Source organism: Nonomuraea sp. NPDC003727, assembly GCF_053586935.1.
In genome coordinates this window covers 1-55,017 of record NZ_JBSFNE010000025.1, presented here as the reverse complement: position 1 = coordinate 55,017, position 55,017 = coordinate 1, and the positions used below count along the sequence as shown (strand labels likewise).

60 protein-coding genes and 2 pseudogenes (1 of these 62 only partly in view) are annotated in these 55,017 nt (G+C 70.0%); 32 read left to right on the top strand and 30 right to left on the bottom strand.

Annotated features, from left to right (window positions below; all coding sequences use genetic code 11):
• A protein-coding gene (locus tag ACWDLG_RS39445; protein WP_449929873.1) for a sensor histidine kinase crosses the window boundary here: on the bottom strand, positions 1-359 show its 5' portion. Its footprint begins 874 nt before the window's first position; only the first 359 of its 1,233 coding nucleotides appear in the window; the start codon lies at positions 357-359; its stop codon lies off the left edge, out of view.
• Positions 360-467: 108 nt separating this feature from the next.
• Here ACWDLG_RS39445 and ACWDLG_RS39440 point away from each other — a divergent pair, with 108 nt between their 5' ends.
• On the top strand, positions 468-740 hold the full coding sequence (locus ACWDLG_RS39440; protein WP_449929871.1) for a hypothetical protein: 273 nt from the start codon (positions 468-470) through the stop codon (positions 738-740).
• A 199-nt stretch (positions 741-939) separates the two neighbouring features.
• Here the strand turns inward: ACWDLG_RS39440 and ACWDLG_RS39435 are convergent, their stop codons facing one another.
• Positions 940-1,110: a hypothetical protein gene (locus tag ACWDLG_RS39435; RefSeq protein ID WP_449929869.1), complete on the bottom strand. Its 171-nt coding sequence runs from the start codon at positions 1,108-1,110 to the stop codon at positions 940-942.
• Complete coding sequence (locus ACWDLG_RS39430) at positions 1,107-1,475, bottom strand: TniB family NTP-binding protein (RefSeq protein WP_449929962.1); 369 nt, start codon at positions 1,473-1,475, stop codon at positions 1,107-1,109. The genes ACWDLG_RS39435 and ACWDLG_RS39430 overlap by 4 nt, the downstream gene beginning before the upstream one ends.
• A gap of 246 nt (positions 1,476-1,721) precedes the next feature.
• Here ACWDLG_RS39430 and ACWDLG_RS39425 point away from each other — a divergent pair, with 246 nt between their 5' ends.
• The 3 genes from ACWDLG_RS39425 (at position 1,722) to ACWDLG_RS39415 (ending at position 3,139) form a co-directional block, all read left to right on the top strand.
• The gene (locus tag ACWDLG_RS39425) at positions 1,722-2,237 is read left to right on the top strand and encodes a DUF3237 domain-containing protein (RefSeq protein WP_449929960.1); all 516 of its coding nucleotides are present in this window, start codon (positions 1,722-1,724) and stop codon (positions 2,235-2,237) included.
• Between the two features lie 99 nt (positions 2,238-2,336).
• A complete protein-coding gene (locus tag ACWDLG_RS39420) occupies positions 2,337-2,963 on the top strand; it encodes an SRPBCC domain-containing protein (protein WP_449929867.1) in 627 nt (208 codons plus the stop codon).
• Positions 2,861-3,139, top strand: coding sequence for a hemopexin repeat-containing protein (locus ACWDLG_RS39415; protein ID WP_449929958.1), 279 nt, complete (start codon positions 2,861-2,863; stop codon positions 3,137-3,139). Before ACWDLG_RS39420 ends, ACWDLG_RS39415 begins: the two co-directional genes overlap by 103 nt.
• A gap of 59 nt (positions 3,140-3,198) precedes the next feature.
• Here ACWDLG_RS39415 and ACWDLG_RS39410 read toward each other — a convergent pair whose 3' ends face one another.
• The 5 genes from ACWDLG_RS39410 to ACWDLG_RS39390 form a co-directional block, all read right to left on the bottom strand.
• On the bottom strand, positions 3,199-3,783 hold the full coding sequence (locus ACWDLG_RS39410; protein WP_449929865.1) for a hypothetical protein: 585 nt from the start codon (positions 3,781-3,783) through the stop codon (positions 3,199-3,201).
• Between the two features lie 17 nt (positions 3,784-3,800).
• Positions 3,801-4,457: a C39 family peptidase gene (locus tag ACWDLG_RS39405; RefSeq protein WP_449929863.1), complete on the bottom strand. Its 657-nt coding sequence runs from the start codon at positions 4,455-4,457 to the stop codon at positions 3,801-3,803.
• Between the two features lie 739 nt (positions 4,458-5,196).
• Positions 5,197-5,415 (bottom strand): hypothetical protein, encoded by a 219-nt coding sequence (locus ACWDLG_RS39400; protein WP_449929861.1) that lies wholly within the window; start codon positions 5,413-5,415, stop codon positions 5,197-5,199.
• Between the two features lie 203 nt (positions 5,416-5,618).
• Positions 5,619-5,999, bottom strand: a complete 381-nt coding sequence (locus tag ACWDLG_RS39395; RefSeq protein ID WP_449929859.1) for a DUF6283 family protein — start codon at positions 5,997-5,999, stop codon at positions 5,619-5,621.
• Positions 6,000-6,130: 131 nt separating this feature from the next.
• Positions 6,131-6,643 (bottom strand): winged helix-turn-helix transcriptional regulator, encoded by a 513-nt coding sequence (locus ACWDLG_RS39390; protein ID WP_449929857.1) that lies wholly within the window; start codon positions 6,641-6,643, stop codon positions 6,131-6,133.
• Positions 6,644-6,747: 104 nt separating this feature from the next.
• Here ACWDLG_RS39390 and ACWDLG_RS39385 point away from each other — a divergent pair, with 104 nt between their 5' ends.
• Positions 6,748-7,533 carry an SDR family oxidoreductase gene (locus ACWDLG_RS39385; RefSeq protein ID WP_379575548.1) on the top strand — a complete coding sequence of 262 codons (786 nt, stop codon included), beginning with the start codon at positions 6,748-6,750 and terminating at the stop codon, positions 7,531-7,533.
• A 21-nt stretch (positions 7,534-7,554) separates the two neighbouring features.
• Entirely contained in the window at positions 7,555-7,914 is a 360-nt protein-coding gene (locus ACWDLG_RS39380; protein ID WP_449929854.1) for a hypothetical protein, read from the top strand.
• Positions 7,915-8,069: 155 nt separating this feature from the next.
• Here the strand turns inward: ACWDLG_RS39380 and ACWDLG_RS39375 are convergent.
• The 3 genes from ACWDLG_RS39375 to ACWDLG_RS39365 all read right to left on the bottom strand — a co-directional run bounded on the left by ACWDLG_RS39375 (position 8,070) and on the right by ACWDLG_RS39365 (position 10,141).
• A protein-coding gene (locus tag ACWDLG_RS39375) for an IS630 family transposase (RefSeq protein WP_449929852.1) occupies positions 8,070-9,136 on the bottom strand; the annotation gives its coding sequence in 2 pieces (ribosomal slippage) (positions 8,070-8,767 and positions 8,767-9,136; 1,068 coding nt in all).
• A 208-nt stretch (positions 9,137-9,344) separates the two neighbouring features.
• Positions 9,345-9,734 (bottom strand): YybH family protein, encoded by a 390-nt coding sequence (locus ACWDLG_RS39370; protein WP_449929850.1) that lies wholly within the window; start codon positions 9,732-9,734, stop codon positions 9,345-9,347.
• A complete protein-coding gene (locus ACWDLG_RS39365; protein WP_449929956.1) occupies positions 9,731-10,141 on the bottom strand; it encodes a putative quinol monooxygenase in 411 nt (136 codons plus the stop codon). The genes ACWDLG_RS39370 and ACWDLG_RS39365 overlap by 4 nt, the downstream gene beginning before the upstream one ends.
• Before the next feature lie 131 nt (positions 10,142-10,272).
• Between ACWDLG_RS39365 and ACWDLG_RS39360 the strand changes: the two genes are divergently transcribed.
• Positions 10,273-10,752 (top strand): MarR family winged helix-turn-helix transcriptional regulator, encoded by a 480-nt coding sequence (locus ACWDLG_RS39360; RefSeq protein ID WP_449929848.1) that lies wholly within the window; start codon positions 10,273-10,275, stop codon positions 10,750-10,752.
• A gap of 220 nt (positions 10,753-10,972) precedes the next feature.
• On the opposite strand, the gene ACWDLG_RS39355 is transcribed toward ACWDLG_RS39360, so the two are convergent.
• The gene (locus tag ACWDLG_RS39355; protein ID WP_449929846.1) at positions 10,973-11,146 is read right to left on the bottom strand and encodes a hypothetical protein; all 174 of its coding nucleotides are present in this window, start codon (positions 11,144-11,146) and stop codon (positions 10,973-10,975) included.
• 845 nt (positions 11,147-11,991) lie between these two features.
• Here ACWDLG_RS39355 and ACWDLG_RS39350 point away from each other — a divergent pair.
• Positions 11,992-12,432, top strand: coding sequence for a hypothetical protein (locus ACWDLG_RS39350; protein WP_449929844.1), 441 nt, complete (start codon positions 11,992-11,994; stop codon positions 12,430-12,432).
• An 82-nt stretch (positions 12,433-12,514) separates the two neighbouring features.
• Here ACWDLG_RS39350 and ACWDLG_RS39345 read toward each other — a convergent pair whose 3' ends face one another.
• Positions 12,515-12,685 (bottom strand): hypothetical protein, encoded by a 171-nt coding sequence (locus ACWDLG_RS39345; protein WP_449929842.1) that lies wholly within the window; start codon positions 12,683-12,685, stop codon positions 12,515-12,517.
• A gap of 302 nt (positions 12,686-12,987) precedes the next feature.
• A complete protein-coding gene (locus tag ACWDLG_RS39340; protein WP_449929840.1) occupies positions 12,988-13,920 on the bottom strand; it encodes an AraC family transcriptional regulator in 933 nt (310 codons plus the stop codon).
• A gap of 90 nt (positions 13,921-14,010) precedes the next feature.
• Here ACWDLG_RS39340 and ACWDLG_RS39335 point away from each other — a divergent pair, with 90 nt between their 5' ends.
• The 3 genes from ACWDLG_RS39335 (at position 14,011) to ACWDLG_RS39325 (ending at position 16,688) form a co-directional block, all read left to right on the top strand.
• Positions 14,011-15,630: an alcohol dehydrogenase catalytic domain-containing protein gene (locus ACWDLG_RS39335; protein ID WP_449929838.1), complete on the top strand. Its 1,620-nt coding sequence runs from the start codon at positions 14,011-14,013 to the stop codon at positions 15,628-15,630.
• Positions 15,627-16,184 (top strand): NADPH-dependent FMN reductase, encoded by a 558-nt coding sequence (locus ACWDLG_RS39330; RefSeq protein WP_449929836.1) that lies wholly within the window; start codon positions 15,627-15,629, stop codon positions 16,182-16,184. The genes ACWDLG_RS39335 and ACWDLG_RS39330 overlap by 4 nt, the downstream gene beginning before the upstream one ends.
• Positions 16,185-16,511: 327 nt before the next feature.
• Positions 16,512-16,688, top strand: a complete 177-nt coding sequence (locus ACWDLG_RS39325; RefSeq protein WP_449929834.1) for a hypothetical protein — start codon at positions 16,512-16,514, stop codon at positions 16,686-16,688.
• Positions 16,689-16,939: 251 nt separating this feature from the next.
• Here the strand turns inward: ACWDLG_RS39325 and ACWDLG_RS39320 are convergent, their stop codons facing one another.
• Both ACWDLG_RS39320 and ACWDLG_RS39315 read right to left on the bottom strand, forming a co-directional pair.
• Positions 16,940-17,560 carry a transposase gene (locus ACWDLG_RS39320; protein ID WP_449929832.1) on the bottom strand — a complete coding sequence of 207 codons (621 nt, stop codon included), beginning with the start codon at positions 17,558-17,560 and terminating at the stop codon, positions 16,940-16,942.
• A gap of 146 nt (positions 17,561-17,706) precedes the next feature.
• A complete protein-coding gene (locus tag ACWDLG_RS39315; RefSeq protein ID WP_449929830.1) occupies positions 17,707-18,336 on the bottom strand; it encodes a TetR/AcrR family transcriptional regulator in 630 nt (209 codons plus the stop codon).
• A gap of 330 nt (positions 18,337-18,666) precedes the next feature.
• Between ACWDLG_RS39315 and ACWDLG_RS39310 the strand changes: the two genes are divergently transcribed.
• From ACWDLG_RS39310 to ACWDLG_RS39300, 3 genes are all read left to right on the top strand, one after another.
• Positions 18,667-19,200 (top strand): alcohol dehydrogenase catalytic domain-containing protein, encoded by a 534-nt coding sequence (locus ACWDLG_RS39310; protein ID WP_449929828.1) that lies wholly within the window; start codon positions 18,667-18,669, stop codon positions 19,198-19,200.
• Positions 19,201-19,296: 96 nt separating this feature from the next.
• Complete coding sequence (locus ACWDLG_RS39305; RefSeq protein ID WP_449929826.1) at positions 19,297-19,785, top strand: DUF6326 family protein; 489 nt, start codon at positions 19,297-19,299, stop codon at positions 19,783-19,785.
• Positions 19,786-20,231: 446 nt separating this feature from the next.
• Positions 20,232-20,435, top strand: a complete 204-nt coding sequence (locus ACWDLG_RS39300) for a hypothetical protein (RefSeq protein ID WP_449929824.1) — start codon at positions 20,232-20,234, stop codon at positions 20,433-20,435.
• A gap of 30 nt (positions 20,436-20,465) precedes the next feature.
• Here ACWDLG_RS39300 and ACWDLG_RS39295 read toward each other — a convergent pair whose 3' ends face one another.
• Positions 20,466-23,816, bottom strand: a complete 3,351-nt coding sequence (locus ACWDLG_RS39295) for a S8 family serine peptidase (protein WP_449929822.1) — start codon at positions 23,814-23,816, stop codon at positions 20,466-20,468.
• A 475-nt stretch (positions 23,817-24,291) separates the two neighbouring features.
• Between ACWDLG_RS39295 and ACWDLG_RS39290 the strand changes: the two genes are divergently transcribed.
• Together ACWDLG_RS39290 and ACWDLG_RS39285 are read left to right on the top strand one after the other, a co-directional pair.
• Positions 24,292-25,263: an Acg family FMN-binding oxidoreductase gene (locus tag ACWDLG_RS39290; RefSeq protein ID WP_449929820.1), complete on the top strand. Its 972-nt coding sequence runs from the start codon at positions 24,292-24,294 to the stop codon at positions 25,261-25,263.
• Positions 25,264-25,494: 231 nt separating this feature from the next.
• Positions 25,495-25,905, top strand: a complete 411-nt coding sequence (locus tag ACWDLG_RS39285) for a hemerythrin domain-containing protein (protein WP_449929818.1) — start codon at positions 25,495-25,497, stop codon at positions 25,903-25,905.
• Between the two features lie 43 nt (positions 25,906-25,948).
• On the opposite strand, the gene ACWDLG_RS39280 is transcribed toward ACWDLG_RS39285, so the two are convergent.
• Positions 25,949-27,145: an MFS transporter gene (locus tag ACWDLG_RS39280; RefSeq protein ID WP_449929816.1), complete on the bottom strand. Its 1,197-nt coding sequence runs from the start codon at positions 27,143-27,145 to the stop codon at positions 25,949-25,951.
• Complete coding sequence (locus ACWDLG_RS39275; RefSeq protein WP_449929814.1) at positions 27,142-27,648, bottom strand: hemerythrin domain-containing protein; 507 nt, start codon at positions 27,646-27,648, stop codon at positions 27,142-27,144. Before ACWDLG_RS39275 ends, ACWDLG_RS39280 begins: the two co-directional genes overlap by 4 nt.
• A 388-nt stretch (positions 27,649-28,036) precedes the next feature.
• Between ACWDLG_RS39275 and ACWDLG_RS39270 the strand changes: the two genes are divergently transcribed.
• The 5 genes from ACWDLG_RS39270 to narI all read left to right on the top strand — a co-directional run bounded on the left by ACWDLG_RS39270 (position 28,037) and on the right by narI (position 37,425).
• Positions 28,037-30,667: a multicopper oxidase domain-containing protein gene (locus ACWDLG_RS39270; protein ID WP_449929812.1), complete on the top strand. Its 2,631-nt coding sequence runs from the start codon at positions 28,037-28,039 to the stop codon at positions 30,665-30,667.
• 188 nt (positions 30,668-30,855) lie between these two features.
• On the top strand, positions 30,856-34,533 hold the full coding sequence (locus ACWDLG_RS39265) for a nitrate reductase subunit alpha (protein ID WP_449929810.1): 3,678 nt from the start codon (positions 30,856-30,858) through the stop codon (positions 34,531-34,533).
• Positions 34,533-36,080 carry a nitrate reductase subunit beta gene (gene narH, locus ACWDLG_RS39260; RefSeq protein WP_449929808.1) on the top strand — a complete coding sequence of 516 codons (1,548 nt, stop codon included), beginning with the start codon at positions 34,533-34,535 and terminating at the stop codon, positions 36,078-36,080. Before ACWDLG_RS39265 ends, narH begins: the two co-directional genes overlap by 1 nt.
• Positions 36,077-36,739 carry a nitrate reductase molybdenum cofactor assembly chaperone gene (gene narJ / locus ACWDLG_RS39255; RefSeq protein WP_449929806.1) on the top strand — a complete coding sequence of 221 codons (663 nt, stop codon included), beginning with the start codon at positions 36,077-36,079 and terminating at the stop codon, positions 36,737-36,739. The genes narH and narJ overlap by 4 nt, the downstream gene beginning before the upstream one ends.
• Positions 36,736-37,425 carry a respiratory nitrate reductase subunit gamma gene (gene narI, locus ACWDLG_RS39250; RefSeq protein WP_449929804.1) on the top strand — a complete coding sequence of 230 codons (690 nt, stop codon included), beginning with the start codon at positions 36,736-36,738 and terminating at the stop codon, positions 37,423-37,425. The genes narJ and narI overlap by 4 nt, the downstream gene beginning before the upstream one ends.
• A gap of 339 nt (positions 37,426-37,764) precedes the next feature.
• On the opposite strand, the gene ACWDLG_RS39245 is transcribed toward narI, so the two are convergent.
• From ACWDLG_RS39245 to ACWDLG_RS39235, 3 genes are all read right to left on the bottom strand, one after another.
• Positions 37,765-38,034: a hypothetical protein gene (locus ACWDLG_RS39245; protein WP_449929802.1), complete on the bottom strand. Its 270-nt coding sequence runs from the start codon at positions 38,032-38,034 to the stop codon at positions 37,765-37,767.
• A 280-nt stretch (positions 38,035-38,314) separates the two neighbouring features.
• Positions 38,315-39,733: a nitronate monooxygenase gene (locus ACWDLG_RS39240; RefSeq protein ID WP_449929800.1), complete on the bottom strand. Its 1,419-nt coding sequence runs from the start codon at positions 39,731-39,733 to the stop codon at positions 38,315-38,317.
• The gene (locus ACWDLG_RS39235) at positions 39,726-40,211 is read right to left on the bottom strand and encodes a hemerythrin domain-containing protein (RefSeq protein WP_354911511.1); all 486 of its coding nucleotides are present in this window, start codon (positions 40,209-40,211) and stop codon (positions 39,726-39,728) included. The genes ACWDLG_RS39240 and ACWDLG_RS39235 overlap by 8 nt, the downstream gene beginning before the upstream one ends.
• 229 nt (positions 40,212-40,440) lie before the next feature.
• Here ACWDLG_RS39235 and ACWDLG_RS39230 point away from each other — a divergent pair, with 229 nt between their 5' ends.
• The 4 genes from ACWDLG_RS39230 (at position 40,441) to ACWDLG_RS39215 (ending at position 42,429) form a co-directional block, all read left to right on the top strand.
• Positions 40,441-40,764 (top strand): helix-turn-helix transcriptional regulator, encoded by a 324-nt coding sequence (locus ACWDLG_RS39230; RefSeq protein WP_449929798.1) that lies wholly within the window; start codon positions 40,441-40,443, stop codon positions 40,762-40,764.
• A gap of 1 nt (position 40,765) precedes the next feature.
• Positions 40,766-41,275, top strand: a complete 510-nt coding sequence (locus ACWDLG_RS39225; protein WP_449929797.1) for a hypothetical protein — start codon at positions 40,766-40,768, stop codon at positions 41,273-41,275.
• Between the two features lie 116 nt (positions 41,276-41,391).
• Positions 41,392-41,808 carry a TetR family transcriptional regulator C-terminal domain-containing protein gene (locus ACWDLG_RS39220; RefSeq protein ID WP_449929796.1) on the top strand — a complete coding sequence of 139 codons (417 nt, stop codon included), beginning with the start codon at positions 41,392-41,394 and terminating at the stop codon, positions 41,806-41,808.
• Positions 41,809-41,952: 144 nt separating this feature from the next.
• Positions 41,953-42,429, top strand: coding sequence for a COG4315 family predicted lipoprotein (locus ACWDLG_RS39215; protein WP_449929795.1), 477 nt, complete (start codon positions 41,953-41,955; stop codon positions 42,427-42,429).
• A 527-nt stretch (positions 42,430-42,956) separates the two neighbouring features.
• Here the strand turns inward: ACWDLG_RS39215 and ACWDLG_RS39210 are convergent.
• On the bottom strand, positions 42,957-43,580 hold the full coding sequence (locus tag ACWDLG_RS39210) for a hypothetical protein (RefSeq protein WP_449929794.1): 624 nt from the start codon (positions 43,578-43,580) through the stop codon (positions 42,957-42,959).
• A gap of 176 nt (positions 43,581-43,756) precedes the next feature.
• On the opposite strand from ACWDLG_RS39210, the gene ACWDLG_RS39205 reads away from it, so the two are divergent.
• From ACWDLG_RS39205 to ACWDLG_RS39175, 7 genes are all read left to right on the top strand, one after another.
• Positions 43,757-44,140 (top strand): hypothetical protein, encoded by a 384-nt coding sequence (locus ACWDLG_RS39205; protein WP_449929793.1) that lies wholly within the window; start codon positions 43,757-43,759, stop codon positions 44,138-44,140.
• On the top strand, positions 44,137-45,066 hold the full coding sequence (locus ACWDLG_RS39200) for an NAD-dependent epimerase/dehydratase family protein (protein WP_449929791.1): 930 nt from the start codon (positions 44,137-44,139) through the stop codon (positions 45,064-45,066). Before ACWDLG_RS39205 ends, ACWDLG_RS39200 begins: the two co-directional genes overlap by 4 nt.
• Before the next feature lie 112 nt (positions 45,067-45,178).
• A complete protein-coding gene (locus tag ACWDLG_RS39195; RefSeq protein WP_449929789.1) occupies positions 45,179-45,769 on the top strand; it encodes a hypothetical protein in 591 nt (196 codons plus the stop codon).
• A 42-nt stretch (positions 45,770-45,811) separates the two neighbouring features.
• Entirely contained in the window at positions 45,812-46,801 is a 990-nt protein-coding gene (locus tag ACWDLG_RS39190; protein WP_449929787.1) for a GlxA family transcriptional regulator, read from the top strand.
• A gap of 291 nt (positions 46,802-47,092) precedes the next feature.
• Complete coding sequence (locus ACWDLG_RS39185) at positions 47,093-47,308, top strand: hypothetical protein (protein WP_449929785.1); 216 nt, start codon at positions 47,093-47,095, stop codon at positions 47,306-47,308.
• Positions 47,309-47,343: 35 nt separating this feature from the next.
• Complete coding sequence (locus ACWDLG_RS39180; protein ID WP_449929783.1) at positions 47,344-48,096, top strand: hypothetical protein; 753 nt, start codon at positions 47,344-47,346, stop codon at positions 48,094-48,096.
• Positions 48,097-48,445: 349 nt separating this feature from the next.
• Positions 48,446-48,916 carry a hypothetical protein gene (locus ACWDLG_RS39175; RefSeq protein ID WP_449929781.1) on the top strand — a complete coding sequence of 157 codons (471 nt, stop codon included), beginning with the start codon at positions 48,446-48,448 and terminating at the stop codon, positions 48,914-48,916.
• A gap of 315 nt (positions 48,917-49,231) precedes the next feature.
• Here ACWDLG_RS39175 and ACWDLG_RS39170 read toward each other — a convergent pair whose 3' ends face one another.
• The 7 genes and pseudogenes from ACWDLG_RS39170 to ACWDLG_RS39140 form a co-directional block, all read right to left on the bottom strand.
• Entirely contained in the window at positions 49,232-49,840 is a 609-nt protein-coding gene (locus ACWDLG_RS39170) for a hypothetical protein (RefSeq protein ID WP_449929779.1), read from the bottom strand.
• 114 nt (positions 49,841-49,954) lie between these two features.
• The gene (locus tag ACWDLG_RS39165; protein WP_449929777.1) at positions 49,955-51,127 is read right to left on the bottom strand and encodes a hypothetical protein; all 1,173 of its coding nucleotides are present in this window, start codon (positions 51,125-51,127) and stop codon (positions 49,955-49,957) included.
• Positions 51,128-51,181: 54 nt separating this feature from the next.
• A pseudogene (locus ACWDLG_RS39160) lies at positions 51,182-52,140 on the bottom strand (Tn3 family transposase).
• Positions 52,121-52,252 (bottom strand): hypothetical protein, encoded by a 132-nt coding sequence (locus tag ACWDLG_RS39155; RefSeq protein ID WP_449929775.1) that lies wholly within the window; start codon positions 52,250-52,252, stop codon positions 52,121-52,123. Before ACWDLG_RS39155 ends, ACWDLG_RS39160 begins: the two are co-directional and overlap by 20 nt.
• A 372-nt stretch (positions 52,253-52,624) precedes the next feature.
• On the bottom strand, positions 52,625-52,777 hold the full coding sequence (locus ACWDLG_RS39150) for a hypothetical protein (RefSeq protein WP_449929773.1): 153 nt from the start codon (positions 52,775-52,777) through the stop codon (positions 52,625-52,627).
• A 187-nt stretch (positions 52,778-52,964) separates the two neighbouring features.
• The gene (locus ACWDLG_RS39145) at positions 52,965-54,098 is read right to left on the bottom strand and encodes a sensor histidine kinase (RefSeq protein ID WP_449929771.1); all 1,134 of its coding nucleotides are present in this window, start codon (positions 54,096-54,098) and stop codon (positions 52,965-52,967) included.
• Positions 54,099-54,109: 11 nt separating this feature from the next.
• Positions 54,110-54,784: pseudogene (locus ACWDLG_RS39140) on the bottom strand (response regulator transcription factor).
• Positions 54,785-55,017 lie beyond the last annotated feature (233 nt).

Below are 55,017 nucleotides of genomic sequence, written 5' to 3'. Positions count from 1 at the left end.
AGCCCGATCAGGCCGCAGGCCGGGCCCACCACGGCGTAGAGGACCAGCCAGCCCAGATCGCGCCAGGTCGCCGGGTCGGCACGGGCCGCCCGCATCCTGGCAGCCCAGCCTCGGGGCAACTGCTCGGCAGACATCTGGTACGGGCTGACGATCTCGACACCCGCGCCGGCCAGGCGCCTGCGTTCCCACTCGGCCGCGCCCCTGGTCATCGCGATCATCGCCGGCACCAGCGCCAGCCCGACCCCGACCAGGCTCAACGCGGCCACCACCAGCCAGCACAGCGCGACGACGACGGCCATGAACGCGGTGCCCAGCCCTCCGGCCAGCCGTTCCAGACTTTCAAGGATTCCCCGCAACACGGGCGCCATGGTAGGTGAAAGGGGACACATCTTGCTCCAGCCCGCTGTACCACGGCTCGGCAGCGTGCGGGATTTCCGCAGATCGGGCCCGTTTCTAGGGTTCTGGCCATGACCGACCCCTATCGCATCTCCAGCCCTGACTCCGACCGCGCCACGCCGCGGCCCACCACCTCCCGGCACGCAGCGCGCAAGCACGCGCTGAGCAAAGGCGCTCTCGCGCTGCGCGCCCTGCTCTGGCTCGTCCTGATGGCCAGCGCGGTCGTCAACCTGATCGCCAACAGCATCGGCCGCGCCTGGCCGCTCGGCCTGGCCTCGGGCGGCGTCGCCGTCGCGTGCATCGCCGCCCTCATCGTGCACCACGTGAGCAGGCGCAAGGCATGAACCACGTCGTCACCCTCACCGGCGTCACCAAGAAGTAGGCCCACTGCTCGGATAGCTATCACCGAAGGAAGGGCAGGGGCGTTCCCGCAGGTCGCAGTGTGTAGCCGATCCTCACTGGGGGCCGGGTTTCGGTCCAGGTGTTCGGGGATGAGTCCGGCCCAGGGCTGCGCGATAACGCGATGAGCGACGTCTCCCCAGCTCACAACGCCGAGTCCTGGAGCACCCGCGGGCCCACGCCGAGACCGTGCCGGAGCAGACAGGAGACCTGTATCTCGTAGCACCCCGCCAGGCGCTCCAGCCAGGAGGTCAGTGCCTCTCCCGGGGCGGGTGCCGGATGCATCGGCCACCGCCGCAGCGTCAGGTCGATCACGCCAGCTCGCGCTCGAACAGCCTCCGCCGCTCGCTCGGTCCGCTGGAGCCGACCAGCAGCAGGGTCCGGTCGTTGACGGCTTCCTCGCCGCAGGTGATCGCCGCGGCGGCCGCGCTGGTCAGCAGCGCGGTCAGCTCACCGATCGTGCCTTCACTGCGGGTGATGAGGTGTTCGGCCATCTCCGGTGTGGCGATCGGCGACGGCGAGCGCAGCGGGAACGCCGCGGCGAAGCTGGCCAGCAGTGACCGTGCCTCCTCATCGGTCTGCCATCGCGGCAGGACGAACGGCTCAAGCCGGTTCTCCAGCTGATCGTCCGATCGGATCGCCAGGTAGGCGTCCCGGGCGCCGACTCCCACCAGCGGGATCTTCAGCTGATGTCAGTGCCCCGCGGAGTGGATGCCAGTACGGCTCACACACGTTCGCTGGCCGGACCGCACCGCGTATCACCCCTGGTGTGTCGGCCAGCTGTCACGAGGTCGGCAAGATGCGCAGCACCTCGTCGATCTCGCGCGGAGGATCGGCCTGCCTGCGAGGTTCCAGCTGGCCAGTGACCGCGGGGCGCACCGCACATCGCCCCGGGGGTGCGGCGAGGGGGCGTCCGGCGGCTGTGAATACCCTGGGGTGCTCATTCGCACGTCCAACACGCCGGGGAGTCTCCACCGTGTCTCGCGCCGTCGCTTGCCTTCGCCTTCGAGATTCGGGCCCAGATCGCGCCGACGCTGCACATTGGCCACGGCGACGGGGAACGCACCGAGTTCACCCCGATCGTCGGCGGAACCGTCACCGGCCCGCGGCTGCGCGGCACGGTGCTCCCCGGAGGCGGTGACTGGCACAGCACCCGCGGCGAGGTGTGCGAGCTGGACGCGCGCTACCTGATCCAGGCCGACGACGGCGCGGTCATCGACATCGTCAACCGCGGCTACTACCGGCCTGGTCCGGAAAGCCCGGACCAGCACGACGAGGGCCTCCAGGTGACGCACGCCGGCCTCTACTACCGGACCTCGCCCGTCTTCCGTACCGACGCCGCCGCCCACCGATGGCTCGCCGAGACCGTGTTCGTCGGACTCGCCCGCCCCGAAGGCGAGAGCGAGGACGTCGTCGCGATCCGCATGTACGAGGTGCTCTAGCCCGCCCTGCGGCAGCGGAACGGCCGCCCTGTCGGTGTCCGTCCGTGACCGCCGGCTCGCTCCGGAGCTCAGGGGGCAGAAGCTGCGGCGACGCTCGGAATGCATGCGCCTGGACGGCCGGATCCGGCTCATACTGCCCGTGTCGCCGCCAGGAAGGGGCATGTCCGGAGGCGACACCAAGGTGTGACGGAGAGGCAGTACGACTACCCGCGGCCGGAGGTGTTCCGCGCCTGGACGGCTCCAGAGGAGATGGCGCAGTGGCGCGGCAGTCCCGGTTCGCACGTGGAGCCGGATACGGTCACGTCCGATCTGCGGCTCGGCGGACGTCACCACCACGTCAAGGTCCGTGACAACGATCCCACTACCCGGGTGACGACCAATGCGGTATTCATCGAGTACTTCGAGCCGGATGTCTTCGTCGCACGCCAGCGGATCACGGGTGACCCTGGCATCGACCAGGCCACCAGCCCGCGAACCGGCGCAGCCGGTACGTCCGCTACGACACCGACGAGGAGGAACACGGCGGCGTCAACGATATCGCCACGGAGTGGCCCGGTCTGCGCGGCACCATCTTCACCAGCGACATCGAAGCGGTCTGTCCGGTCGCCGGCAGCTTCAGCGACATCTACCTGTTCAAGGGCGACCAGGTCATCCGCTACGACGTCCGCAACGAAACGGTGCTCCACGGCGGCCCCTGGGACATTTCCGTCGCCTTCCCCGACCTGAAGGACACCACCTTCGACTCCGGCCTGTCGGCCGCCTGCCTGGTTCCCGGCCTTGTCGGCGCCTTCACCGTGTTCTGCGTCTTCAAGGGCGACCGCTACATGCGCGTCCGCAAGCAGAGCTTCCAGCCCGGGCCGGCCACCGCTCACCCGCCTCTCGCACAGGACCTCACGGTCTGAGCGAGAGGCGCCCGGCACGCTGGCACGACAGCGTAGGCCCGAAAGTCGAGCGTATGGCGTTAGGTCGGCTCCCGGTCGCGGGGCTGGCGGGCTCTGTACTCCTGGGCACGGGCGGCGAGTTCCCGGAAGAACACCGGTGGTGGTGTGACCTGGCCCTCGCGCCCGATCGGGGAGGGTGCCAGCGGTATGAGCAGATCGGTGTTGGGTGAGTGCAACCACAGGGCAACCTGGTAGAGCTCGGGGATCCGCAGGAGTCGGAGATCGAACCCAGCCAGTTGGAGCTGCGGCAGGGCTCGTGCGGCTCTGACCGCGGTCGCGGTGGCTCCAACGGATGAGCTTCTGTAGAACGTGGGCGGGAAGGTGCGTTCCGGCGTCTCGGAGACTTCGGCGCCGGCGAGCACATTGCCGCCGGACTCCAGCAGGAATCGCCAGCCCACCGGCTGCGCCGTTTCCAGGCCGCCGCCGGCCTCGATGTCTCGGACGAGCAGGGCGAACACCCGGTGTGGGGTGGACACCTCCACGTCATCCGGGGCGATCTCGCCCAGCAGTTTCGGGCCCTCTCCGCCGGCTCTGGCGATTAGGCCGAGCTGGGAGCGTGTTTCGTCCCGGATCCGTCCCGGCGGTTCAGGCATGTTCAACGGCATTGCAAAGCTCCCTGAGGCTAGTTTCGGCGAGTCTTGAAGGTCCGGTTCCAGGTGCCGTTCGCGCCGCCCGGGTAACCGCCGAAGAGCGTCTCCCATGCGATCCACATGATGGGGCTGTCCTCCATGCCCGCGTATACCCCGCCCGTGTCCTCCCACGGGTCATGCACCCATACGTGCACCAGCTCACCGGTCTGCGGGCGGTAGCTGTACCCCCAGATGTTGACGATGTGGCCGGAGAGGCCGCCACCCCAGCCGATGTTCATCATGACTGGGCGTCCGGCGTCTATCTCCGCTTTGACCTCGTTCTTCGTCAACTCCCTGAGCCTTCTCACCTCCACCCACCTGTTGCCCACCCACGTCGCGTCGACGGAATATCTGTCACCGTCGGCAACGGGGACCTGGACCCCGGCTTGCTGCAGCGGCCCGAAATCCGGCCACCAGCCCTGGTTGCAGTCCCCGCGTAACTCGCCATCCGGGCAGCAGCGGAACGGTCGCTGGTCGGCGAGCCTGGAGTCGTCCCTGTTGAGGACTGCGGCGGCGAATCCGCACTGGGTCCAAACCTGCGCGTTGGCGTAGAAGTTCGCGATGCTGATCGTCGTCGCGTTCCAACACCAGAGTGTTTTTTCCTGGTATTGACGCCAGCGCCAGTATGTCGAGCCGAGACTCTTGACCATTACGCTCTCGTCTGGTTGTGACACGCGACGTCATCCCTTCACTAGGCCGGTTACGTCGCCGCCGTCTTCTCGTAGAAGCCCCACCGTTGCGCCTCCTGACCGGGGCCCGGGAGGGCCCACGCCGCTGACGTTAGAGAGCCACAACTGCGCTCACAATAGTCACAATCCGTCAGGCTGGACCGAAACAAACAGAGTGGGACTCACATTTCAATTGCGGGCCGCTCATTACGTCTCGGCTTCCGCTCGGCCGCGACCAGCAGCGCCCCCGCACGGACTTGTCCCCTTGGCGCGAACCGCGAGGTCCGGGTCGAAAGCGCCCAAGCCTCGGCCTGGTCGCACAGGGAGATCGCATCGGCTCTGCCACTCCCGCCCCATCAGCCTCGAAAGAGGACTGCCGTGAACGTCGCCGTCTCGTGGCCTCATCCGGCCACCGGCGCAGCATGTGTGACAGCGTCAGCCAGGCGATAACGTCGAGACGCGTCCTCGAGGTCGCCGCGGTGCTCGGGCCAGCCGGTCGCGACCTGCGCGCCCGGTGGTTCGGCAGGGGCCGCCGGCGACGGCGAGGCTCTGGCGCAGCCTCGCCCCGCCCTCGTAGGTGGTGATGACCAGACGAGCCTGCTCGACGACCCCGGCCCACCGGATACGACCTGGGTCCACGACCCGGTTCTCCCTGAACGAGGTCGTTCTCAGGCGGCGGCGAGGTCCGGATCACGCTCATTTGGGGCTCATGACACGTTTCTTACCGGCACCCCAGCAGCCAGCGCAGGAACGCGGTCAGCACCTGCAGCCGGGTCTGCCGGGTGCTGGCCGGCGGGGAGTCGGCCAGCCAGGCGGCCACCACGTTCCAGGTGAGCCGGTCCATGGCGTCGACGAGGTCGACGTCGGCGCCGGGTACCTCGCCGCCGTCGTGCCGGGCCCGGCGCGGCCGCAGTCCGGCGATGTCGCCGACGCTGGCCACCAGCGGCGCCGGCGGTGCCAGTCCCGATGCTGGCTGGAGGTTGACGGTCCGGCGGGTGGTCGGATCCGCAGGGGCCGTCCCCAGCTTCCGGAGCGCTGCCGGGGGCATGTACCGCGGTCGGCTCGATCACATCGCCGCTCGCCGGACCCGTCGGCGCCGCGGCGGACATGACGCCGAGGTCGGCGGTGGCCCGGATCGGCTGATCATCTGTTGTCCTGGGCGGTGTGGGGCCGCTCGGCTGCTCGAGTGCCGCCCCCTGTGTCACGCCGGGCCGGACTGGCGGCCAGCTGGGCATCGCGGCGGGCGAGCAGCTCGGGCAGCGAGGCGTGCAGCGGCGGCCAGTGGCACCGGGCCGGATCGACGGCGCCGCCGGGCAGCCGTCCGTGCAGCAGGCTCATCCGGACACCGATGTGCTCCGGTCCGACCACGGCCAGCCAGCCGGCGCACAGGCGGAAGGGGTGGGCGGTGTCCGGCTGGTCCTTGTGGCAGGCCATGCGCGGCGCCGAGGTCAGCCGTGCCACGTCGGCGGCCGTGGTGTCGTCGCGGCGCATCACGCCCCGCTGCGCGCGGCGCAGCCGCATCATGTCCTCCTCGCTGGACGCGGTGTTGTACGTGGTGGGCCAGTGGCATTCGGCGCGGCATACCCGGATCTCGGCACCGGGCGGATACAGGCTGTGCGATGGCTCGGGATGCGGGCGAGCGGTCCGTGGCCCGCCTACGTACCCGCCGTTGGGACCGTTGGTCGCCCGTGGGCGTAGCGGTTGCGCATGGCGTCGCTGGCCGCAGGACCCGCTGCGAAGACGTAGGCATGGCTGTCGTCGAGTCGGCGGCCGGTCCTGGCGTCAACGACCACGGGCTCGACCTCCTCGCCGCTTTCCGCGTCGACGAGAATCATGCTGCGTTCGTGCGGCTCCAGCCGGGAATTGCCCCACGCGGCCAGGGCGACGATTACCGGGCGCAGGGAGCGCCCGAGGTCGGTCAGCACGTACTCGCGGCGGACCGGGTTGGTCTGGTAAGGCCGACGCTCCAGCAATCCGTCCGTCACGAGGGACTTCAGGCGGGCCGAGAGCATGCTCGAGGAGATGCCCAGGTTCTCATGGAACTGATCGAAGCGGGTGTAGCCATCGAAGGCGTCGTGGAGGATCAGCAGCGTCCACCACTCGCCGACATGCTCCACCGTCGTGGACAGCGGGCACTCCCGGTCCTCCAGCCTGATGCGGCTCACCACGGTTACCATCCCTTCGGTTACTGCTAAAGTCGAAGTCAGTAGCTTCTACTTTAGCAGTAACCGAGCGTCGCACCGTATGTGCGCACCAGGGATCGGAAGACACCATGACCAGCCCCATCAACGAATCACTCGAAGGCCGCCGCGCCCTGGTCACCGGCGGCACCAAGGGCACTGGAGCCGCCATCGCCCGGCGGCTCGCCGAGGCAGGCGCCGACGTGCTTGTCACCGCCCGCAGCCGCCCCGACAAGGTCGAGGATAAGACCTTCATCGCCGCCGACCTGTCGACCGCCGAAGGGGCCGACCGGGTGATCGCCGAAGTGGGAGCACGCCTGGAAGGTGTCGACGTCCTGGTCCACACGCTCGGCGGCTCCGAGGCGCCGGCCGGCGGATTCGCGGCGCTCGGCGAGGAGGACTGGGCAAAAGAGCTCAACGTGAACCTGCTGGCCGCCGTCCGCCTGGACCGCGGCCTTTTGCCTGGCATGATCGCGAGCGGCAAGGGCGTGATCCTGCACGTCACCTCGATCCAGCGCCGCATGCCACTGTGGAACGGCACCCTGGCCTACGCAGCAGCCAAAGCGGCGCTGACCACCTACAGCAAGGGCCTGGCCAACGAGGTCGCCCCACATGGTATCCGTGTCAACACCGTTTCTCCGGGCTTCATCCAGACCACCGCCGCCGACAACCTGGTCGCCCGGATCGCCCAGGAGGCCGGCGTCACGCAGGAAGCCGCCCTGGGGCGGCTCATGGACTCGCTCGGCGGCATTCCCCTCGGCCGCCCCAACCGACCGGAGGAAGTTGCTGAACTCGTCGCTTTCCTCGTCTCCGACCGCGCCTCGGCCATCGTCGGCGCCGAACACGTCATCGATGGCGGCACCACCCCCACCGTCTGAGCCCCAGTTAAGAGGACCGTCATGCCGAGCCATCAGCCCCACACCATCGCCCCGAGCGACTTGCCCGAGACGATCGCACGCTACCTGAGGGCCCACAAAGACCACGACACCGCCACCGCAGTCACCGCCTTCACCAGCGACGCCACCGTGACCGACGACGGCAGGACGTACCAGGGCGCCACGGCAATCGAACAGTGGCTGAACCGCTCCGCCACCGAATTCACCTACACCATCGAGCTCACCGATGCGCAGCAGACTGATCCGACCCACTACGTCGCCACACACCACCTCGAAGGCAACTTCCCTGGAGGCAGTGTCGACCTGCGCTATCAGTTCGCCCTCCGCGACGACCTGATCGAGCGTCTGGTCATCGAGACCTGATCGCCTGGGCGTCTCGATCCCGCACTCGGATGAGCCCTTCCGTCCGGCGGCTTGGCCGCGCTTTCATGAAGCCTCCGCCTGGTGCAGGTGCCCCCAGGTACGTGCCCCGGCGTAGGAGGCACCGAAGCGCGGTCAGATCCAAGTACGGTGCTCAGTCACAGTTGGAGGCCGAGCCCGGTCTTGGCGATGAGACCCTGGAGGAGGCGGGAGCGGTACCGCATGCGTTTGAGCCGTGTCTTCACCAGCGCGGTGAGCTGCTCGAGGCTGTGTTTCGTGAGGTTGGCCAGCGACCTCTTCAGGTGCGACCACACGCCCTCGACGGGGTTGAGCTCGGGAGCGTACGGCGGCAGCTGATAGACGGTCAGCCATAATCGGGCGGCGATCAGCTCGTGCATGGCGCGGCTGACGTGCGTGTTCAAGTTGTCCCAGACCAGGACGATGGCGCCGCCGAGCTGCTGGTGCGCGGCATCCAGCAGGTGGGCGTAGTCGGTCTCGGTGAAGCCCTTGCGACGGCCTTTAGCGGGACCGCGGTCGAGGTGGATGCGGTAGATCAGCCGTGATCTGCGGCCGGCCTTGGTGCAGATCAGCGCTGCCATGGAGACGCGTTTGGTGCCTGCGGCCGTAACCCGCACCACCGGGGTGTGGCCCCGTCGGCCCCAGGTGCGACCCTTGGGCGGCCTCAGGCCCTGGCCGGCCTCGTCCTCGAAGCAGAGCCAGGCGCCCAAGTCCGCCGCTTTCTTTTTTATCAGGGGCCACTGCTCGTCCTTCCAGGCGGCGATCTTCGCCTCGTCCCGCTCGGTGGCCTTGCGGGAGGGCACCTGCACACTCCAGCCGATGCGGTGCAGCAGCAGGTAGAGCCGGCCAGGGTGTACTCGACGCCGAACCGGCGGAGCACGATCTCGGCGATCCGGACCAGCGTCCAGCACTGGTCACTCCAGCCGGACGCGACCGGTCCGGCATCCAGCACGGTCTCCAGAACGCGGAGTTGTCCCGGATCGAGCTTGCAACGGGCGCCGCCGGGGCCCCTGGAGGCCAAGGCCTGCCGACCGTCCAAAGCCAATGCCCGTCGCCAGCGATTCGCCGACATCCGGGTCACTCTGAACCGCCGGGCGACCTCCCGGTCACTGGCCCCGGCTTCGATCAGGTCAGCGGCTGCGAGCCGGACTTGCTCACGCCGAGCCCGTTCCACGGCCGTCAATCCACCGCCATCGGGATACCTCATTCTTCCGGCATAGCGCGGCCCACGACACCCGTCACGACCGGACGTAACCCGCACCGTTAAAGATCTCTAGCAGCCGCTTTGCCATGATCAGACTGACCTGCAAGTCGTTGGCGGGCTTTGAAGCGCCGCGAACTCCTGGGTATGGTCGCGCGCCTTGGGGCGGCAACGACCATGCGGTCCCGCTCGGGGGCAGTCCGGGCAACGCTACTCAGCTGGGTAGCACGGCGAAGGGGTGATCGAAGACGTATTTCCAGCTGCCATCGGACTGGCGGCGGGCGACCTCGGCGGTTCCGGCGCGCAGCTCGACCGGACCTCCGCTGGGATCGATTCCGCCGACGAGGTGGAAGTCGATGCCGCCCATGGCCAGATCGCCGTGCCGTACCCAATAGCGGGGCTTGAAGGTGATCGTCCCGCCCAGGCCGAGGAGCCGGCGCAGCGACTCTTCGATGGCGGACAGTCCGGTGATGGGAGCCTGGTCCGGCCCGGGCACCAGCACCGCGTCCGGCTCATACAGCTCGAGCATCGAGGCGAGGTCACCGGCATTGAAGGCCTCGGCCCAGCGAATGTTGATCTCTTCTGGCTGCGACGCCGCGGTCATGATGGACTCCCAAGCGATTGGATCGGTTGACGGGCATGGTGGTGCTGCGATTCGACAGCCCAGGTCGTTGCGCTCGGAGCGGCCGTGAGATGGCGCCGGATCCGGTCGACGAACGCCCGGGTGCTCGGCAGCTCGCGGTGGAGGGCGAGTGCCCGTGCGGAGGTGAAGGTTTCCAGCACCAGGAGGCGGGCATCGTCGGTGGGGTCGCACAACACTGTCGCACCGAGGCAGTCCGGCTCGCGAGCCCATTGCCGGCTGATCACCATTAGTTCGTCGAGCAGGGACGTTCTGGCCTCGGGCCGAGCGTGGAGTTCGACCAGGGCCACCACCGGAGCGGCGTCCACTCGATCCCCCGCGGACGCGGAGGTTGGGTCCGACCCGGAATCGAAGGCGGATATAGGGGGCATAACGGGCATTTCCTCCTGAGGAGGGACTCTGGAGTCGTTGCATTGGGATCAATGCATTGACTTCAATGTAATGGCATCAATGTAATATGAGCAAGTCCTGGCTCACATGTAACGGGAGGGGGGCGGGAGGCGTGTCCAGCGAGCAGGCCGGATCGGCCGACCTCGGCGATCCGCCGTACCCGGTGAGCGCCGTCGATCTGGCCGACGAGTTCGGCCGCACCGCGAAACTGCTCGGCGGCCGACTCACCAGCAGGCTGGCCGGCCACGATCTGTCGATGCCCCGGGCTCACCTGCTGGTAGCGCTGATCCGGTCCGGCCCGCAGCGGGTCACCCAGCTCGCCAACCAGATCGGCGTCACCCAGGGCACCGCCTCCACGCTGGTCGACGCCCTCGTCCGCGAGGGACTCCTGGAGCGGTGCACCGACCCGCTCGATGGACGCGCCACCCGGCTGGCCGTCACGGACCTCGGACACGAACGAGCGCAGGCATGGCTGCATGACTACGAGCTTGCGGCCGATGAGATCTTCGGGACGCTGTCCGACCGGCAGCGTTCCGCTCTGCTCGTGGCCCTGCGCCTACTCTCCGCCGCCAAGTCGCCCTCCGATGGATGACGCAGGACGGGAGTCTGATCAGTGCATTTCGAGCCCGGTTGGCTGACACCGCCAGCTACGGGGTGCCGCTCCTCGGTGTCGAAAGCCGCACTCCGCGCTTGCCTGAACAACTCCTTGCGAGTTGATCCAGGAGGCTCCTCGTAATCGCCGTAGTCACTCCCTCGGTAGTACTCCGCGGCTGGGTTGATACCAGCGAGCTCACACAACGGGGCCTTGTGAGCTACCAGTTGGCGTCGCTGATGGGCTGCAGCTCGAACTTCTCGTGGTCGCCGGCGCCGGCGACCCACCGGATCACACCCCTGGCGCCCGCGATGTCGACGACCTGGCCGGAGTGCTTGACGATCAGCGGGGGTAGGCGTCGGTGATGCAGGTGTACGGGTCGCGCACCACCCACGCGGTGAGTGGGGTGCCGTCCAGCCGTGTCAGGACGTACTTGTCCTCCTTGTACCAGAGTCTCGGCCACGCGCTTGCCTGCCGGGTAGGTGCGCGAGACGGTGTCGGTCCGGGACGACTCGGCGGAGATGTGTCCCGCGTCATGATTTCTGGCAGAGGTCCATGCTTGTCCTCTGACCAAGGAGTCCGTGATGCCCCAACCCCCCGCGCTCCCGGTCGATGAGAAGGTCCGGATCGTGCTGAGCATCCTGGCCGGAGAGATGACGGTGGCCCAGGCCGCCCGCCGCGCCAGAAAGCTGCCGGTCCGCGGCCGTGGCCGGCGCCTCCATCGCGGCGGGACTCATCGGAATGCACCCTGCTCGTCAGCCTCCCGCAACCAGCCCGAGGACACCCCGTCCCCCTCCAACCCTTCATACCAGTTCTCCATGCGGGCGTAAGGGATCGCGAAGATGGCGCCGATCGACACCTTGACCGACCTTCTCTATAGAGGGTCAGCACAACAGGGCGAGAGGATGATCGCGTCGACCCCGAGAGCGGCGGCGCATCGGATGATGGCCCCGACGTGTGCATGCGGCGACCAGGTCGACATCGGGCCGGCTGCCGCGCCTCGCTGCACGACCGGCCGCCGCGCGCCTCGCTCCACGACACCCAAGGCGATCGGACCAGGAAGCGGGGGCGCCCCAGTCGAGGTCACGCTGCCGCATGGCAGCATTCTTATGAAGATCGGCATTCCTGTTACTCGCGGTGGGCGCCGCCGTGGAGCAGGCTGGCGGCAGCGCCTGACCCCGATGGCGAGGGTCCATGTCCGACGAACGAAGAGGAAGGACCCTCATGCCTTTCGCGCCCGTGCGTACACGTGCCGCTGTCTGCGTTCTGCTGCTGATGCTCTCGCTGAGCTCCTGCCGGGAAGAACCTGAGCGGCGGACCGCGCCGGCCTCCCCCACCACCGACCTCGCCGTCTCCACGTCGCCGGCACCCAGGAAGAGCGTGCCGGAGCGCGGGCCCGTGCTGGCGGGGCCGGGCACCGTGTGCGGTGAGATCCAGCCGCCCAACGGCGGCCCGATGGCCGCGGTCGCGATTCTCGAAGGACGCGCCGACTGCCGGGCGGCCGTTCGGACCTTCCGTTCCTATTACCAAGCCGACACTCCCAAGCAGGGCAGTGCGGGGGTGGCGACCGTCGGCGGGTGGCGTTGCGCCAGCAACTCCGCCGCTCAGGCGAACACCACCGGGCGGCTTTCCTCCTGCCGGAAGGCCGCCGCCACCATCGTGGCGGACGTCATCCCCTGACCGCCGCAGGTCCACGATCCGCCGATCAGCCTGACAGGGCTGTCCCGGGCGGGGCCACGGCCGGCGGCCCGCCGTACGGAAACTACGGTTCGCCCTGTGGCGGCGCCGTTCTGGGTGGCCGCTCCGGGCCCTGTTCCGGCGTGGACGTTGCGCGGTAGCCGAAGACGGCCGCCTCCAGCGCGGCCATGGCCAGCAGGAAGGCCAAACCCCCGACCGGGAGCGCCACCAGGATGACGAACGCCGTGGTGAGCATGCGCCCATCCCCCTCAGGCCTGCCTCTCCGCAGTCGTCGCTCTACCCGAACAAATCCGCATTAAAGGGACATCTATGTAGATAACCCCTCTTGTTCGCGGAGATAGCTGCGGAGGAGCGCCCAGCAGCAGACAGGGCGGCCGACGTCAGTCGGCGGCGAGAGGGCTCGCGGGCGGCCGGGCGGATGCCCCCGGGCCACCCTCCTGCGGCCGTGGCCGTAGGAGGGTGGAAGGGCAGGTCGACCGGCTCCCGCGGCCACGCTGGGCGTCTCGCCGAGCGGCGGCTTCGTCAGGGCATCCGGGGTTACGCCGCTGGGCAGCCCTGTCGGCGGTATTTGCCTGGGGCCGTGCCGTACTCGCGTTTGAAGGCGTTGGCGAAGGCGAACTCCGAGCCGTAGCCTACCGTGGCTGCGATCTCGCTCAGCGCGGCGTCGGAGTCGCGGAGCATGCGCGCGGCCGTGCCCAGCCGCCACCAGGTCAGGTAGGTCAGCGGCGGCTGCCCGACGAGCTGGGTGAACCGGCGGGAGAACGCCGCGCGGGACAGCCCGGCACGGCGGCCCAGCGACTCGACCGTCCAGGGGTGGGCGGGGTCGCGGTGGATGCCGTCGAGTGCGGTGCTGATGGCGGGGTCGGCCAGCGCGGCGGCCCAGCTGTCGACCTTGCAGTGCTCCGTCGAGGCGTCGAGCCAGGCGCGCAGGATGTACAGCAGCAGCATGTCCAGCAGTGCCGACACCACCGTGTCCGCGCCGGGCCGCGGGTCGTCGATCTCCTTGCCGAGCAGTTCGACGGCGGCGCGCAGCTCGGTGTTGTGCCCCACCCTGGCAGGCAGGTGGATCATCTCGGGCAGCCCTCTGAGCAGCGGATGCGCGCGGCTGGAATCGAGCTGGTAGCCGCCGCAGAGCGTGACGGTGACGGGCCCCGTGCCCTCCATGGAGGCGGACGCGAACAGCTCGGCCTCCCCGTACGGGTCGCAGTCGGGTTCGGCGATCGGGCTGGTGGGCGAGTCGGCCAGCGCGTAGCCGTGCCCGTGCGGGAAGAACAGCACGTCGCCCGTGCCCACGGGGATCGGTTCGTCCTCAGGCGGGACGGCCCAGCACGACCCCTGCAGCACCACCTGGAAGCCCGCCGAGCCCGGGGCTGACGGGAACCGGAGACCCCAGGGCGCCGACCATTCGACCCGGGCCGATCGCGGCCGGCCCATCCGCATCGAGGCGATCACGTCGCTCAGCACGTCCACGGAACCAAGTCTAGCTACGAAGACGATGGCGTATGAATCGGAGATGGAAACGTATTGGCTGTCTTCCACCGGCCTCCTACGGTTGACGGCATGACAAGAGTCCTGGTCAGCGGGGCGACCGGCACGATCGGCCGCCCGCTGGTGACCCAACTGGAACACGCGGGCGCCGACGTCCGCACGGTGACGAGGCAGTTGACCGACCCGGCCGCGCTCCGGGCGGCTCTCGACGGCGTGGACGCGGTCTTCCTGCTGTGGCCGTTCGCCTCGGCCGAGGGCGCCCGCGAGGTGCTGGAGCTGATCGGGGCCCGGCGGGTGGTCTACCTGTCCTCGGCCGCCGCCCGCCCGCACGAGGTCGAGATCGAGCGCCTGATCGCCGGGACGGCGCGGGAGTGGACGGTGCTGCGCCCCCACGCGTTCGCGGCCAACACCCTGCGGTGGGCCGAGCAGGTCCGCGCGGGCGTCGTGCGGCAGCCGTACGGCGAGGCGACCCTTGCCCCGATCCACGAGCGGGACGTCGCTGCCGTCGCGGTGCGCGCGCTGCTCGACCAGGGGCACCACGGCGCGGTCTACACGCTGACCGGACCCCGGCCGCTGACCCGGCGCGAGCAGGCGAGCACGATCGGCGCGGCGATCGGCCGGCCGCTGCGCTGGGAGGAGGAGCCTCCGGAGGAGTCCAGGCAGCGGCTGCTCGGCCTGGGCCTGCCGCCGGCGGCCGTGGACGAGATGCTGCGCGGTCTGGCCGAGCCTGGCCCGACCACCAGGACCTTCCAGGAGATCACCGGAGCGCCCGCGAGCACGTTCGAGGCGTGGGCGAGCGAGCACGCCGCCGGCTTCCTCGGCACCATGCGGGCCGCCCGCATCCACGAGTACGGCGACGCCTCGGTGATCTCGCTGGACGAGGTGCCGGTGCCGAGGCCCGGGCCGGACGAGGTGCTCATCAGGGTGGCCGCGACCTCGTTCAACCCGTCGGAGGTCGGCCTGCGCATGGGCCTGTTGCGGGGCGTGTTCCCCGTCACGCTGCCGTACACGCTCGGCTTGGACGTCGCGGGCACCGTGGTCACCGGGGCGGGTGACTTCGCGCCCGGCGATCGGGTGATCGGGCTCATCGACGGGGCGGCGGCGGAGTACGCGGTCGCGCCGGCCGGCCTGCTGGCCAGAGCGCCGGAGCGGATTCCGCTGGCGGACGCGGCGGCCGTCCCGGTGGCCGGGCTCACCGCGTGGCAGGCGGTCTTCGAGCACGCCCGCATCGGTCCCGGCAGCCGGGTGCTGATCAACGGGGCCGGTGGCGGTGTCGGGTTGTTCGCGGTCCAGCTGGCCAAGCACGCGGGGGCGCACGTGGTGGCGACGGCGAGCCCGCGCAGCGCCGCGGCCGTACGCGCGCTGGGCGCCGACGAGGTCGTCGACTACACCAGCACCGGCCTGCCGGGCGGCAGCGACGTGCTGATCAACCTGGTGCCGGGGGTGCCCGCGTCGGTGACCGGGCTGGCCAGGCGGTTCGTCTCGATCACCGAGCCGATCGAGCATCCGCGTGCCGTCCGGTTCGTGGCCCGCAACGACCCGGGCCAGCTGGCCGAGCTGGTGGCGCTGATCGACAAGGGCGTGGTGAAGGTCGAGGCGGACGCGCGCCCGCTGGAGTCCCTGCCGGACGTGCACCGTGCCGCCGAGCGCGGCGCTGTTCGCGGAAAAGTCATCCTGAAGGTAGAGAAATGATCAGAATTGGCATCATTGTCGGCAGCACGCGGCCGGGACGCAACGGCGAGGCCGTCGCCCGATGGGTCCACGACCACGCGGTCAGGCGCGGCGACGCGCACTACGAGCTGGTCGACCTGAAGGACTACGACCTGCCCCACCTCGACGAGCCGCTCGCCGCTGCCACCGGTGTCTACGAGCACCCGCACACCAAGGCCTGGTCCGGCACCATCGCCGGCCTCGACGGCTTCGTCTTCGTGACACCCGAGTACAACCACTCCACCAGCGGCGCGCTCAAGACCGCCATCGACTTCCTGTTCGCCGAGTGGCACGACAAGGCCGCGGGCGTGGTCGGCTACGGCGTCAGCGGTGGTGTCCGGGCGGCCGAGCACCTGCGGCAGGTGCTCGGCCAGGTCAAGGTGGCCGATGTGCAGGCGGCCGTGGAACTGCACCTGCACGCCGACTTCCAGGACTTCACCACCTTCAAGCCCGCCGCGCACCAGGACGACATGCTGAGCAAGCTGCTCGACCAGGTGGTCTCGTGGAGCACGGCGCTGCGACCACTCAGAGCGTGAGGTGCCGCGTCACTGCCGCCGGTGGCGAACGGCCTCAGCCGAGGCTGACGTGTTCGTGACAGAACCGCCTGCTTCCTTGACCAGGAGGCGGGCGGCTCCCCATGTGCGTGACCGTCGCCATTCCCGGCGAATACTCGCGCATGTGATACGTCAAACAAAGGTCTGCGCATGCCCCTTTATCGGAAATCCACAGCGGTCGCGGAATAGGGGCCTCGACCACATGGTTGCAACGCTTATCACGAAATAACCGGATTCATCACACAATTCCGGTACACCAGCCCGGGTCTCACACCCAGGGCACAATTGATTCGACATGGAGTGATCTCGATGACCAGCCTGAAGCACGTTCTCGCAGCCGGAACAGTAGCGATGTTCGCCCTCGCCGCACCCGTGACGCTGGCCGCCCAGCCCGCCGGTGCCGCCACCGTGCCCGCTCACGTGGTCCAGCTCGACGGCGGTGGCAGCGCCAACGGCGCAGCCAATGGCAGCAGCGGCATCCACTGACAAAGGATGAACATTCGCAACCCAAGAAACAATTACCGAAAAGGTGAAAACCCGCCGGCAGAGAAACGCAGAGGCGTCGGAGGCCATACCTCCGACGCCTCTTTGCATTCCTGTCGCCGGCGGTCGACATCATCCGCGAGTGACGCAGGAAAACGGGCCCCGAGGAATCGGGGCTCTTCGCATGGAATCATGCGGCCACCAGGGCCCTTCGCCGACGATCGCGGGTGCATGAACCTTGATGTCAGAGTGCGTTACGTGAGCTGACGCCCTTTTCTGATTCCGTAGGTCTGCTCGACGACCCATCGTTTCGGCTGGGGCACGAAGCCTTTGTCGGCGGGGTTGCGTTCGACGATGTCCACGGCGATCCCCAGGCTGGCGCCATGGGCGACGACCGTGTCCTTGAACCCTTGGTCGACCAGCGCTTCGGTCACGCTGCCCTCGGTGACGACGGCGGCCTGGTCCAGCGGGGCGATCCCGGCCGTGTTCTCGTGGGCTGAGGCCGCGAGCACGACGACCGCGATGACCAGGCCCAGCACGTCTACGGCCAGGCCTCGCTTGCGTCCCGGCACCTTCTTGGCGACGTCCCGGCCGGTCGCGGCGGCGGGGACGCCAGCCGCGACGTGGACGCTTTGGGTGTCCAGTACGACCAGGCTCGGGTCGGCTGATCGGCCCTTCTTCTCGCGCAGGTGCCGGCGCAGCAGGTCATGGATCGTCTTTTCGGTGCCGTCGTCGCGCCATTTGGCGAAGTAGTAGTACGTCGCGCCCTTGGGCGGCAGATCGTGCGGGATCCCTGGTAGCGGATCGCGTTGACGATCTCCCGCAGCGCGTAGTTGCCTTCGAGGCCGCTGACCGAGGGGTGCGCGGCCTTCCATGCCGTGAGGACCGGTTCGATCAACGCCCACTGAGCGTCGGTTAAGTCGCTCGGGTACGGCTTGCGCTCAGTCACCGCGCCATCCCAGCACAACTGGACCCGCAGACTGGCGGTAACACTACAAATCCACACGATCACATAACGACATCACGGATGGAGGCTCACGTGAGGCACTCTCAGAGGCTCGAGGGCGGCTAGGACGAGGTCGAGGCCGAAGGTGAACTCCTCCGCCGGGTCGTAGCCGGCAGCGGCGAGCACCGCGGCGGACTCGTTGAGGTAGGGGAACTCGTCAGGAGGAAGCTGGGGCAGGAAGACGTCCTCGGCCATGTCCGCGAACTCATCGGCGGTGTCGAACGGCAGGCTGGCTTCCTGCAGGGCGAAACCGTAGACGTAGCTGTCGAGCAACCAGTTGGCGTGCGTCGCCATCAAGACCGGGAAGCCGGCCCTCCGCAGGCAGGCGGTGACCGCTTCGCGGTGGCGGAGGTTCGCGGGCCCCGGCGATGTCCGCGACTCCATCAGGCCGATCGCCCACGGGTGGCGTGCGAGAACCTGTCGGGCGGATACCGCCCGCCGTCGCATCGCTGACTGCCAGTCGGTCTCTTCAGGGGGGAGCTCGATCTCCTCGAACACGACGTCGATCATGGCGTCCAGCAAGTCCTCCTTGCTCGCTACGTAGTGGTAGAGCGACATCGCGCCCGCGCCGAGCGCGCGAGCCAGCTGGCGCATGCTCAGCTCGCCGACCCCCTCGCGGTCGGCGAGCCGGACCGCCTCGGCCACCACCCGCTTCCTGCTCAGCCCCGCATCTGACGCGACCTGGCGTCGTTCCCTTGCAGACAACGGGTCTCCTCGCTCCCTCGAACGGCTTGACAATCGTTCAGCGTACGGTCATGGTACAGCGTACTACTCGTAGTACAGCGTACGACGTACGATGTACGAACCAGCGAGAGTCGTAGCTCGGACGTGAGGAGGCTTCTGTGGGAATCGAACAGCGATCGAATGCCGGAGCACGCCTGCCGGGGGCGAGTCCGGCCGGGGCGACGACGATGCGGGCCGCCCTCAGTGCTCGAGTCGTCCGAGGTCGGGCTACCGCTGCCCGGTCGAGGCGATGTGCTCGTCCAGGTGGGCGCGGCCTCGGTACATCCTGGCGACTACTTCGTCATGACCGGTGAGCCGTACGTGGCGCGCTTGGCGTTCAGGTTCCGCCGGCCGCGCCACGGCATCCCTGGCAGGGACCTCGCTGGCGTGGCGGCAGCGGTCGGGAAGGATGTCACCGCTCTCCGCCCCGGCGACGAGGTGTTCGGCCAGAGCACCGCTGGAACGCTCGCGGAGTCCGCCTGCTTCCCGGCGGACAACCTCTTGTCCGTGCCCGCCAACCTGTCGGTCGTGGACGCGCCAGCGGTGCACACCTCGGCCACGGCGGCGTTGCAGGCATTGCGCAAGATCGCGAACGTTCGACCGGGCCAGACGGTGCTGGTCACGGGCACGTCGGGCGGCGTGGGCTCCTTCGCCGTACAGATCGCCAAGGCGTTTGGCGCCGAGGAGACGGGTGTGTGCAGCACCCGCAACGTCGACGAAGCAGCCGACGCCCTCCGCTACGTCGCGGCCGGCCACACCCGAGGAAAGGTCGTCGTCACCGTCTGACGACCGGACCGACGAGAACGACCCAACCCGTGCGTATGTACGCCCCAACCTGCCGCCACTCCGGCGGACGGACCGCTCCTCTCGGAAGAAGAACCGATGACCATCCAAACGAACACCCCGAACCTGCTCGACAACCCGCCGATCCCCGTGCAGGCCAAGCTCGCCGCCGCATGGACCAGCTTCATGTTCCTCTACATCTACATCGACTACTTCCACCTCTACAAGCCTGGCACCGTCGACGACATCCTGGCTGGCGTCGTCTTTGAGTTCGACATCAGCCCGATGTTGTTGACCATTTTCACCGCGTCCGTGGCGATCCCGATCCTGATGGTGATGCTCTCCATGACGCTGCCCGCCCGGGTGAACCGCGCCACGAACCTCGTCGTTGCATTGCTCTACATCCCCTTCTCGGTGTTCAACGCGGTAGGGGAGTCCTGGGACTGGGCCCCCTTCTACGGCCTCTCCATCGGAATCGAGGTGCTGCTCCTGGCCTTCATCCTGCGCTCCGCCTGGACATGGCCTCGAACCCCCGCCGTCCCAGCCGGTCCCGCGACGACCGACCTTCGACAGGACCTTCGACAGTAGGTATCCGTGTAAGGCCCTACGGCGTGAAGCCCGCCGCCGCGGACACCGGGCCGACCGTGACCAGCTCAGTCGCGGTATACGCAGAGAACCTGCTCACGAGCGGTCCGGTGTCCGCGCCAGCCACCCTTGGTTCCGCCTGTCAGGACCGTCTGTGCGGTGGGCTGGAGGCGGGCGAAACGCCGGCCTCCAGCCCGCGGGCTCGCTCGAAGGCTGACACGCGGAATCCCCCGCCCGCCGTTCTCCGGCGGGCGGGGGCTCACATGTCGGGACACCGTCGACGCGACCCTGCCCGGCTTCCCCGGCCGTCACGGGCGACGCATCGCCCCTCTCCCATGTCTCGGGCGGGCTTGACGCGAGGAACGCCGGCTGCCGATTCTGGCTGTCATGAACCGTTCGGCGCGCCGCCGGTTCGTCGCCCGTGGGATCGACCCAGCCGCGCACGAGCCATGAAGGTCTCCTACATCGTGGCGATCGCCGTGCCCGTCGAGGAGTTCCGTGAGGCTCTGGCGGGCGTGGCCGGTGCCCGGTTGTCGCGGGAGCTCCGTCCAGGCCAGGTGGTCGTCGTGTGTGACGGGCCCGAGGTCGAACTGGCCGGCGTGCGCGGGGTGACCTGGGTCCGCAGGGAACGGCCCGAGCACCTCGACAGGTGAGGGGCCCGGCGGGCCGGGCCCCTCGGAAGGCTACTGCACGGTTATCTTGTCCACCTCGACGGTGATGCCCTTGACCTGCGGCGTGGACGTGGCGGTGGTGACCGAGCCGACGCCCGTCGCCACCCCCTTGATCCGCATCGTGTAGGTCAGCACCCCGCCGGGCGCCCCTGGCGTGCTGGTCACGCGCAGGTCGGTGGTAGGCGGTCCGGTGATCTGGGCGCCCGCCGTGCCTTCGTCGTTCTCGGCGCCGACGGTCAGGCCGGTGCCGGTCGGCGGTTCGCCGGGCAGGTTGGCGGGATCGTAGGTGTAGGAGATGTCCTCGGCCCCGTTGAGGCCGATCCACTGCTGGAAGACCTTCAGGCTGGTGGTGCCGAAAGCGTTGACCCGCCACTCCAGCACGAGCCACCGGTTGACACCGTCGCTGAGCGTCGCGGCGTAGACCCCGGGCGTGCCGGAGCCGTCGAGGTCCGTCCAGTAGCTCGCCAGGACGTTGTTCGGGCGGGCGGGGTCGGGCAGGGTCTGCGGCTGGAAGGTGACGTCCTCTCCGCTGGTGGTGCCGCCGACCACGCTGTAGCCGTTGGAGGTGATGCCGATGCGGTTGTAGGTCTTACCGGCGAAGACGAACGCCGGCACGGTGAAGTTCAGCGCCTGCTCGTCCCCGATCGGGCTGGGCGTGATGCCGAAGGCATCCAGCGGCAGGTAGCCGGCCGGGCTGGCGCCGGGCGCGATGGCGGGCTTGTCGGGCTGGCGGGCGGCCAGCGTCTGCTTGGCCGTGGCGATCTGGGCGCCGATCTTGGTGGCGCCGGTGACGGAGTTGAGGCGCAGCTTGCTGTCGAGCGTGCTGAGCGCGGTCACCTCGGCGTCGGCCAGGGTGTTGTTCTGGACGGTGACGGTGCAGACGGACTCGCCGGTGTCACGGGGAATCGCGGCCGGCGCGCAGGTCTGGTCGATCGGGACGGCGCCCTCCTTGCGGACGAAGGCCACCGGAAGGTGCAGATCCCGCTTGCCACCGACCTGCTTGAGGTTGACCTGGCCGAAATACTGTCCGTCCGGCAGTTCGGGCGCGGTGATCACCACGCTGATCCTGGCGCTCTTGCCCGGCTTCACGGAGATCAGCGGCGGCACGACCACGATCTTGGCGCCATCGACCGTGGTGCCGCTCGCGGTGTAGGTGAGCGTCTCGTTCGTGACGTTGGTGAGCGTGCGCTTGGCGGTGATGACGCCGGGCATGACCGGTGCGTTGACCGAGGGCAGGTTGAGGTCGATGCGGTTGAGCGTGTCGGTCTGCGCGGCAAGGAAGTTGGCCGCGCTCTCGTCCATGGTCAGGCCGGGGTCACCGGCGCGGGTGAGGTCGATACGGCCGCCGCCGAAGTCGAACGGGTCCGCGGGGGTGGTCCGGTCCTGCTTGGTGACCTTGGTGGTCGCGGTGCTCTCCAGCGCCGACTTGACCTGTCCTGGCGTCCAGTCGGGGTGCAGGGCGAACACCAGCGCCGCCGAGCCCGCCACGTGCGGCGACGACATGGACGTGCCGGCGATCGCCTGGTAGAGGTTGCCCGGCGGTCCCTCCAGCGGGCTCTCGGGGGTGGGTGTGGTGCCGGCCAGGATGTGCAGGCCGGGCGCGGTCACGTCAGGCTTGAGGAAGTCGCCGCCGGGACCGCGCGAGGAGAACGTGGTCATGGCATCGCCCTGCCAGGTCGCCTTGGTGCCCTGAGTGAACGAGGCGGTGGCGCCGGGGTTGGCGGCCAGGAAGGCGCGCAGCGCGTCGCCGTCGGGCTTGTCCAGGTGGACGGTCGGGATCCAGTGGTTGTCGGTCATGATGTCGAGCGGGCTGGAGTTGTACAGCAGCATGCCGGCCGCGCCGCCCTGCTTGACGTTGAAGCTCTTCAGCACCCGGTTGGGGCCGCGCTCGCAGGCGACGATCTTCCCGGCGAACAGGCCCGCGGGAGCCGGCGTCGTGCATAACGCGTTGGAGTACGGCGGAGCCGACGCCAGTACCACCGGCAGCGGCGCGTCGACGCCGCCGGTGACAGAGGCGCCCTTGACCGTGGCCGTCACGCCGCCCGCACCGCGCAGCGTGACCGTGGACTGGAAGGTACGGCTCTGCGTGGAGGCGGCCACCGTGGTGACCCAGGGGCTGAGGTGGTTGACCGTGCCCGCGCCGGGCCCGTCGTTGCCCGCCGAGGCCGACACCAGCACACCGGCCGCGTAGGCGTCCAGGAAGGCCAGCTCCACCGGATCGCTGTAGGGGTCGGTGCCGCCGGAGATGGAGAAGTTGATCACGCGGACGCCGTCCAGGATCGCCCGGCCGACGGCCTGCGCGGAGTCGGACGGGAAGCAGCCCTCCGCGCCGCACACCTTGTAGACCGAGACCTGCGCGGCGGGCGCGATGCCGTGGATCGGTCCGCGGCTGATGCCCAGCGGGTTGGCGTCGGCCACCGGGCCGCCGGCCGAGGTGGTCGCGGTGTGCGTGCCGTGGCCGTTGGAGTCACGGGCCGAGTCAGGGTAGACCTCGCCGCCGAAGACCGCGTTGTACGTGTCCAGGTACGGCGCGCCGCCGATCAGCTTGTTGTTGCAGGCGAACACGTCGGGAGCCGGGGTGAGCGGGTTGTCGCCGAAGTCGCACACGCGGGGCGTGCCGTCCTTGGTCGGGCCCGGCGCGGGCAGGCCGCCGGGGTCGGCGAACTGCGGATGCTCGGGCCAGGCCCCCGAGTCCAGGATGCCGACGTTGACGCCCTTGCCGGAGGCGGCGCTGCCGCCGAGCTTGCTGTAGATCGCGGGCGCGCCGATGAAGGCGGGGCTGGAGTCGGTCAGCAGCTGCTCGGCCTTGTCGGCCTGGACGGCGGCCACACCGGGCAGCTTGACAAGAGTCTTGGCCTGGTCGGCCGGCAGCCGCAGCGCGATGCCGCCGTAGACGACCCGCAGTTTCTGGCCGACCTTCGCGGCGGGCAGCGTACGGCCCAGCGCCTCAAGGAACTCGCTCTCCACCTGCTCGATGTGCTTGCCGTACTTCTGGGCGTCGGCGCTGCGCACGTCCAGGGATCTGCCGGTCACCGCAGGGCTGGTACCGGGCAGGCCCTTCAGCCCGCCCTGGTAGGCGGCCAGCGAGTCGTAGTCCAGCTTGACCACGACGTTGACGGTGTCGTGCGTGGTGGCGCTGAGCACGGCCGCGTCGCTCCTGGCCAGCTTGCCGGTGGCCGACTTGGCGCCGTCCACCAGCTCGCCGCCCGTCACGGGGGTCGCCGTCCATTTCGCCTTGTCGGCGGGGGTGGGGGTGGGGGTGGGACCGGCGAGGGCGGGCGGAGCCGCGGACGCGACCAGGGCTAACGCGGCCGCCGAGGTGATCAGGAGCCTGATCGAGGGTAATTGGGGGTTGCTCGGCACTGAGAATCCTCCCTAGGGACTGCATGGACACCAGGAAGGCTCGTCACCCACCGCCGGGCAGGCCGGAGGGACCTCGACGACCCTCCCCGGCGGGTGAAACGTGAACGGGCACCCGGTCAGGGCACCCGATCATGACTCGGAGACTAATTCGAAGTCGGGATTTGGCCTATAGGGGGAAATTGCCAATCTTGCGCGGCATGTCTGGCAGCTATCGTCACCGACCCCCGGTCACGGTGTGGCGCGCGGCGCGCCTCGCCGACGAGCAGACGGGCGCGCCGCGACCTGGCCGGACCGCCGTCGCCGCCTGCTGGTGACGAACGGTCATGGTTTTCGGGACCAAAGACCTTCGCCGAGCCAAGGACGGAGCGCAAGGCTCGAACCGTCGCGCCCGAGCATGCCTTCCCCGCCCGCGTCAGGCGTGGCCCTTCAGAAGCAGATGGCGTGGGCGCACCTGGGACGCAACGTGAGGAGCAGCATGACCAAGCCCTTCGACACCCGCTCGGGCGTGCGCCGCGTGATCGAGGCCGCCATCGCCGCGCCCTCGGTGCACAACACCCAGCCGTGGCTGTTCTACCACCTCAAGGACAGTGTTTCCGTGTACGCCGACCTCCGCCGCCGGCTGAAGGTCGTCGATCCCCTCGGGCGCTGCCTGGTCATGAGCTGCGGAGCGGCGTTGTTCAACATGAGGCTGTCCATCCGGATGAGCGGGTGCGAGGCTCGCGTCCTGCCGTTGCCCGCGCCGCGTTCGGCGCCCGATCTCCTGGCTGTCGTCCGTACCGCCCCGGGAGAGCCGCCGTCGGCCGAGGAGCGACGGCTGCATGCCGCGATCCCCTGTCGGCGCACCAACCGTTTTCCCTTCGACGATCGCTCGCTGCCTCCTCACGTCGTCGCCGATCTCGTCGCCGCTGTCCGCCAGGAGGGGGCGAGTCTCGTCATGCTGCGCGGCGGGGCGGCCCGTCGCGTTCTTGACATGATCGCCGCCGCCGATCGGGCGCTGTCCAGCGATGACGCGTACCGTGGCGAGCTGTCCCGCTGGACGGGCGACGGCCCGCGCGCGGACGGCGTTCCGAGCCACGCCTTCGGCCCGCGTCCGAGAGACAGCGGGTTCCCCATGCGTGACTTCAGCCTCGGGACCCGGCTGGAGGTGGCCGCCTACGAAGGCGATCCGCAGATCGCCGCCCTGTTGACCGGCGACGACGGCCCGCGCGACTGGCTGGCCGCGGGGCAGGCCCTGCAGCGGCTCCTGCTCACCGCCACCGCCCACGGGGTGTCGGCGTCGCTGTTCAGCCAACCGCTGGATCTCGGCGACGACCGGGACGGCGGGCTGCGGGCCGGGACGCCGGGCCAGGTGCAGATGCTTCTACGGCTGGGATACGGTCCACCGGTCCCGGCCGTGACGCGCCGTCCCCTCCACGAAGTCCTCGACGCACGGCCGTGGCGCCCCTGACGCGGCACCGTCCGCCATGGCAGTCCGTGATCCGTCGCAGCCAAGGCGGTGACCGCCTGGCCGGTGTCGGGATCTCCTGTCCCGACCACCCGGCGACTTCACGAGGGCCGAACGACCCTTCGGAACGGGTCTGTCGGCCCTGCCCGCACGCTGGACGGGCGGGCATCCTCGGCCACAAACCACACGATGAGGTCAGAGATGTGCAATTACTGCGGATGTCGGGAGTTCCCGTTGATCGGGCAGCTCACCAGGGAGCACGTGGAGATCCAGGAGATCGCCGGCGCTCTGCGCAGGTCGATCAACGACGGCCGCCACGACGAGTCCCTGGCGCTGCTGGACGCCCTGCTCGCCCGATTGGTTCCGCACACCGCCACCGAAGAGAGCGGGCTTTTCGCGGAGCTGCGAGCGGATGGGACGCTCGCCGGCGAGGTGGACCGCCTGTGCGCCGAGCACGCCGACATCCATGAGGCGCTCCTCGGCGTGAACCGGGCGGTCCCGGACTGGGCGCTGGTCCTCGCCGCCATCCAGCGGCTGCACCGGCACATCGACAAGGAGGAGCACGGCCTGTTCCCCGCTGCCGCGATCATGCTCCCCCTTCCCGCCTGGGACAGGATCACCCCTGAACAGCTCGTTCCCGAGTGACCGGCGAGGACAGGCAACGGGCACGAGCCCGTCCGCGGACCGTTCAGGCGCGCCGGCGGAGGACGAACCAGCAGTAGACGAACGCCCCGCAGGCCATGGTCGCCAGCAGCATCAGCCCGATGGCGTAGGAGCCGGTGGACTGGAAGATCAGGCCCATCACGATGGGCGGGAGGAAGCCGCCCAGACCGCCCGCGGCGCCCACCACTCCCGTGGCGCTGCCCACCATGGACCCGGGGACGCCACGGCCGAGCAGCGCGAAGACGGCGCCGTTGCCCAGGCCCAGCGCGGCGGCCATGACGAGGAATCCCGGTGTGGCCACGACCATGACGGGGGCGAAGGAGACCACGATGGCGCAGACAACCACGGTGGCCAGCACCGCCGACAGCACCTTCTCGCCGCCCATCCGGTCGGACAGCCAGCCGCCCACCGGGCGGGCGAGCGTGGCGAGCAGCACGAAACCGGCCGCCCTGGCGGCGGCGTCGGCGGTGGTCAGCCCGTACTCGGCCTTCAGGTAGAGCGGCAGGTAGACGCCGAAGGCGACGAAACCGCCGAAGGTCAGCGCGTACATGGCGGCCAGTTCCCGGGTGATGCGCAGCCTGGCCGCCGTCACGAACCTGGTCAGGAACGGCTCGGCGGCAGGCCGGGTTCCGGGCGCGTCGCGGCCCATCACCAGGAAGGCCACACCGACGGCGACCATGGCCACCGCGACCACGAAGAAGGGGGCCGGCCGGCCGTACTGAGCCGCGATCCACGGCGTCGCGAACCCGGAGATCGCGGTCCCGATGTTGCCCATGCCGAAGATGCCCAGGGCCAGGCCGCGCCGCTCGGGCGGGAACCACCCGCTGACGAACGGCACGCCGATGGCGAAGGTGGCGCCGGTCAGGCCCAGGACGAGCCCTCCGGCGAGCAGGGTGGGATAGCTGGAGGCGAAGGCGAGGAATATCACGGGGACCACGCCGAGGAGGCTGGCCACGGCGAACATCAGCCGCCCGCCGTACCGGTCGGTCAGGGCGCCCAGCACGATCCGGCCCAGCGAGCCGATGACGACAGGGACCGCCACCAGGATGGAGACCTCCAGCGGGGTCAGGCCCAGCAGTTCCTTGTACACCGGCCCCAGCGGGCTGAGCAGCGCCCACGCCCAGAAGTTCACCGCGAAGCCGGCGGTGGCCAGCAGGAGCGCCGTCGTCCTGCCGCTCGTGGCGGCCGTCGACGCGCCGGCGGGTGCCTGCACGGTTGTCATATCGTTCCTCCTGTGTCGCGCGCCCGGACCGTGCCCGCCCAGGTCAGAAGATCGAGGTTCTTCTCCAGGGCGGCGTCGCGGGCGGCGAGAACGTCGATCACCTGGTCGCATGACAGCGTCTCGGCCATGAGCGACAGCCCGTCACATTCGCCGACGTGCGACAGGACGCGCCGGGCGAGCTCGATGCCGCGCTCGGCCCGCAGCGGGTCGATCCGCGTGCGGTCGGCCAGTTCCAGCAGCCGGCGCACATCGCGGATGACGGCGTCGTGCTCGGCGAAGAGCCGGTCCACGTGTTCCTCGCCGACGACCGGCATCAGCCGCGGGAGGAGCGATTCCTCCTCGTAGCGGAAGTGCGGGCCGATGACGGCCGTCAGAGCCGCGACCGCACGCCGTGCGCGCGTCGTGTCGTGGGCGTCGAATGCGGCCATCAGCTCGAGGAGGTGGTCACGCGCGTCGCGGTGCTCCTCACGGAACGTCTCGGCGAAGTCGTCACACACAGCCACCACGGAACCCCTTCCCGTTCATGGCCGCCTGCCCTTGCGGCCGCCTCTGTCGAGAGCACACACATTGCACGCGAAGGACGTCGCACCGGCCTAGGGACCAAGGTCCCTGTTCGCCGGACCGAGCGTCCCTCGAGAAACGGCGGGGAACTCAGGAGGGACTTTGGTCCCGCGCTTCGTGGACTTTCGCCCGCCCTCCGGCCCGGCGCCGTTGCCTAGCCTGACGACGACCGTTGGACGAGGCCGGCATGGTTCCGGCTTGCCGCGCCGCGACCGCGGCGCGTCCGGCCTGCCCGAAGGAAGTCCGCCGTGCTGCCGCGCAGGTGCCGCCGTTCGCCGGACACGTCGTGCCTCTCATCGCGTCCTGGGCTCGGAGCGAAGGGAAGCCGGCATGCCACCCGTCGAGGTGATGATCGGTAAGAGGACGGACGGCGCGCCGCCGCGGCCGCGCGCGTCCTGGCATCTGCGGGCGAACGCGGTCGTGGTGGCCTGGTTGGGCGTGACCGTGGCCGCCGCCCTGGCCCAGCCGCAGCTGCCCGCGCCGCGCTGGCTGGTCATCCACCTCTTCCTGCTGGGCGCGGTCAGCACAGCGATCCTCATCTGGAGCGAGCACTTCGCCGCGGCGATCCTCCGCGCCCCGGCGCCGGGCCGGCGCGGCAGCCTCATCCGGCTGGGCACGCTGAACGCCGCCACCGTGGCGGTCCTGGCCGGCCTGTCCGTCGGACCGTGGCCGGTGGCAGCGGCCGGGGCCGTGGCGGTCGTGGCGGTGGTCGTCTGGCACGCGATGGTGCTGGCCGGGATGACCAGGCGGGCGCTGCCGGGGCAGCTCGGCCACATCATCGGCTGGTATCTGGCCGCCATGGGCGCTCTGGCGGTGGGCGGAACGCTGGGCGGCCTGCTGGCCGCCCACGTCGGGCACGGCGTACTCCACGAGCGGATGCACGCCGCCCACGCGCAGATGAACCTGCTCGGCTGGGTGGCTCTCACGGTGCTCGGCACGCTGTTCATGCTGTGGCCGACGCTCCTGCGCACGCGCCTGTCCGTGCTGACGCGGCGCTGCTCGCGCATCGCCCTGTGGCTGGCCGTCGCGGGTCTGGTGCTGACGTTGTCGGGCCTGCTGCTGGGGCTGCGGTGGGTGGCGGTGGCGGGACTGGCGGTGTATCTCGCCGCCGTGGGTGTCGCGCTCATCCCTCTGGCCGAGACGGTACGGCGGCGCCGCCCGCACACGGGGGCGGCCTGGACGGTGGGCGCGGGGGTGGCGTGGTTCGGCGTCGCACTGGTCGTCGACCTCGTCCTCGTCGTCATGCACGGTCCCGACGATCTCGCGCCCGCCCTGGAGCCGCTGCTGCCGCTGATGCTCGCCGGCTTCCTGCCGCAGGTGCTGCTCGGCTCACTGATGCACCTGCTGCCGGCCGTGCTCGGGGGCGGGCCGGTCCGCTTCAAGGAGAACGCCGACCTGTTGGCCTGGGGCTGGCGCTACCGGCTGGTCTCCGCCACCCTCGGCGTGGCGCTGTTGGCTCTGCCGGTTCCCGCCTTCTTCGACGTGGCGGGCTGGGCCCTCGTCCTCGCGCCCGTCGCCGCATTCGTCATGCTGGCCGTGACGGCGTTCGTGCGGGCGCGCCACCGGGAGGGGCGAAGCCGGGCCACGCCGCTGGGCGTGGCCGTCGGCTGCCTGCTGACGGCGGCGGCCGTGGCGGTGGCGATGTCAGGAGGCGCCACCACGCCCCAGCGCCAGGTCGTTCCCGGGGCCGCGCGGACGGTGGAGGTGACGTTGTCGGGTATGCGAGTGCGGCCGGCCGTCATCACCGCCGCCCCGGGCACGGTGCTGACGCTGCGTGTCACCAACGCCGACGCCCAGCGCCATGACCTGCGGCTGTCCACGGGTGAGAGCACGCCGATGCTCCGGCGGGGACAGACCGCCGTGCTCCGGCTGACCCCGCTGGCGGCGAGGGTGGAGGGCTGGTGCACCGTCGCCGGGCATCGGGCGGCGGGCATGACCATGCGCATCGAGCCGACCCCCGATGTGGCCGGCGGACCGGGCGGCGAAGGCCGCGCCGGACCCGACGGCACCGGGCACGACGGCACCGGGCACCAGCAGGCCACCGGGCAGCCAGGTGGCGGGCAGTCAGGTGGCAGGCAGGGCGCGGCTTCCCTGGATCCGGCCGCGCCGACGTCGCAGGACTGGAAGCCGTACGACGCCGTGTTGCCGCCCGCGCGGGGCGGGAGGGAGCACCAGGTCGAGATCCGGGTGAAGGAGACCGATCTGGAGGTCGCGCCGGGCGTGCGCCGCAGGATGTGGACGTTCAACGGCACGGTTCCCGGCCCGGTGCTGCGCGGCAGGGTCGGCGACACCTTCGTCGTCACGTTCGTCAACGACGGGCTCATCGGACACGGGATCGACTTCCATGCCGGGGCACTGGCTCCCGACGGACCGATGCGCACCATCGACCCGGGAGAGCGGCTGACCTACCGCTTCCGTGCCGACCGGGCGGGCGCCTGGCTGTACCACTGCTCCACCATGCCGATGAGCCAGCACATCGCCCACGGCATGTACGGCGCCGTCATCATCGACCCGCCGGGCCTGCCGCGGGTCGACCGGGAGTTCCTGTTCGTCCAGGGCGAGCTGTACCTCGGCCAGCCCGGAGACGCAGCCCAGGCGGCCAAGATCCGGGACGTGCGGCCCGACGGCTGGATGTTCAACGGCACCGCCGCCGGATACGACCACGCCCCCGTCAAGGCCAGGGCCGGGGAGCGGGTGCGGGCCTGGGTGGTGGCGGCGGGCCCGACTTCCGGAACCGCTTTCCATGTGGTGGGCGTGCCGTTCGACACGGTCTACAAGGAAGGCGCCTATCTGCTGCGCAAGGGCGACCCTGGCGGAGGCCAGGTGCTGGACCTGGCGCCGGCGCAGGGCGGCTTCGCCGAGTGGGTGTTCCCGGAGCCGGGCCACTATCCCTTCGTGGACCACGGGATGGTGCGGGCCGAGGCCGGCGCTCACGGGATCTTCTCGGTGGGCGCACGGTGACCCGGTGGCCGGTCGCCCGCCGGCCACGTGATCCGTGGCCCGTCAGGTGACATTCCGCACCACCGCCGCCAGCTCGACCCGCGTCAGGCCGATCGGACGTGCGGAAAGGGACTTTGGTCCCTGCCGTCATGTCACCGATCACCGGAACCCTTGAGCATGCCTGTTGCTCTTCGCGATGAGGATGATCCATGACCACAAAGCCCGATGGCCTACCTCGTATCGGCAGCGTCCCCGGCATGGGGCCGTTGCTGGCCGCCCGCACGTTCTTCACCAAGGCCGAGGTGTCGGCCGACGGGCGCACCCTGCACCAGATAGACCCCAGCGCGTGGGACCGCTTCTACCGCGACCGCTGGGCCCACGACAAGGTGGTGCGGTCCACGCATGGCGTGAACTGCACCGGCTCGTGCTCGTGGAACGTGTTCGTCAAGGACGGGTTGATCACCTGGGAGCACCAGGCGACCGACTACCCGTCGGTGGGGCCGGACTCGCCGGAGTACGAGCCGCGCGGTTGCCCCCGTGGCGCGTCGTTCTCCTGGTACACCTATTCGCCCTCGCGCGTGCGCTACCCCTACGTGCGCGGGGTGCTGCTGGAGATGTGGCGCGAGGCCAAGGCCAGGCTCGGCGACCCCGTGCTGGCGTGGGCCGAGCTGACCGGCGACCCGGACCGGGCGCGCGCCTACAAGCGGGCCAGAGGCAAGGGCGGCTTCATCCGCTCCACCTGGGACGAAGTGCTCGAGCTGATGGCCGCCGCCCACGTGCACACCATCAAGGAGTACGGCCCCGACCGCGTGGCCGGCTTCTCGCCGATCCCGGCCATGTCCATGGCGTCGTTCGCGGCCGGCACGCGGTTCCTGTCCATGATCGGCGGGACGCTGCTGTCGTTCTACGACTGGTACGCCGACCTGCCCATCGCCTCCCCGCAGGTCTGGGGCGACCAGACAGACGTTCCCGAAGCGGCGGACTGGTGGAACACCCGCTACCTGATCATGTGGGGGTCCAACATCCCGGTCACCCGCACCCCGGACGCCCACTTCATGACAGAGGCGCGCTATCAGGGCACCAAGGTGGTCGCGGTCAGTCCCGACTACGCCGACAACGTCAAGTTCGCCGACGACTGGCTGGCCCCGCACCCCGGCACCGACGGGGCGCTGGCCATGGCCATGGGGCACGTGGTGCTGACCGAGTTCTTCCGTGACCGGCAGGTGCCGTACTTCACCGACTACGTCCGCAAGTACACCGACCTGCCGTTCCTGGTGACGCTGGAGCGCCGCGGCCACGCGTACGTGCCACGCCGCTTCCTCACCGCCGCCGACCTGGGCGAGCAGAGCGAGAACGCCGAGTTCAAGACCGTCTTCCTCGACGACGAGACCGGTGAGACCGTCGTGCCGAACGGCTCGCTGGGCTTCCGGTGGGGCCAGGAGGGCGAGGGCCGCTGGAACCTCGCCCTGGACGGCAAGCAGCCGGTGTTGAGCCTGATCGATCGCAGCACCCAGGCGGTGCCGGTGGACCTGCCCCGCTTCGACGAGGGCGCCACCGAGGGCGGCTCGGTGATGCGCCGCGGCGTGCCGGCGACCGAGGTCGGCGGCCTGCTGGTCACCACCGTCTTCGACCTGCTCATGGCCCAGTACGGCGTGGCGCGCGACCTGCCGGGCGAATGGCCGGAGTCCTACGAGGACGCGGCCCAGCCGTACACTCCCGCCTGGGCGGAGGAGATCACCTCGGTCCCCGCCGCCACGATCGCCAGGATCGCCAGGGAGTTCGCCCGCAACGCCGAGCGCACGGACGGCCGGTCCATGATCGCGATGGGCGCGGGGACCAACCACTGGTTCCATTCCGACCAGATCTACCGGTCCTTCCTCACGCTGGTGCTGCTGACCGGCTGCCAGGGAGTCAACGGCGGCGGCTGGGCGCACTACGTCGGCCAGGAGAAGGTGCGCCCGGTGACGGGCTTCCAGCACCTGGCCTTCGCCTTCGACTGGCAGCGGCCGACCCGGCACATGGCCGGCACGGCGTTCTGGTACCTGGCCACCGACCAGTGGCGCTACGAGCGCATCAAGGCCGACGAGCTGGCCAGCCCGCTGGGGTCGGGGATGTTCGCCGGCAGGTCCTTCGCCGACTGCAACGCCCAGGCGGCGCGGCTGGGCTGGCTGCCCTCGCACCCCACGTTCAACCGCAACCCGCTCGAGCTGGCCGACGAGGCCGCGGCGGCCGGTCTGCCGGTGGCCGAGTACGTGGTCAACGAGCTGAAGGCGGGCCGGCTGCGGTTCGCCGCCGAGGACCCGGATGATCCGGCCAACTTCCCGCGCGTGCTGACGGTGTGGCGGGCCAACCTGCTCGGCTCCTCGGGCAAGGGCAACGAGTACTTCCTGCGGCACCTGCTCGGCACCGACGCCGAGACCCGCAACGAGGAGACCCCGGAGGGCCTGCGGCCCGCCGAGGTGACCTGGCGGCAGGAGGCCACCGAGGGCAAGCTCGACCTGCTCACCACGATCGACTTCCGGATGACCTCGACCGCGCTGTTCGCGGACGTGGTGCTGCCCGCGGCGACGTGGTACGAGAAGCACGACCTGTCCACCACGGACATGCACCCCTTCATCCACGCCTTCAACCCCGCGATCGCGCCGCCGTGGCAGACCCGCAGCGACTACGACGCCTTCCTGACGCTGGCCGACCGCTTCTCCGAGCTGGCCGCCGGGCACCTCGGGCGGCGCACCGACGTGCTTGCCGTACCCCTGACGCACGACACCCCGGACGAGCTGGCCCAGCCGGGCGGGCGGGTGCGTGACTGGAAGTACGGCGAGTGCGAGCCGGTCCCCGGGCGGACGATGCCGAAGATCGTCACGGTCGAGCGCGACTACGCGACCGTGGCCCAGCGGGTGCGGTCCGTGGGGCCGCTGTTCGCCGAGCTGGGCCTGACGACCAAGGGCATCACCTACCGGGTCGACCCCGAACTGACCTACCTGCGCAGCCAGAACGGCGTCACCCCGGAGGGGCGGATCTCGCTGGCCACGGCCGAGCGGCTGTGCGAGGCGATCCTCGCCCTGTCGGGCACCACCAACGGCCGGCTCGCCACGCAGGGCTTCGAGACGCTGGAGCGGCGCACCGGCACGCGGCTGGCCGACCTGGCGGCCGAGCACGAGGGCAAGCGGATCACCTTCGCCGACACCCGGTCGCGCCCGCAGCCGGTCATCACCTCCCCCGAATGGTCGGGTTCGGAGACCGGCGGGCGCCGCTACTCGGCCTTCGTCGTCAACGTCGAGCGCGACAAGCCCTGGCACACCCTCACCGGACGTCAGCAGTTCTTCCTCGACCACGACTGGATCACCGAGCTGGGCGAGCAGCTGCCCGCCTACCGCCCGCCGCTCAACATGCACCGCCACTACGGCGAGCAGGGCGACGGCGGCGCGGCCGAGGTCACCGTCCGCTACCTGACCCCGCACTCCAAGTGGTCCATCCACTCCGAATACCAGGACAACGCCTACATGCTGGCGCTCTCGCGCGGCGGGCCCACCATCTGGATGAGCGTGGCCGACGCCGCGGCGATCGGCGTCGCGGACAACGACTGGATCGAGGCCTACAACCGCAACGGCGTGGTCGTCGCCCGCGCCGTCGTCTCCCACCGCATGCCCACCGGGACCGTGTACATGTACCACGCCAAGGACCGCAACGTGAACGTGCCGCTGACGGAGAAGTCGGGACGGCGCGGCGGCGTCCACAACTCGCTGACCCGCCTGCTGCTCAAGCCCAGCCACCTCATCGGCGGCTACGCCCAGTTCACCTACGCCTTCAACTACTACGGCCCGACCGGCAACCAGCGTGACGAGATCACAGTGATCCGCCGCCGCGGCCAGGAGGTGACCTACTGATGCGCGTCCTCACCCAGGTGGCCATGGTGATGAACCTGGACAAGTGCATCGGCTGCCACACCTGCTCCGTCACCTGCAAGCAGACCTGGACCAACCGCGACGGCGTGGAGTACGTCTGGTTCAACAACGTCGAGACCAAGCCCGGCGTCGGCTACCCCAAGCGGTACGAGGACCAGGACCGCTGGAAGGGCGGCTGGCGGCTCGACCGCCGCGGACGGCTCGAACTGCGCGCCGGCGGCCGGATCAGGCGGCTCGTCAACCTGTTCGCCAACCCCGACCTGCCGAGCCTGGACGACTACTACGAGCCGGCCACCTACGACTACGACACCCTCGTCAACGCCCCCGCCGGGCCGCACACCCCGGTGATCCGCCCCAAGTCCGCCGTCACCGGGCAGGACATGGCCATCACGTGGGGCGCCAACTGGGAGGACGACCTCGGCGGGGCCCCCGAGCACGCCCCGGCCGACCCCAACCTCGCCGCCATGACCGAGCGGGTGAAGATGGAGTTCGACAGGACCTTCATGTTCCACCTGCCGCGCATCTGCGAGCACTGCCTGAATCCGGCCTGCGTGTCCGCCTGCCCGTCGGGCGCGATGTACAAGCGGGAGGAGGACGGCATCGTCCTGGTGGACCAGGACCGCTGCCGCGGCTGGCGCATGTGCGTCTCGTCCTGCCCCTACAAGAAGGTCTACGTCAACCACAAGACCGGCAAGGCCGAGAAGTGCACCTTCTGCTTCCCCCGGATCGAGGCCGGCCAGCCGACCGTGTGCGCCGAGACCTGCGTCGGACGGCTGCGCTACATCGGCCTGATCCTCTACGACGCCGACGCCGTCCTGGAGGCGGCCGGCGTCCCCGACCCGAAGGACCTGCTGGAGGCCCAGCGCCGGGTCTTCCTCGACCCCCACGACCCCGACGTGATCGCGGCCGCCCGGGCCTCGGGGATGAGCGAGGACTGGATCGCCGCCGCGCAGCGCTCGCCCATCTACGAGCTGGCCATGCGGTACCGCGTGGCGCTGCCCCTCCACCCGGAGTACCGGACGCTGCCCATGGTCTGGTACATCCCGCCGCTGTCGCCCGTGCTCGACGCCGTGACCGGGATGGGAGCCGACGCCGACGACCCCGACAACGTCTTCCACGCCATCACCGACCTGCGCATCCCCCTGGAGTACCTGGCCGGCCTGTTCTCCGCCGGGGACACCGAGGTCGTGGCCGGGGTGCTGATGAAGCTGTCGGCCATGCGCGCCTACATGCGCGACCGCACCCTCGACGGCACCGTCGCCACCGACCTGCTGGAGGCCACCGGCATGACCGCGGCCGAGATGGAGGAGATGTACCGGCTGCTGGCCATCGCCAAGTACGACGATCGCTACGTGGTGCCCGCCGCCCACCGCGAGGACGCCGCCGCCCTGTCGGCCCAGGCCGACGGCTGCAGCCTCGACGTCGAGGGCGGGCCTGGCATGAACGACTTCCACCCCACCGGCGTGACCGGCCGCCGCTCCGACGGGCGCATGGCGCTCAAGCTCTTCGTCAGGAAGGAACCCACGTGAAACTGCTGTCACGCCGCCCGGCGCCGGTCGCCCAGGACCGCGCGACGCTGCTGCGGCTGGTCTCGCTGCTCCTGCAGTACCCCGACGAGCAGTTGCTCGCCGCCCGCGCCGACCTGCGGCAGGCCGTCACCGCGCTCCCGCCCTCCCCCTCACGCGAGGCGCTCGCCGAGTTCACGACCTGGTACGGCGAGGCCGACCCGGCAGCCCTGGCACGCGCCTACGTCGAGACCTTCGACCTGCGCCGCAGGTCCAGCCTCTACCTCACCTACTACCTGCACGGCGACACCCGCCGCCGCGGCATGGCCCTGCTGACGCTCAAGCAGCGCTACCGCGTCTCCGGGCTCACCCCGCCCGACGACGAGCTGCCCGACTTCCTACCCCTGGTGTGCGAGTTCGCCGCCCTGGCCGGACCCTCGACCGGTGAAGCGCCGCTGCGCCAGCACCGCAAGGGCCTCGAGCTGATCCGCACGGCGCTGCACGAGGCGGCTTCGCCGTACGCGCTGGTGATGGACGCGCTCTGCGCGGCCCTGCCCGGCCTGACGGCGGCCGAGCGGTCCGCCGTCGCCGACCTCGCCCTGGCCGGACCGCCCGACGAGGAGGTCGGCCTGGCCCCCTTCGCCCCACCCGAGTACCTCACCGGAACGGAGGTGCGGCCGTGAGCGTCGCGCTCTGGGTCGTCATCCCCTACGTCGCCGTCACGGTCTTCGTCGTCGGCCACGTCTGGCGCTGGCGCACCGACCAGTTCGGCTGGACCACCCGCACCACCCAGGTGCTGGAGAGCAGGTTGTTGCGGCTCGGCTCGCCGCTGTTCCACCTGGGCATGTTCGCCGTCATCGGCGGGCACGTCGTGGGCCTGCTGGTGCCCAAGAGCTGGACCGAGGCGGTCGGCGTCTCCGAGCATCTCTACCACGTGGTGTCGATCGCCGCGGGGACGGTCGCCGGGGTGATGGTCATGGCGGGCCTGGGCCTGCTGCTGGCGCGCCGGTTCGTGAACCCCCGGGTACGGCGCACCACCACGCGGATGGACAAGGCCATGTTCGCCGCGTTCGCGGTGGTCATCGTGCTGGGCATGGCCGAGACGGTGGGGCGCAACCTGCTCGGCGGCGGGTACGACTACCGCGCCACCGTGGCCGTGTGGTTCAGGGGCATCCTGACGTTCCGGCCCGACTCGGAGATCATGGCCGGCGTGCCGTTGGTGTACCAGCTGCACGCCCTGGCCGCGTGGGTGTTCATCGCGATGTGGCCGTTCACCCGGCTGGTGCACGTGTGGTCGGCGCCCGTGGCCTATCTGTGGCGGCCGTACGTCGTCTATCGCCGCCGCCTGACCAGGCCCGCGCGGTCGTAGGTCCGCTTCAGGCTCTCGTCAGAGAGACCTGCCGGCGCAGGAGGGTGCCGCCGTCCTGGCGTGGTTCGACGGTGAAGCGCCCTCCCAGCCGCTCGGCCCGGTCCCGCAGATTCCGCAGGCCGCTCCACCGGCCCTTCCAGGCGCAGGTCCGGACGGTGTCGTCCGGTGCCGGACAGGGTGGGTGCTCTGGATCGGCTCCGACCGGCCGTCGAGACGCTCCCCGGGGGAAGCCGGAGGAGCCGGGATGCCGGCCGGCTGGGCAGCGGCCGAGGTGAACGACGAAACGCCCGCCCAGGCTGGATCAGCCGTCGGGGCGGGCATCCGGCCGCATCGGGTCCGTCAACCGTGATGTCGCAGATCGTCCTGGTAGGGGAAGCTGCCCGGCTGGTAGGAGCACCACGGCTCCTCGCCGAACACGTCACCTCCCGACGCGTAGGCGCGTGACCGGGAACCGCCGCAGATCAGCCTGAACTCGCAGGCACCACAGCGTCCCGTCAGCCGGCTCGGATCGCGCAGCGCGAGGAAGAGCGGCGACGTCCGGTAGATGTCGGCCGGCGGCCGCTCCCGCACGTCGCCCGCCGGCAGGGGAAGGAAACCCGACGGATGCACGGTCCCGGTGTGGGAGACGAACACGAAGCCGCGACCGGCGTCGACGTCGATCGGCGGACGGCGGACACGCCGCTCCCCGATGAGCCCGACCCTTCCCGCCGAGCTGCGCAGGCCGACATCGTGCGGAGGAACACGCCGTCGTAGCCGCGGAAGTCGTCGTGCCGCCGCGGTGTGGCGCCGTCGAGGCTGAGCGAGATCGCCGCGGCACCCGCGTGATGGAGCCGGGCCAGGTTCCCGGCCGTCAGCGCGGGCGTGGCCGAAGGGGAGACGGCGGGGGCCGTCATGCCGACACTTCCAGCAGGATGCGGTCCACCACGTCCGCGGCCGAATGATCCGCGGGCAGGCCGTCCAGGAAGCCGACGTCCTGGCCGAGGGTCACCAGCGCGGGCTCGACGTAGCCGTCGGCGCGCTGCTGGCCCAGGCCGATGGCGGCCAGCAGGCCGTTGCACAGGCACCGCCGGTCGGCCGCCTCCTGCTCAGGCCGTCCCTTGCGGACGTAGGTCTCGACCGGCTCGGCCGGGCAGCGGTAGCCGACGGCGCCATCGGGCCTGGTGTACGGCACGCGGAGGTAGCCCAGGTCGCACAGCCGCGGCCGGGCGGCATGGACGTCCGGGTCGGACAGGGTGCCCGGCAGGTCGGCGACCTTGAACGGGAAGCCGGTCGGCGAGGCTCTTGGGTCGTTGCGCACCGTCAGGTCGCCCTCGGCGATGCGGCGCAGCAGCAGGCGCCGCAGGTTCGGGTCGAGGCCCGACTCGCGGCAGAGCGCGAAGGCCGAACCCACCTGGACCCCGGCGGCTCCCGCCGCCCGCGCCCGCGCCAGCCCGTCCGGCGTGCCGTACCCGCCGGCCAGCCAGAACGGCAGGCCCAGCGCGGCGACCTTGGCGGTGTCGGCCTCGTCGCGCGGGCCGTACACGGGCTCGCCGGCCGCGTCGAGCCGCATCGGCCCTCGGGGTGGCGCGCTGTGCCCGCCCGCCACGGCCGACTCCAGCACGAAGCCGTCCGGCCGGGTCCGCGGTGACCGCGCCAGGTAGGCGGCCAGGACGTGCGAGGAGACGATCGCGAGCAGCCGGGGACGCCGGAGCGCGGGAAGGCCGCGGCCGAGCAGCCGTTCCGGGTCGAGACCCACCGAGTGCCGCGTGTCCTCCGCGCCCGCCACGGTCACCGAGATCCCGGCCGGCCGATGTGCCGCGAGAGCGTCGAGGAGACCCGGGATCTCCGCGGGAATCCCCGCGCCCATCAGGACGTGGTCCACACCGGCGAGCATCGCGCCGTAGACGGCCGCGGGCGTGGCCAGCTGGATCTTCTCCAGGTAGTTGATCCCGACCTGACCGTCGTGCCCCTCCTTGGCCAGCAGGACCTCCACGTAGTTCGCCACCACGGTCAGCTCGTCCCGCGACCGGTTGCCGCGCAGCCCGAGCCGCGGGATGGGCCGGTACGGCACGCCGGCGCCCGAACCGCCCGGGACGAAGTAGCGGCCGAGGACCCGATCGGCGATCTCGGGCACCGGGAACGCGGCCAGCGCCCGACGCACGTGGCCGCCCGGGTCACCGAGCTGCAACCGCCTGGCCAGCGTGGCGTCCAGGGCGGTCCCCGAGACCACACCCAGCTGCCCGGTCCGCGCCACGGCCCGGGCCAGCCGCCATCCGGACACGCCGACGCCCATCCCGCCCTGGATGAGGACCGGCCGCGGCTCAGACACGCCGACCCCGCACCTGGTCCGCCCACGCCAGCACGTCGAGGTCGCGTTCGACCACGGCGTCACGGGACGCCAGGATGTGCACCACGTCGTCCTCCGGCATGACCTCCGCCATGAGCGCCAGCCCGTCGGAGTCGCTGACGTGCCGCAGCAGCGCCCGCGTGAGCCTGATGCCCCGCTCGGTGTCCAGTTCGGCGGCTCGGGACACGTCGTTCAGCTCGCGTAGCTCCCGGATGGCGCCGTCGTGGTCGGTGAACAGCTTGGCCACGTGCTCCCGGCCGACGATGGGGACCAGGCCCGGATACATGGCCTCCTCCTCGTAGCGGAAGGACGGCCCCGCCGCGGCCGACACGCACGACACCAAGGTCCTGACCCGAGCCGCGTCCCCGGACCGGAAGGCGTCCACCAGCGACAGCAACAGATCGCGGAGCCGGCGGTGCTCGGCGCGGAAACTATGGGTGAAGTAATCGGTGATCGACACGGTGTCGCCCTTCGAATCTCCAGGCAGTGGACGGTTCCTGAGTCCACCACCGGTGCAGTCGACACTCCAGGGACAAAGGTCCCTAATCATCCGGGTCCGGGGTCCTTGACGGCCGACGCTGACGAGATCGAGGCGACGGTCCTGTCGGTGATCGAGGACGGCCCCGGCACCGGGAAGAGCGGAGCCCGGCCACGTCCACATCCCCCACACGGGAAATAGAGTGGCGATCATGCAGCCTCTGTCGAGGATCACACCGGCTACCGCGGACGTGGTCGAGGCCCTGATGGCCGACCTGGACGCACGCTGGGGGCTGGAGATCGCCAAGGCGTCAGGTCGGGCCCCGGGCACCGTCTACCTCGTACTCGACCGGCTGGAGCGCAGCGGATGGGTGGTCTCCACCTGGGAGCCGGACTCCGCGCGGGAAGGGCCCCGCCGTCGCCTCTACCGGCTGACGGGGGACGCCCTGCCCGCCGCGCGTCGCGTCGTCGCCACGTACGCGACCGCGCGCCGGCCGATCGGCCAGAGCTTGCCTCAGCCGCAGCCGGGCGTCTGAGGTGGACGCGCTGAGCCGGGGCATCATCGTCACAGCCGCGGCCATCCTGCCCGGGAAGGCGCGGCGCGAGCGCTACCTCGAGCAGTGGCTCGCCGACGGTGAGGGGGCGGCGGAGCTGGGGATCAGCGCACTGTCCGTGGCGTTCGGGGCCGTCAAGGCCGCGGTGGCGATGAACCTGACCCGCCGCTCGGCCGTGGCGCTCGGACTCGCGGTCGTCCTGGTCGTCGGCGGGATCCGGCTGACGATGACCACGTCCAGATGGGTGCCCGGCGCCGCCATGGCCATGGCGGGCGTGGCGTTGCCGTTCCTGTTGCTGATCATCCGCAGGTTCACCGACCGCGACACGCTCGCAGACTGGGAGGACGCCCTGGCGGCCAGGCAGGCGCGCCTGTCGAAGCGGGCGTCCCCAGGCGCCGAGCCGGCCAGGAGACGGCTGTTCGCGCTGTTCCTGGGCGCCGCCCTGGTGGCCCTGGCCGTCCTGCTGCTCTACGTCATGGTCAGACGAACGTGACGGGACGCCTGGCCCTCGCCGACGCCGGCTCGACGCTGCCGTCACCTTGACGGACCTGCGCTCGTCCGACCCTGCGGTGGCGTCGCTGGAACGCATCCGATCACGCGAGCGCGACCATGGACACACCTGTTCCGCAGGCGTTCGACGCGGTCCTGTGCACACCCACCGCGACAACGGACGACACCACCCGCGCGTTCCTGTACGGCGGGCTGAGCGCCCTGATCCCGACCGATGAGGAGGGCCGCCGGATCGTGCTGGCCTATCAGGCGCACTACGTCCTCACGCTCACGCAGCCCGAACTCGCGCCGGAGGGGCTGACCTACGCCAACGCGCTCCGGGACTTCGTGGCGGAACGGATCCGGCAGGCCCACGAGGCGGGCCAGGTCACCGCGGGCGAGGACCCGCACACGGCGGCCGCCATCCTCCTGGCGCTGATCACCGGACTGCAGTCCAGCGTGCTGGCCGGGCAGTACGCCGGTCAGACGGCCGTGGACCTGCTCACCGCCCATCTCGACCGGCTCTTCTCCCGGTGAGACCGGCACGTCTCACCCCGATCCATGGCCGCCTGGCGCGGCACCGCCCGCCCGCGGCGTTGACCATTCCCGCGCCAGAGCTTTACGGCCGCCCGCCGGAGCCGTCCGGCTGAACCGGCGGGCGACCGGTTACGTTGTGCTTCCATGAGGAAACTACTCGTGCCGGCTGCCGCCCTCCTCGTGATCGCGGGCTGCGGCGGCACAGCCGAGCAACGCACCTCCGAGCAGGTCGCGGTCCACCCGGCCGTGGCCACGCCCATGCAACCGGCCGCGGTCCGCGTCGCGTCGTCGAGCATCGGCAAGATCCTTGTCGACGACAAGGGCATGACGCTCTACATGTTCGAGAAGGACAAGGACGGCAAGCCCACCTGCTACGACGCGTGCGCCAAGGAGTGGCCGCCCTACCTGACCAACGGCGAGCCCAAGGCCGCGGAAGGCGCCAAGGCCGACCTGCTCAAGACCGCCGACCGTACCGACGACGGCACCCAGGTCGTCTACGGCAAGTGGCCGCTCTACCGCTACCACGACGACAAGAAGCCCGGCGACGTGTACGGGCACGACAAGGAGGCGTTCGGCGCCGAGTGGTACGCCCTCAACGCCAAGGGCGAGAAGGCGCACTGACCGCACGCCGATGACGGGGCGCTGCCGGCCCGCGCCGCGGTCCACGACGGCCTCGCTCAGGCCGACCCTGATGCCGACCCGCTCGATCCCGTCACCGATGTGGCTGAACTCGAGCCGGTTGTCGTGCAGACCGAACGTCGTCCGGACGCTCGTCGCGACGAGGACGACCGCGGCCGAGCGCCGCCGGCTTCCCGCCGGGACTCGCCGGCCGTTCGCGCCGACGTGCGGAAGGGCACCGCCGGGCCGCAGGTGGGGTCCTGCCAGAGGGGACGGCCCACGCCGCTCTCGCAGGGGGACGCGGGCATCGACACCGACCCGCTGCCGGCGTACGGCAGAGCGGCCGTCCCCGGGCTCGTCATCGGCTAGGCCTGGCTCGGCCGGACCGCGTGCGCGACGCGATGTCCCAGCTGCGCGTAGCGGTCCAACCGCATGGGCTCGGGTGCCGGGAAGCAGCGCCGTCCCGGTAAGAGTCAGGGGGGCTTGGGCGACGCGCGACCGGCGACTCCGCGGCCTGGAGGAGGCCGGCCTCACCCGCCCGAGCGCGCCCGAGAGCCGGTGGAGGCGGCCCTCCGCTTGGCGGAACCCCGCGCGGCGGTGGTCTTCGCCGTGCTCGCCTTCGCCGCCTCGGCCTTCTCCGTGTCCGACATCCCTGTGTCGGCCTTTCCTGTGTCCGACTTCGCCGTCGTGGCCTTCGCCGTGGTGGTCTTCGGTGCTGCGGTCTTCGGCACCGTGGTCTTCGGTGCTGCGGTCCTCGGCACGGTGGTCTTCGGCGCGGTGGTGTCGGCGGTGCTCGTCGCGGTGGGCGGCAACGCCTTCACCTCGCGGTCCCGCTCCTCGCGCCTGCGCTGCGCGATCATCGTTCCGGCGCCGATCGCGGCCGCCACCGGCCACTCGAGCACGCCGAACGCCGCGAGCGCGCCCAGCGCGCCGTAGTAGGCGATGCGCTCGGGCGGAGGCAGGAACGTCCGGGCGACATCCACGGCATGACCGACCTCCTGGCGGCTGGGCAGCTCCAGATGCGGCAGCTCGATGTGCGGCATGGCCGGCATCCGCAGCGCCGGCCGGCGGACCTGGATGGTGAGCAGCGGCAGGTCGAGCGTGAGCTCGCCGGACGGGCGCGCCTCAGACGGGCGAGTCTGGGTATCGGTCATGATTCCTCCCCGCATTGTCATGGCGTCTCCCCCACCCCGACCCGTGCCCAGTTTGTGCATAGATATCCGTTCAGCGCAGGTCCTGGTGATCTGTGATCCACATCACCGGCATGTCGTGTCACAGCCGCTCTCGTCCGGCCCGTCCTGTTCGTGGAAGCCCAACGAGAGGAACCATCGTGCGAGATCTCTTCATCAGGATCGCCATCGTCGTCTCGGCGGCGACGATGCTCGTCACCGGCATATGGATGCGCATCGACCCGGCCGGTTTCGCCGCCTGGGCCAACTGGCCCAACCACGTGCACTTCCTGCATGACGCCGGGGTGTTCCAGATGGGCATCGGCGTCATGATGCTTGCCGCCCTGTGGTGGCGGGACGTCATCGCCGTGGTGCTCACCGGGTTCGTCGTCGCCAACTCCTTCCACGCCGTCAACCACGCGCTGGACCTGAAGCTCGGCGGTGGCCGTCCCTCCGACTGGTGGGTCCTGGCGCTCTTCTCGGCCCTGGCCGGGATCGCGCTCGTCGCGCGCCTGCGCGCGCTGCGCAAGGGGGGTCAGGCATGAGAGTGCTGCTCGCCGGCGCCACCGGCACCCTCGGCACCGCGCTGGTCGCCCAGCTTCGCGAGGCCGGCCACGACGTGCTCGGCATCACCAGGTCCGCCCGCGGCGCGACCAGGCTCGTCGCCGCCGGAGCCACGCCCGTCGTGGCCGACCTGATGGACGGCGACGCGCTCCTGGCCGCGGTCGGCGGGCTGCGGGCCGACGCGGTCATCCACCAGGCCACGGCCATCACCGGCATGCCGATGTTCCACCGGAACCTGCACGCCACCGACCGGCTGCGCGACCAGGGCACGGCCCACCTGCTGCGGGCCGCCCGGAAGGTCGGCGCGCACCGTTTCGTCACCCAGTCGTTCTTCCTCGGGTACGGCTACCGCGACCACGGCGAGGAGCCCGTCACCGAGGACCGCCCGTTCGCCGAGCCCGGCCAGGGCAGGGGCTTCGACGTGCACATGCGCTCGATGCGCGCCAACGAGGAACAGACCTTCTCCACCCCGGGCATCGAGGGCGTGGCGCTGCGCTACGGCATGTTCTACGGCCCGGAGGTCTCCACCTGGACGCTCATGGACATGGCCAGGAAGCGCCTGCTGCCGGCCGTCCGCCCCGCGGGGGTCGTCTCGCTGATCCACATCGGGGACGCGGCCTCGGCCGCCGTCGCCGCGCTGGAGCGGGGTACGGCGGGCCGGCCGTACAACATCGCCGATGACGAGCCGGTGGCCTTCGACACGTATGTCGGCGCGCTGGCCGAGGTCGCGGGCGCGGCGGCGCCGATGCGGCTGCCCGCGTGGATGCTGAGGGCGACCCCTTACATGCACGCGCTGATGGCCGGCACCCGCATCAGGATCTCCTCGGAGCGGGCCAAGCGTGAGCTGGGGTGGACGCCCGCCTACCCGACCTACCGCGAGGGACTGCCGACCTGCCGTAGGCCGTGAGACGGGCCCCGGCAGGAAGGTTCCCCTGCCGGAAAGACCGGCATCCCAGGTTTTCGGACATGTGCCCGTCCGGATCGGCGGCCGGGGCCGCGCGCCGGGGCACCGTGGACCCATGACTCGTCCTGCTCCGGTATCAGCCGGCAACGGCACGCACCCGCTGTCCCGTCTCGGCCAGGTGGGGAGGGCCCTGGCCGCGCGCTGGCCGACCTGGTTCGCCCTGGCCTTCGCCGCCGTGAACCTCGCAGACCTGAAGGACGGCCGCGAGCTCGCGGTGGTCGTCCTGCTGTCGGCGATGGTCTACCAGGCCTGCGCGCTGGCCGGCAGGCGCGGCGTCGCGTGGCCGGCTCTCGGCGTGCTGGTCGCGGTCCTGTTCGGGTTCCGGGTCCTCGACGGCGATCCGTGGCCGGTGCTGGTCGGCACCGCGCTCGTGCTCGCCGTGGGGTCTCTGCTGGCCGGCCGGTTCCGCGGCGCGCCGCCCGCCGGATGGCAGGTGCCGGCCATGCTCGCCTTCGGCGCGCTGGCGGTGACGGCCGAATACGTGGTGCCGGGCTCGGCGGGATACCTGGTGGCCGGCGCCCTGATCGCGCACGCCGTATGGGACTGGCACCACTGGCGGGCGAACGCCGTCGTGAGCAGGTCACTCGCCGAGTGGTGCGGCGTGCTCGACCTCACGCTGGGCGTGGGCATCCTGATCCTCCTGTGAGGGTGATGCCGGGAGGCCGGCGGGTCGACCTAGGGTGATCTCATGCGGGAACGTCCGATGGCGGTGGTGGCCTACGAGGATGCCGAGTTGCTCGACATCGCCTGCGTCACCACCACGTTGGCGATGGCGAACGTGATCGGCTCGTTACGGGAGCCGTACCGGACGGTGGTGGTCAGCCCGGGCGCCCGTCCCGTCGACTGCGCCACGGGCTTGACGCTGAACGCCCAGCAGGCACTGGAGAAGGTGACCGGGCCGCTCGACACGCTGTTCGTCTCCGGCGGCTGGGGGCACACCCGCGCCGCCGCGAACCCGGTGATCGTGGGCCACGTGCGCCGGTTGGCGGGCGTGAGCCGGCGCACCGCTTCGGTCTGCACCGGCGCGAGCATCCTGGCGGCCGCCGGGCTGCTGGACGGCAAGCGCGTCACCACGCACTGGCGTTTCGCGCGCGACCTCGCCGAGCGCAGCCCGAAGGCCGTCGTGGACCCCGCGCCGATCTACATCAGGGACGGCACCGTGGCCACGTCGGCGGGCATCACCAGCGCGCTGGACCTGACGCTGGCGCTGGTCGAGGAGGATCACGGGGCCGGCCTGGCCCGGCTGCTGGCCCGTGAGCTGGTGACCTACCTGCAGCGGCCGGGCAACCAGGCGCAGATGAGCATCTTCACCGAGGCGCCGCCGCCCGACCACGACGTGGTCAGGCGGGTCGTCGACCACGTGCACGCCGACCTGGGCGGCGATCTCAGCACGGCCGCGCTGGCGGCCGTCGCGAACGTCAGCGTGCGGCATCTGACGCGCCTGTTCATGGAGCACCTGGGCCAGGCGCCCGGGCAGTTCGTCCGCCGTACCAGGATCGAGGCGGCCGCCCACCTCCTGGCCGAGACGTCGCTGCCGATGCCGGTCGTGGCCGCACGGTGTGGATTCGGCTCGGCGGAGTCACTGCGTCAGGCCTTCGTCGGCCGGTACGGCATCCCGCCCTCGCACTACCGGACAGCCCATTCACGCAGCCTGACGGGCCGGCACACCCCGTCCTGAGCATCGCCGGTACGGCAGGCGCGCTCACCCGTCCCACAGGCGGGCCCGCACCCGCTCCAGGTGGTCCGGCCAGCACGGGGATCAGGTTGAACAGCAGAGCTGTCTCGCCCATCGGCAACACGGCGACGGCCTGGTTGAACAGCAGCCTCGGAACGCCCAGCAGAAATCCGCCGGCAACGGCGGCCGGCCAGCCGCCAAGCCCGACTTCTGAGTCGCCTGCCTGGACAGGGTCTGGGGAACGAAGAAGACCTCGGTCGACATCGAACCGGCATCCAGAGAGCGTTCTTCGACATGGACGACCACACCGACCAGAAGGAGCTCGACCGCCGTTACTTCCTGCAGAGAGTCTGCATGGCAGGCGCCTCGAACAAGGCGCTCGGCCGCCTGCTGAAGACGAGTCCGAAGGGCGACGAACGCCGCTGGTTCGCGCGAGGCTACCAGGCGGGCGGCCCCGGCGCCTGCAACACCTGGAGGGTGCCCAGCTCGAAGGTCTCCTCATCTGTGTAGACCGTGCCAAGCTTTCGCCCCTAACATCCCGCTTCATGATGATCCGCGTGCTGGCTGCCACGGCGGCCGGACTGATGGCGTTCTCCGGTGCGGCAGCCGCCTACCCGGTCAAGGGCGTCCCCGAGCTGACCCACAACGCCCTGTACAAGAAGGGCAAGCTCCCCAAGATCAGCTGCAAGCTGAGCAAAGGCACGACGAAGTCCTCGACCACCAAATATCTGAACACCCTCGTCGGCTGCCTGAACGACGCCTGGGGGCCGTTCATCCCCGACTTCAAGCCGGTCAAGACCGATATCAAGGCCACTCACGACAAGGGCTCCTGCTCCAACGGCATAGAGATCACCGGCTCGTTCGTCACCAGCTGCTACACCCAGCTCCAGATCCAGCTCGGCGCCGACTGGATCAGCGCCAAGGACGACCTGCCGATCCTCACCCAGGTCGCCCAGGCCTGGAGCGGCGTGGTCATGGGCCAGACGGGCATCGGTGTGGCCTACTGGGGCATGCCGAACGACGCCGATGAGAAGCAGCTGGAGGAGCAGGGGCGTCGCTTCGACATGCAGCGGCTGTGCCTGTCCGGCGTGACGCTCAAGGCCCTGGGTGGAAAGTCGAAGAACTGGAAGGCCACGCTGAAGGCCGAGGAGCCCACGCCGGAGGATAAGGACTGGCGCGACCGCTTCAGCAAGGACAAGCTCAGCGCCAACGACCTCTACTGGTTCACGCAGGGCTACACCAAGGGCACTCCGGGCGCGTGCAACACCTGGAAGGCGCCGGAGTCCAAGGTCGCCTGACGAACTCCTCCAACGCCTTCTCGTAGGCGGCCGGATTCACACTCCCTGACCCACGTGCCCTCCGCCGCAGGTCTGGACTAGGGTGACGAGATCGGGCCGGGCTCTGGCGAGCTCCAGCGCTGGCCCGATCGGCACCCCCGTGTCGTCCGTGTCAGCAAATATCAGGATCGGTGGTTTGAAGGCCGAGGCGTGCCGTACATGGTTGAGCTCGTCGAAAGGACAGCCCGGTCCGGCGCTCGCGCTGTTGTTTTGATTTGGCGGGCAGGCATTGGCGGAGTCGTCCATACAGTGACGCCTTGGCTTCATCACCGTAGTCGTCTGCACATCCGGCTTTAGGCGGTCCGGCGCCGTGATCGCCGAGTTGCAGCGGCGCAGGATCACCAGCGAGCCGGTCGCGGCGGACGGCCTGACCGCCCCGGCGAGCGCGGTCCGCTCCGGCACGTCGACCTGCACCTGGTCGCCCTTCGGCTGGACGCTCTGGCACGATGACGGCGTGCCAGGCCTGCCGGCCAAGTCGTACAGCACGTTCGACTTCGGCGGCTTCAAACAGAGCATCGCCGAGAGCTACGTCGCCAACTGCACCCCGCAGAGCTCGTCGAGCAACCTCTGGGCCCGGCACCGGATCTACTACAGGAACATCCTCGGCAACTTCGTGAAGCACTTCGAGGGCCTGGTGCCGCCGGGGCACCACCAGGCCGTGGTGAAGTCGAGCGCGATCAAGCGGCACCGCACGGTCTCCTACGACGACGCCTGGAACGCCGACCTGCCCTGCGGCGGCGGCACCTGCGTCTACGCCCGTGAGGGCTGTTTCCGCAGCTAGAAGCTCGGCGGCCGCTTCTCGCGCAGCGCGCGCACGCCCTCCTGCATGTAAGGCCCGGAGAACCCGAGGAACGGGAGCGGTTCTGGGCGCGGACCTTCGTGCTGGGCGCTCATGCCTGCTGGGCGCGCTGGTGGCGGCCGCCGCTTACGGTCAGATGAGCGGCCCCTGGCCGACGTTCATCATCGGCGTGGGCGCGCCCTCCGGATGTCTTCTCCACCATGGTCGGCACCTTGCGGGCGCCCAGCAAGGCACGGCCACAGGTTTTGGCTCTGGTGCAAAGCCCGTCGGAAGCGGTGCGGTGGCTACGGTAGCGGGTCAGCTCACCCCGCCCACGATGGCCTTGCCCTCTCGTGCCGCCGCCGCGTAGAACGGCCCGAGGTCCTCGAACCCCTCATAAGCGCCGTCCGCCGCGTCCCGTCGAGCGGCGCCGAATCCCCATCCCTCGCCCATCAGGCCCTGCGCGATCGCCGTCACCTGGCCGGGATCGAGGACGAACGCCGGGCCGTAGTCGAACTCGTAGCCCTCCACGTCGTTCTCGCCGGTCTCGCCGGTCGCCGCCGCGAGCCAGGGATAACACTCCCGCCACTGCGCACTCTCATGCTCGGCCTCGGCTCTGCTCTGTGCGACGGCATCGAGGGTTCGGTAGTCATCTCCGAACATATCGGCTTCATGATGGAAGCCGACGGGCGCCTGCCCGTCGTCGAAGAAGATCGCGCCGATCAGGTCGGGGTTCGCCCGAACGGATTCCAGCAGCTCGACATCGATCTTCGCCAGGTGCAACCACATCGACACGATCATGAATGATAGCGCAGGCGGGAGTGACGTTATGCCGGGCTGGCGTGGGCCGTGCTCGTCGGTATGCACCCAGGTGCGGGTGTAGCGCAGCCGCATGGCGAACGGCGTGCCCGCGAACGTACCTTCCAACGCATCGTTGTGCGGGAGTGCGCCCGGCTACCGTGATCGGTATGGGCTCTCCTCAGCCGTCAGACTGGGGATTTCGCTGTCCGTGGCGGCTGACCCTGCTCGAGAGGACTGCGTTCAGGGGAAGAGATTCGGCCAGTTGTCGCCGCGAGCCCGTACGTCCGCGGCCACCGCTTTCACCGACCGACCGTCGGTGTCAACGCGCAGATCACCTGCCCCGGCGCTGTCGAGCACCTTGGCCTCGAACGCCGCTCGTTCGGCGATACGGTGCAGGGTGTCCGAGTTCAGCCCTTTCAGCTCATCACCCGGTAGGGCCGGCCCGCCTCCCCGGCCACGCTGCGCGACGCGCTCAGCCAGCGTTTCTGGCCCCGCATGCAAGCGGCACACGGTCAAGGCGGTTCCGGGCAGCGACTCGGCGTAGCCGCGGACAATGTCGTCGGAGTCGGCTTCCCCGGAGACGATCAGGCACTGGGCACCCGCCGCACGATATCCCGCCCAGATGGCCGCAAGGTTGCGGGCCTTGAGGCGATGGCTGTCCACGTCGTCGTCCGCGACGGGACGCAGCGCCCCGATCTGCTTCACATCGACATAGGCGGCACGCACGCCGGTCCGGTAGACCTGCATGAAAATCTCGTAGCCGACCGTCGACTTCCCAACCGCCGTAGCACCGCACAGCCACAGCACGGGTACCGGCACGGAAACGGGTGCGGCATCCACCGAGGTCGGGGGGTGCTGCGGGTCGACGACACTGTGGAACGTCGCGGCGGGGAGGATACCCGGCCATCCCCCCACACGCTCACAGACCAGCCGGGCCGCCTCTGACACCACTAAGCCGCCCGTATCCACGCACACGTCGGCGTAGTCGCTGCGTTCCAGGGTTTCCGCTTCAACGACCGCCTCCTCTACCAGATCCGGACGCCATCCCCGCGCGAGGAACCGTTCCTTGAGCTCAGCGCTATCGACGCGCAGCCGGCACACGGTGAACGTGGCCTCGGGAAGAAGGACGGTGTACTCACGAACCTCCTCGGCAGTGTCAACGAAGCCAGCAAGGACCAGACATTGCACCCCTTCCTGCCGGAAGTTCGGCCACATCGCAGCCAGATTCCGCGCGCGGAGGCGATGCGTCACGCCCTCTGGCATGGGGTAGCACAGGCTGATCTGGTCAGCGTCGACAAACGCCGTCTTGACGCCGGCGCGACTCAGCTGCGCAAACACCTCCCAGCCAACAGTGGACTTCCCGACACCCGTAGGCCCCGACAGCCAGAGCAGAGGCAGAGAAACGGTGCTCATCGGCGCGACACTAGCGGGCCCCCGGTGGATCGAGCGAGTGCATTTTTGCCGTTGTCAGGGGGCGGGTGAAGCTCCGAACAGGACACGCGGTTCCAGGTCCAGCCGGTTGGCGGGTGCCTGGTCGGCGGGCTGAGGTTGAGGGTCCGATTGCCGAACCGGCGGATGGTGTGGGTGATGTAGGGCGAGATGGTGGCCAGGTCGTCCAGGTCGACCGGATGGCCTTCGGCGGCCAGGGCGTTGGCGGCGTCGGTGAGGTCGCAGGCGTTGGAGTATTGGAGTAGATGACGCAGTTGGCGAGCAGCTCGTGAACTTGACGACCTTCTCGTGGTGGTCGGGGTCGTTGTGGCTGATCAGCTTGCCGCCGAACATGAGCCAGTCGGCGAAACCGTGGAAGGGCTCGGTGCGGTTGGTGATGGCGGCGATCTGCTCGCGCAGGGCCGGCTCGGACAGGTAGCGCAGCAGGGTGATGGTGCGGATGGCGCGGCCGAGCTCGCGGAAGGCGCGATACAGGCGGTTCTTGCGGGAGTGGTCGCCCAGGCGGCGCAGAAGCGTCACCGATGACAGCTTGTTCTCGCGGATCGAGATCGCGGTTCCCAGCAGGTCGCTCCAGTGGGTCTCGGCCAGCTTCCAGTCGACCGCCTCCGCCCCGAACAGGGAGTCGATGTGCTGGTAGTGGACCTGCTCATCCGGCCGGTAGAAGACCAGGTCATGCCAGTTGCGGATGCTTGACAGCAGGTCGAACCCGAGCAGGGCGCCGAGACCGAAGGGACAGTGGCGGGCTGGATGTCGGAGGCGTTCTTCAGCAGCCCATCGATCAAGTAGACCGCCTGCCACACCCCGCAGGCGATGAAGCGGGAGAACAGCGCGATGTAGGTGTTGGAGACGAGCCGGTAGGCGATGCCGCCATGGCCGCCGTAGCGGATGGAGGTCTCGGCCAGCAGGTTGTCCTCCCAGGTGCCGATCTGGGAGCCGTCGGCCGCGACCGTCTTCCCGTCACCCCAGCTTCCCGTCACCCCGGACGCCGGCGACGTCGAGCTGGTTGAGGGCGTTGATGACATCGACCGACGCGGCGTCGATTTTGCTGGCGGTGGTGTGCTTGTTGCCCGCCAGGCTCAGCTCGTGCACGCTGACCTGGCCCCGCATGTGCGCGGCGACCTGGGTGGGGCCAACAGGGTGCCGTGGGAGAAGGCGGTCAGCACATAGCGGCCCGTCGCGTCGCGGATCTTGGGATCAGAGCCCGAAGCCGGTCCGAAGTGGCGGTGCCATCTCAGCAGGTAGGCGGTGCGCGTGAGGATGTCCAGCAGCGCTCGCTGAGGCAGGCGCTCGTGGATCGCCGCGAACCACCCCCGCCGCGCGATGCCAAGGCCACAACCACGCCGAACTCGCGCCCGAGGCAGGCGACGGGCTCGGCTACCGCTACGACTTCGGTGACTGCTGGGAGAAGAGCATGCTCATGCGGCGGTGCTCGGGCTGATCGACGGCTTCCGGTCGAGCCGGTCATGACCAGATCGACCGGACCCGGTCGACGCTGATCACTGCCGTGGGCAGCGGCGCCACCGGCGGCCTGCCTGCCGTCCGCCATCTGCCGCGCGGGGCGACCTCGGCCAGGGGCGCGATGAGCATCGAGCCGGCGGAGACGCTCCAGAGCATCGCCCCGCCTCCGACCCCGCGCGGCAGGCGAGCCGGACGCCCTCACCACGTCCGGGATCATCCTGCTCGACCGGCCGCGAGCCGCGCCGGACGACGGCGACGAGGACGCGACGACGTGAAATCTTGGAAGGGTTTCTTATCGGGGCCGTCAGGCTACGCGGTTGCGGAGTTCTCTCGGCTAATCCGGTTATGTGGCCGTACGTGACCAGGTTTGCGGTACCTGACTGTTTGGCGGTATGTGGTGGTGGGGGGTAGGCAGTTGAACGACGATACGGAGTCCGCCCGCAGGGCGCGGGACGATGGTGAGGGATCCGTCGTGTGCTTGGGTGATGCTCTTGACGATCGCCAGGCCGAGGCCGACGCCTGCGTGGTCGTTGCGTATTCGTTCGGTGCCGCGCTGAAACGGTTCGGTGAGTGTCGAGACCAGCCGCGGGGAGAGTTTCTCGCCGGTGTTCTCGACAGTGAGTACCACGGTCTCGGGGCGGACGCTGGTCTTGACCCAAACAGTGCCCTGTTCGGGCAGGTTGTGCACGATGGCGTTGTGCACAAGGTTCGTCGTCATCTGCAGCAGGAGCGCCTGCGACCCGACAGCCGGGGTGATGTCACCGGAGGTATCGATGGTGACACCGCGTTTCTCGGCGAGCGGGAGCAGTGTTTCGGTGGCCTCTTCCACGAGTAGGGACAGGTCGACAGGTTCTCGGGTGAAGGACCTCTGGCCGGCGCGGCTGAGCGCGAGTAGCGCCTCAGTGAGGTCGATCGCTCGAGCGTTGACGGCGTGAAGGCGGTCGACGAGTTCGCCATGGTCGTGTGTCGGATCATTGCGGGCCACGTCGAGAAGTGACTGCGAGATCGCCAGCGGCGTGCGCAGTTCGTGCGAGGCGTTGGCTGCGAATCTCCGCTGTTCGGCGACGTGTGCTTCAAGCCGTACGAGCATGGCGTCGAAGGCGTCGGCGAGTTCGCGGAACTCGTCTTTGCGGCCTTCCAACTGGATCCGGTGGGAAAGTGACCCGTTCGCGGCCATGCGTGTAGCGTCCGTGATGCGGGTCAGGGGGGCGAGCATCCGGCCGGCGAGAATCCATCCTCCCAGGAGACCGAACACCAGCAGGAACGCCGACACGATGGCCGCGACCGGAGTGAACGAACGCATGATGGCGGAGCGGTCGATCATCAAGTCACCGGTGGTGTAGACCGCATCATCGGGTAGGCCTCGCAGGAAGTAGACCAACACGGCGGCGAGCAGCAAGGCACCTGCGAGCATGAGAAAGCCGGCGTAGCTGAGGGTGAGTTTGAGGCGAACGCTCAACCCAGGCGCTCTGTCCACGGTCTCCTCCCTCACGTCCGCGTGTCTGGTTGAGTGCCGATGCGGTACCCGGCGCCGCCGACGGCGGCGATGATCCCCGGTTCGCCGAGCCGTTTGCGCCGTGCCGAGACGGTGATGCGGACGGCGTTGGTGAAGGGGTCGGCGTTCTCATCCCACGCTCGCTCCAAGAGTTCTTCGGCGCTCACGACACCGCCTTCGGCCGCGACGAGGACTTCGAGCACGGCGAACTGTCTCCGGTGAGCGCGACGTACCGGCCGTCGCGGTAGACCTCGCGGCGGAACGGGTCCAGCCGCAGGCCGGCGATCTCTCGCACGGGTGGCCTGCTGTGGGGGCGCCTGCGGTCGAGCGCTCTGAGACGGAGCACGAGTTCCTTGAGCGCGAAGGGCTTGGTGAGGTAGTCGTCGGCGCCGATCGAACCCGGAGGCCTTGTCGTCGAGCCGGTCGGCCGTGGTGAGCATGAGGATGGGCATGCCGCTGCCGGAGGCGACGATGCGTTCGGCGATCTCGTCGCGGGAGGGGCCGGGGATGTCGCGGTCGAGGACGGCGATGTCGTAGGCGTTGATGCTCAGCAGTTCCAGAGCGGTGTGACCGTCACCGGCAAGGTCGGCGGCGATCGCTTCCAGACGTAGGCCATCGCGGATGACTTCTGCCAGGAAGGGCTCGTCCTCGACGATCAACACGCGCATGCCCCCGAGGCTACGAGCCGACGCATATCGTCGGCATATCGAAAACCGCATACGCGCCGGCAACACCCACGCTGGCTCAACTTATGACATGAACCACAGCGAACCAGCACGAACATCGCCCCGTCGGACTCCCGGAGTCCTGTGGGCGGAGGCCACATGCGTGTACTGAGGACGATTCTGGTCGGATTGGTGGCGCTGGTCGCCGCCGCGCCGCCGCCGGCCGCCACGGCGGC

Coding starts and splice junctions, on each gene's coding strand:
- ACWDLG_RS39440 (WP_449929871.1), top strand. CDS start 468: ATGACCGACCCCTATCGCATCTCCAGCCCTGACTCCGACCGCGCCACG.
- ACWDLG_RS39420 (WP_449929867.1), top strand. CDS start 2,337: ATGCATGCGCCTGGACGGCCGGATCCGGCTCATACTGCCCGTGTCGCC.
- ACWDLG_RS39410 (WP_449929865.1), bottom strand. CDS start 3,783: ATGCCGTTGAACATGCCTGAACCGCCGGGACGGATCCGGGACGAAACA.
- ACWDLG_RS39405 (WP_449929863.1), bottom strand. CDS start 4,457: ATGGTCAAGAGTCTCGGCTCGACATACTGGCGCTGGCGTCAATACCAG.
- ACWDLG_RS39395 (WP_449929859.1), bottom strand. CDS start 5,999: ATGATGCGGCTGCGCCGCGCGCAGCGGGGCGTGATGCGCCGCGACGAC.
- ACWDLG_RS39385 (WP_379575548.1), top strand. CDS start 6,748: ATGACCAGCCCCATCAACGAATCACTCGAAGGCCGCCGCGCCCTGGTC.
- ACWDLG_RS39380 (WP_449929854.1), top strand. CDS start 7,555: ATGCCGAGCCATCAGCCCCACACCATCGCCCCGAGCGACTTGCCCGAG.
- ACWDLG_RS39370 (WP_449929850.1), bottom strand. CDS start 9,734: ATGACCGCGGCGTCGCAGCCAGAAGAGATCAACATTCGCTGGGCCGAG.
- ACWDLG_RS39365 (WP_449929956.1), bottom strand. CDS start 10,141: ATGCCCCCTATATCCGCCTTCGATTCCGGGTCGGACCCAACCTCCGCG.
- ACWDLG_RS39345 (WP_449929842.1), bottom strand. CDS start 12,685: ATGCTCACCACGGCGTTCGTCATCCTGGTGGCGCTCCCGGTCGGGGGT.
- ACWDLG_RS39335 (WP_449929838.1), top strand. CDS start 14,011: ATGACAAGAGTCCTGGTCAGCGGGGCGACCGGCACGATCGGCCGCCCG.
- ACWDLG_RS39330 (WP_449929836.1), top strand. CDS start 15,627: ATGATCAGAATTGGCATCATTGTCGGCAGCACGCGGCCGGGACGCAAC.
- ACWDLG_RS39325 (WP_449929834.1), top strand. CDS start 16,512: ATGACCAGCCTGAAGCACGTTCTCGCAGCCGGAACAGTAGCGATGTTC.
- ACWDLG_RS39320 (WP_449929832.1), bottom strand. CDS start 17,560: ATGGAAGGCCGCGCACCCCTCGGTCAGCGGCCTCGAAGGCAACTACGC.
- ACWDLG_RS39305 (WP_449929826.1), top strand. CDS start 19,297: ATGACCATCCAAACGAACACCCCGAACCTGCTCGACAACCCGCCGATC.
- ACWDLG_RS39300 (WP_449929824.1), top strand. CDS start 20,232: ATGAAGGTCTCCTACATCGTGGCGATCGCCGTGCCCGTCGAGGAGTTC.
- ACWDLG_RS39290 (WP_449929820.1), top strand. CDS start 24,292: ATGACCAAGCCCTTCGACACCCGCTCGGGCGTGCGCCGCGTGATCGAG.
- ACWDLG_RS39280 (WP_449929816.1), bottom strand. CDS start 27,145: ATGACAACCGTGCAGGCACCCGCCGGCGCGTCGACGGCCGCCACGAGC.
- ACWDLG_RS39270 (WP_449929812.1), top strand. CDS start 28,037: ATGCCACCCGTCGAGGTGATGATCGGTAAGAGGACGGACGGCGCGCCG.
- ACWDLG_RS39265 (WP_449929810.1), top strand. CDS start 30,856: ATGACCACAAAGCCCGATGGCCTACCTCGTATCGGCAGCGTCCCCGGC.
- narH (WP_449929808.1), top strand. CDS start 34,533: ATGCGCGTCCTCACCCAGGTGGCCATGGTGATGAACCTGGACAAGTGC.
- ACWDLG_RS39230 (WP_449929798.1), top strand. CDS start 40,441: ATGCAGCCTCTGTCGAGGATCACACCGGCTACCGCGGACGTGGTCGAG.
- ACWDLG_RS39220 (WP_449929796.1), top strand. CDS start 41,392: ATGGACACACCTGTTCCGCAGGCGTTCGACGCGGTCCTGTGCACACCC.
- ACWDLG_RS39215 (WP_449929795.1), top strand. CDS start 41,953: ATGAGGAAACTACTCGTGCCGGCTGCCGCCCTCCTCGTGATCGCGGGC.
- ACWDLG_RS39210 (WP_449929794.1), bottom strand. CDS start 43,580: ATGACCGATACCCAGACTCGCCCGTCTGAGGCGCGCCCGTCCGGCGAG.
- ACWDLG_RS39200 (WP_449929791.1), top strand. CDS start 44,137: ATGAGAGTGCTGCTCGCCGGCGCCACCGGCACCCTCGGCACCGCGCTG.
- ACWDLG_RS39195 (WP_449929789.1), top strand. CDS start 45,179: ATGACTCGTCCTGCTCCGGTATCAGCCGGCAACGGCACGCACCCGCTG.
- ACWDLG_RS39190 (WP_449929787.1), top strand. CDS start 45,812: ATGCGGGAACGTCCGATGGCGGTGGTGGCCTACGAGGATGCCGAGTTG.
- ACWDLG_RS39185 (WP_449929785.1), top strand. CDS start 47,093: ATGGACGACCACACCGACCAGAAGGAGCTCGACCGCCGTTACTTCCTG.
- ACWDLG_RS39180 (WP_449929783.1), top strand. CDS start 47,344: ATGATGATCCGCGTGCTGGCTGCCACGGCGGCCGGACTGATGGCGTTC.
- ACWDLG_RS39165 (WP_449929777.1), bottom strand. CDS start 51,127: ATGAGCACCGTTTCTCTGCCTCTGCTCTGGCTGTCGGGGCCTACGGGT.
- ACWDLG_RS39150 (WP_449929773.1), bottom strand. CDS start 52,777: ATGCTCTGGAGCGTCTCCGCCGGCTCGATGCTCATCGCGCCCCTGGCC.